We start from the raw sequence: 57526 nt of genomic DNA, 5'->3' as shown, positions 1-57526 counted from the left end.
GCAACATATGTACCTGTTAAAATAGGGAAAATAATATTTAAAACACGAATCCCCATAAAAGCCAGAGCATTTAATTTTATACTTTTCATTCAATTTACCTCGTTGTTTATTATATCATAAAGTTAGTTAAAAAGGCCTTTTTGATTGAGAAAACTAGTTTCAACAGCGCATTTCTATTTCGCTTATTATAAGTTTCCTCTTTGTTAAAAGATAGGTTGATAACCCTAATATCATTGGATTTCCTTTCTACCTTATCGTAGACATAAAAAAGAGGACCATCACGTCCTCTTTAAATATTGAACCTCTTCACTTTTTTATGAAGATACTTTATAGATTGAAAGCTATGACTCCTAAAACTGAACGATTTAGATTTCTAACCATCTGCAAGCTTTCTTCAAATTTTTTATAACGAGTAACACCATATTCCTCAACGAATAGAACATTGTCCGTTGCTAAAAGATCTTTTACATTTTGCAAATCTACAAAATGAATACCCTCTATATTTAATTTGTAATTTTCTTGTAATTTCTTTAAGATACGACTATCTGAACTGACAACCGCTAATGGTTGACCTTCACATCTATAACTCAAAAGTTGTGATAGGTTATCATTGGTAGTGATATTTGAAACAAAATCTAGTTGATAGGCCAAAAAGTCGCCTGCACGATTAATTGTAGGATTAAAAATATAGACAAGAACATTTCCCATAATAAGGAGAACAACACATAGAACTCCTATAACTGCTAAGCGCAAAACTAGATTTTTAAGATTGAAGCCAACTGTAATTTCACCACTAGGATTTAATTCTTTTGAATTGACTGTTTCTAGCTTTTCAATTTTAACATTTGCATAGGTACTCTTAAATTTATCAATTAATGAATCAAACTTAGTCTCAAGAAAATCATTTACCTCTTTGCTAGGTGTTAAAATTTTGATACTTACACCTGCGTCATCAATTAATGAATTTACCGTCAATTTTTTAGTCCAGTAGTCACTGGTTGAATTTTTTAAAGCTGATTCTGTCGTATCCAAATCACTAGCAATTTTTTTCATTTTATCTGAATCAACATCATTAAAAAGAAAGGCTCCATTTAGATTACCGTCAATTAATTTGGCATAAAAATCACTGTATCTTCCAGCTTGGTGGTTCAAAATTACTTTTGAAGAATCCTCTGGAGGCGTAATTTTATAAGTAATATAAGTTGAATAGCTAGATGTATCTTTCACCGTATTTTTGTTTTTGACCGCTGTAAGCGTAAATGGCACAGCGATAAGTGCAAATAAAACAATCAAAACTAGCAGATTCATTTTCCGTTTTTTATAGAGATTTGCAAATAGATCCTCTACTGAATAGTGTTCAAACATGAGTTAACTCCTTTTTTGTATTAGATATTGATTTTTTTTAGTAATCATTTTAGCGACAAATAGCATAACAAGAACAATTCCCCAGAATTGCATTGTAAACAGGTTAAAGAAACTTTCCGAAAAGCTACTTCTTGGCATAAAGAAGATATTATTCAAGATTAATAGGGACAAAGCGAATAAGATGGTTTTCGAGCGATAAGCAACTTGCAACATTGCTATAAATAATAAGCCAAGTAGGAAACTTAGTAGGAAAACTCCCATCATACCATAATCGGTATACAACTCCATGATATAACTACTACCAATACCATGACCTCTTAAGTATTCCTTGTTTAGGACAAGATAAGATAGGTTATTAGCGTAGCTATTACTATCAATGGCTAATTCAATACTATTTGTTGTATGTTCAAATGGTTTCGCTCCAAAAATGATTCCCAAACTTCCCCTTGCAAAATAGTCAATTATAGGACCAAAGGTGAAATTCCGAAAATCTCTATAAGGGAGACTACTGTTGTATAAAAATCCTCTTGCCAATACTCCAAAACTGGTCCCCTGTTTATAAATAAAATCAAGAAGAATATCCCAAAATCCTGTATGAGAAACTTGCACATTATCGCGCACATAATTAAGAATTCCCATTGCTAACATAAGAATAGGTGATCCAACAAAAATCGCCAATTTTTCTTTGAAGCCAATCCATTTTCCCTTTTCAGTCTGCTCACGCATAAAATAATATACGAAAGCAAATAGAATACTTAAAATGAAAGGATTACGTGTTCCTATTGCTAAATGAATGGTATTTGCGATAATAAAGGACACTAGCACTGCTGTCGCGTGTAATTTCTTTGGTTTAGTTGCCAAGTACATACACATCGCATAAACCGTAAATGTCGACAAGATATAGGTAAAATATGGAAGTTGACTCTCAAAATTTGCATAATAGTTGTAATAAGAAGTCTGTAAACGATAAAGTAAACGTTCAAGTAGTCTTAAAAAGTAAAATGGATAGGTAATCAAAAATACACTCAGTGATACAAAACGTAAGTTTTTTATAAAGTTTACAGTAGATTCATGTCTAACTTCTATATCGTGAACTTTTTTTCTGTTAATGTAATAACTCGCAATGAATCCTCCTATTGTCAGTCCCAATATTGAGACAATTACCACCAAAAAAGAAAAACGGTAAGCAATAGGTTGGTAAGTGTCTAAGGCACCATCTCTAAAGTAATCTATCGTGGGTCTGGATACCAAAAATATAAAAATTGTAACATAAAAAATAAAGTGAATTAAATAATATTTTATATTATTCCAGCAAAATAGAAGGCTACTAATCAACAACAATAGTAGAGTCGTTAACAGTACGACATTTTCATTTGTAAACAAATAAGTGATACCACTCAAAATTGTTAAGAAATAGCTTAGAATGGTCGCACAAAGCAATATTCGTTTGCCATCAATCATTTCTCTCCTCCTTTTCTAATTGATTTTTCTTGACTGTTCAATATTTTTTAGTAACAATATTCGATACAATCGTATGTTTAAAAATAGAGCTAAAGCACTAATTCGTCTCCCCATTCTAAAAATAGGATTTTTAAAAATAGAAAAAGCGTGCTTCTTCAAAAAATGATAAATCGCTGGATATCCTTTAATTTCTCTGTAATTCTCTCTCAAAAGCATCTTATCCAAAATAAAGAAGTGGGCATAGGCCAATCTGAAGAAAGCGACCTCTTTCAAGTCAGGATAGTTTTTCACAACTTCATTGTAAAACTTTTGGTAGATATCAATATAGGCTAAATCTTTCTCTGCATACGGTTTGGTCGTAATGCTATCCCCTCTATGGAAATAGTAATAATAGGGTTTGGTATTAACAACGTACTTCCTAGCCAACTTGATTAAATCAAAATGATAATAGGCATCTTCGTAAATCAATCCCTTAGGAAAGGATAGGGCAGTTGTAATCTCTCTCTTGATCAACTTATTGCAGATCGTTCCTGGTATTTTTTCACCTATAAGGTATTCCCTCAGAAATTTTTGAGAATCACAGACAAAATAATCATCCTGTTTGGCTGACTGTGGGCTTTCATCATTTGCATAGACATTCATGACGCCACAGCTAGAAACATCTGCATCTTCTTGAATTAATTGCTCATATAAACTCTGAATCATTTCTGGATGGATATAATCATCCGAGTCAATAAAAATCAGATAATCCCCATGAGCCTGCTTCATTCCATCGTTTCGCGCTTGTGACAGGCCTTCGTTATTTTTATGAAGCACTAACATCCTATCATCTTGTTCAGCGATTGAATCACACAAGCGACCACTTTCATCCGTTGACCCATCATCAACAAGAATGATTTCCAGATTTTGATAGGTCTGCTTCTGAATGGAAGCTATCGATTTTTCTAGGTATTGCGCCACATTATAGACTGGAACAATCACACTAATTAATGCAGTTTCCATGCTACTCCTCTAATAGTTTTTCTACTTGTTCGATTTGTTTGGCAATTGTAAATTGTTGAATGAATTGGCTGGCTTCATTAATATCAAAGTTTGAAGCAGAAGTCATATAGTTCGTAATTGCCTGAGCTGCCTCTTGATTGCTCTCAATGATTTGTCCGAATCGACCTTCTTGGGATAATTCCTCGGCACCTCCGACATCAGTAGAGACAAAAGGGATTCCAAGACTCAAGGCTTCCACATACACTCCAGGAAACCCTTCTTGTTTAGACATAGATAGGAGAACTTTCATCTGAGATAAATACTGATAAGGATTTTTTTGATAACCAAGGAAATGTACATAATCCTCAAGCCCATACTCTTGGACTCGTTTTTTCAGTTCCTCTTCCATATCACCAGCACCTATAAAGTAAAGGTGATAATTTTTTCCTTCTTGGTGTAATAACCGTATCACTTCCACCACACGGTCGGACCCCTTATTTTCCTCAATCCGTCCAATAGTACAGATACTTTGAGGCGCAATCTCGATATCAATCTTCTCTTGAGATTTTTCTAAAATAGTCTTAAAATCGTAACCATTGTATACCGTTTGCAATTTCGAAGCATAGTCTGGGTACACTTCTTTGATAGAATTACTGGTCTTTTTTGAAATTCCTACTATAGCATCCGCAGCATCCAACTGACATCTATGCGATTCACGTTTTGAACTATCCTTTAGGAATTCCTCAATACTTCCATGAATCCAAGATATCTTCTTTACTTCTTTTCTTTTAGAGAACAAAAGTGGTGGATTCATAATGGTAAAAGAAACTTCAACATCATAGTCATCTTTCACAAGCAAGCGACGAGTCAGTCTTGGAAAATAGATTCTCATTCTCCACAAAAGAGCTCGTAACCATCTTGGTTGACGATAATCCTGAAAAGCCTTTAAAATATGAACATTGTTGGGAACCATTTCATACCCCTTATCAAAGTGTTCCATTTCAAGAATATCAATATCATACTTTTCTGGATCCAGATTTGAAACAATGGTAGATAGAATCTTCTCTGCTCCGCCTCCGAGAGAAAAAGACCACATAAAGAATAAGATTTTTTTCTTAGCCACCATATTCTCCCTTATACTCTGTGTAGCTCTTGTCCATGTCTGCTATAATGGCATCATGATGCGGTACTTGCTTGTCTGCTGGTGGTGGTGTCATATAATCCCCAAAAGCAGTGCTGAGATAGGCATCATAGCCGACTGGAATAGGCATCTCAGTTCCTTCAAATGGCAAGAAGAGATTATCTTCAAAGGATGCGATTGGGTACTTGTTTCGCATGTAGCCAGGTCCTGAGCATAATTCCGTGATTCCATCACTCTCTGATAAAGTGTACTTGGTCATTTCTTTCTCAGCTTTTTTCCAAATGCGATAACGTAGAGATTTTGGCGTCAAGCCGAGTAAAATCCGACTTCCCCATTTCATGACTGCTCCATGCTTTTCTGGGACAGTTTGGGCGCAAAAGAGTGAATAAATCAAGGCCCAGCGGACTTGTTTCTTACGCTCAGCTGGATTTTTAGGATAATAATCTAAAGGTAAAACATCCAAAGCTAAACCGTGTGGCAAATCCAAATCCTTCTGATAAGGCTTGATACAAGTTGTTTCCTTATCACGAATAGTAATAAAAAGGTTACGATCTACAAAATCCTTGTGACTCTTTGACAAGAAATAACGCTCATCTGCATAACGAGGCCATAGTTCAACTAATTTTTCATAGTCCTTACGCGGCATGAAAAAGTCTAGATCATCATCCCAAGGAATGAAGCCCTTATGACGAAGGGCGCCAATGGCTCCTCCACCACAGAGGTAGCATAACAAATCATGTTCTTTACAAAATGCGACGAAATATTCAGCCATTTCCAGACTACGAGCCTGAATCGCTTTCAAATCACTCATATCTCTCCTCTTCTGTCCAATAACGAGTTATATCATTTTATTATACCATAAAAAAGCTATAAAAATCTATCAGATAGTAAGAAAAACCAAAGCTCATACCACCATTTCACTAGTGAATCAAACTTTGATTTTCATTTATCGCCTCTTATCTCATTCCCATTTGAGCGAGTTTTGTTTGGTATTTATTTTGATCGACAAGAAGTCCTTGCCCTCCATAGACATCATAAGCATCTACCCAGTCACCAAGTTCGGGTACCGTGAGTCTTTCAATGCCATTTTGAGCACCTTCTAGGACAGATAATCCATTGGTCAACAAGAAGCTATATGGTAGATTTGTTGATGTCATGCCAAAAACTTTTCCAAGTGCCTCTGATCCTGTAAAGAGCTTGGTTGGATCTTTGATCTGCTCAAGAACAGCTGACATGACTTGTTGCTGACGTTTGGTACGGCCGTAGTCTCCCTCATCATCATCACGGAAGCGAGCATAGTTCAGCAAGGTGGATCCATTCATCTGCTGTTTTCCAACTTTAATGGTTTGGGTTGGCGACTCTGTCTCTGTTGCATGCAGATCATCTCCAACTGTAGCTTCTGTCAAAGGTTGACCATTCAATGTTGAGAATTGGGCATCAATTGTTACTCCGTCAGGGAAGAGGGTATCAATGGCTGTTGCAAAGGCCTGGAAGTCGACCAGGGCATAGTATTTAATATCCAAGTCAAAGTTGTCTTTTAGAACCTTACGGACCATTTCTGCCCCTTTTTGCCCTTCTTGTTCCCCAAGTTCATAGGCAACATTTAGTTTGTTATCCATCTGTTTCTGGCCATTTACAATCTTACTATACCCGTTGATATAAACTAAGTTGTCACGCATAAAGCTGACTAGCTTGATCTTTTTATCCGATCCGCTGACATTTAGTACCATGATCGTATCGGTACGGGTTTCTGCACTATTTTGACCGATACGGCCATCTGTCCCCATGACTAGGATATTCACACCGTCTTTAGTATCTTGACCATTAAAGACCTCTACTTGAGCTGCCTTGGCGTCAGCTGGCTTATTGCTAGTAGTTGCCGACTGGAAACCTCGAAGAAACATAATAATCATGCCCGCAGCAACACATGTAATCAACAGCAAGAGCCAAGTCAGTATTCGTTTGAAGCGAATTCTTCTTTTTTTCTTTTTGACTTTAGGCAGAGGAGTTACCTTTTCATGTCTCTTAGATCGACTTCTACTGCCATAAGTCGGAAGATCAATATCTCTACCCCAAGTTTCTTCTTTTTCTTCTTGGTAGAAATGGTGAACTTCAGGCTTGGGACCTGCCATTTTTTGTTGCAGATAATCAAACTCCCTCCGTTCACGGTCGTTGAGGTAATGAATATTTTTGAAGAGATAGTCATAGCGTAACTGCTCGTGATGACTTAAAGGATTTTCTTTGCTCATTGACTCTCCTTTTCTAAATCGGTTATGGTAAAAATCGGGTAGGTTCCCAGTATCTTGTGCTGAATTCCAATGGCTTCTAGTTCTTGTCTGGCAAAATGAACCAGTTCTTTGTCACTATAGTCTATATCGATAATGAAAAAGTACTCTCCCAAGGCTGTTTTAAGGGGGCGACTTTCAATCTTTGTTAAGTCAATCCCTCTCCAAGCAAAGGTCGAAAGTGCCTTGTAAAGAGCACCAGGTAGGTTGTCTGGTAAGGTCAAGGCCAAACTCATTTTTTCAGCTTGCGAGTTCAAAGGAATCTTCGGTATCTCTGCCCCTAACACCCAAAAACGTGTGAAATTGGCTTCCATCTCCTGAATATCCTCTGCAATTAATTCCAAGCCATATTCTTCAGCTGAACTTTTAGGAGCAATAGCTGCATAAGGCTGATCTGGATGTTCTGAAATAAATCGAGCTGCATAGGCAGTACTGGCTGTTACCTCTATTTTAGCATCTGGATAGTGTGCATCAATGAACCTCTTTCCTTGAGCCAGAGCCTGAGGATGAGAAAAGATTTTCTCAATTTTTGAGTAACCTGGAACCACCATCAACTGCTGGTGAATAGGCTGGACGATTTCTGCGACTGCTTGGATACGAGCCTGATGAAAAAGGTAATCCAAGGTTTCATGAACACTACCCTCGATAGAATTTTCAACTGGTACCACAGAATAGTCCACTAAGCCTTGTTCATAGGCCTTGATAACATCTGTGATATTGGCAAAAGCCTGCAATTCCTCTTTGGGAAATGCTGTCTGCACAACATGATGCGAAAAAGATCCCTTGGGACCTAGATAGGCAATTTTCATCTCAGTTCCTCTATAATTTCCTCTGGGCTTAGCTTGGTCACATCCAAAACCCGACTGGCTACTTCCTCATACCAGGCCTGTCTTTTTTGAAAAATAGCTGCCAGTTCTTCCTTGCTATTATTTAGAAAAAGGGGACGCTGATTGTCCTTATCAGCTGCGATACGTTGGTAGAGAGTTTCAAAATCTGCTTTTAGGTAGATGTTATCAGGATTGGTCTTGAGCAAGTCACGATTTAGCTGAGAAATAACAACTCCTCCGCCAGTTGACACAACTCGGTCCGTTTTTAGTAAGTCAGCTAAAACTTCTGACTCCACCTGACGAAAGGCCTCTTCTCCCTTTTCAGCGAAAAAATTCGCAATGGACATGCCCAAACGTTCCTCGATTAAGGCGTCCATATCAATGTAGTCTGGGTTCAATCCTCTAGCGATTGTCGACTTGCCAGCACCCATAAATCCGAGTAATACCTTAGCCATGAATCAAGCTCTCCAAATCATCAAAGAAGCTAGGATAGCTGGTATTGATGGCTTCAGCACGGTCAAGTTCCACTTCTCCATCAGCAACCAAGAGGGCTGCGATGGCTGTCATCATCCCAATTCGATGGTCACCAAACGTATTGACTCTAGCGCCATGAAGTCTTGATTTTCCTTTGATAATCATCCCATCTGCTGTAGGAGTGATATCCGCCCCCATGCTATTTAAAGCATCTGCCACCACCTGAATGCGGTCTGTTTCCTTGACCTTGAGTTCCTCAGCATCCTTAATGACTGTTTCACCTTGCGCTTGTGTCGCTAAAAGGGCAATAATGGGCAATTCATCAATCAAGCGTGGAATCAAGGCTCCACCAATCTCTGTTCCTTTCAGGTCTGAAGACTCGACAGTCAGCGTTGCAGATTTAGCGATTGGGTCGATTTCAGTTATTTCTAATTTTCCACCCATGGCACGAATGACATCAATAATACCAGTACGCGTTTCATTGATCCCCACATTCTGTAGCACCACACGAGAGTTTGGCACAATCAAACCAGCGATCAACCAAAAGGCGGCACTGGAAATATCTCCTGGAACAACTACCTTTTGTCCTGTCAGTTTTTGTGGTCCTTGGACTGTGATCTTTTTGCCATCCACACTTAAATGACCACCAAATTGCTGAAGCATATCTTCGGTGTGGTTACGAGTACATTCTTTCTCGAGAATAACGGACTCCCCCTGAGCCTGCAAGGCTGCAAATATCAAGGCAGACTTGACCTGAGCAGAGGCGATTGGCAACTCATAGTGAATTGGTGTTAGGTTTTTAGTACCTTTCAAGTACAGAGGAGGCAAGTCTCGCTCTGTTTGACCAGAAATGCTGACGCCCATTTTTTTCAGAGGAATCGTCACACGGTCCATAGGGCGTTTAGAAAGACTATCATCTCCAAACATCTCTACTTCGAAGTCTGCACCAGCAAGGACACCTGAAATCAGGCGAATCGAAGTGCCAGAATTCCCCATATCCAAGGCGTTCTGCGGAGCTTTTAAGGCATCCATGCCTACACCTTGAATGGTAATAACCCCATCTTTGTCCTCAATTTTAACACCAAGGTCACGAAAAACCTGCATGGTTGAGAGCACATCCTCTCCACGCAGAATATCATATACCTTGGTTTCTCCCTCAGCCAAACTTCCAAAAATAATCGAACGGTGGCTGATAGACTTGTCACCTGGAACTCGGATACTGCCATGTAAGTGGCGAATGTTTGTTTTTAGTTTCATAGTTGACCTCATACTTGCAATACTTTTCTTATTTTATCACAAAAAAGCCAGAAATTCCTGAAATTTCTGGCTTTTATACAGATAAAATACTATTTCAATAATTCTGAAACAGGTTCAAAGACAATTTTTTCAATGTCTGAAAGGTAAATGGACAATTGTTGCTGTTTGGCAAAGAAATCTGACAAAAGAGCGTTCTCTTGGATTTGCTTGCTGAAGGACTGCATCTTTTCTTGGAAAGAGGCGTCTGGCATTTTCCCCGTTTGCGCCATGACTTGGATTTCTTGCTGGAAGGCGATATAGTCTGCAAAAATCTTGCTAGCTTGTTCATCAGCTTGGATGGCATCTTTTGCAGTCTTAACCGCCTTGTATTCTGGTAATTCGCGTAACCCACGACTAAGTTCATTTGCACTATCGTAAATATTTGACATGATTTTCTCCTTATTTGATGACGACTGTGTAGTCCGTATTTTCTGAAATTAAGCGCTCAGCTCGTTCTAAATCTTGAGCATTTTTAAAGGAAATTTGTAGAATCCCGTGAATATCCTCACGGTTTTCTTCGTTGATGTGGATGTTGACCAAGGAAGTTCCTCGTAGCAGTTCCAAAATCCGCAAGATAACATCTTCTTCATCGGGAACATCGACATAGAGGTCATAAGAACTGTCCACTCCACCACGCTTATGGATTTCCATGGCCTGACGTTGCTCACGCGCTTGGTTGAAAAAGTTCCAAATCTGCTCTTCTTCCCCCTTGCTAATAGCCTGACCAATCCCATCTAAGCGTTCCTTGAAATCCTCAATCCGCTCTAGGATGGTCTCGCGATTGGACAAAAGAATAGAAGTCCACATACCTGGTTCACTCTCTGCAATTCGAGTCATATCTCGAAAACCACCCGCCGCAAAGCGCCTTGTCATCTCATGTTCTTGAGCATAGACAGCTGTTTGCTCCATGAGACCTGATGCCAAGATATGGGGAAAATGGCTAATCTGTGAAGTTACACGATCGTGCTCCTTGGCATCAATTTCAATGAAACGAGCATGGAGACCAGAAAGTAGGTTCTTCATTTCCTCAATCGTATCTGGACTAGTCAAGCTAGATGGAGTAAAGATATAGTAGGCATTTTCGAAGAGATTAACATCGGCAGAGGCAGCTCCTGTCTTGTGGCTACCAGCCATGGGATGAGCCCCGACAAAACGAATTGACTTGCCAGCCAAGTATTCCTCAGCAACTTCCACAATGGAAGCCTTGGTCGAGCCAGCATCCGAGATAATGACGCCTTCTTTCAAGTTCAAACCTGCCAACTCCTGAATAAAAGCAATGGTCTGCTTGATCGGCAAGGTCAGAATGATGACATCTGCCAGAGGAGCAAAACTGGCAAAATCATCCGTTGCTCGGTCAATTATCCCCCGCTCCAAGGCAATGTCTCTCGAAGTCTGACTGCGATTGTAACCTAGAATTTCGTAATCGGGATGATCGCGCTTGATACCAAGCGCCATCGAGGCACCAATCAAACCGAGACCTGCGATATAGATGGTTTTTGCCATAGAGACTCCTTAATAGTTCTTTGTATACTCACGGTGTTTGGCTACCGCTTCTTTTAATTCCTCTAGGTTGTCCGATGAGAATTTTTCAAGAATTTCCTGCGCCAGAACTGTTGCCACAACAGCCTCCATGACAACACCTGCTGCTGGAAGAGCGGTCGGATCACTTCTTTCCACAGTTGCCTTGTAAGGTTCGTGAGTCTCGATATCCACACTCATCAATGGTTTATAGAGAGTGGGAATTGGTTTCATAACACCACGAACAACAATTGGTTGCCCATTGGTCATGCCACCTTCGAAACCACCTAGATTATTGGTACGCCGAGTATATCCGTCTTCTTTAGACCAGAGAATTTCATCCATAACTTGGCTGCCTTTGCGGTAACCAGCTTCAAACCCAAGACCAAATTCCACCCCTTTAAAGGCATTGATAGAAACAACTGCTTGGGCCAATCGCGCATCCAATTTTCTGTCCCATTGAACAAAGGAACCAAGGCCAACTGGAACACCTCCGACGACTGTCTCCACAACCCCACCGATGGTATCACCGTCACGTTTGATTTGATCAATATAGTCCTTGATTTCTTGTTCTCGTTCTTGGTTGACAATAGAAACTTCAGATTGGGCAGCTCTTTGCTTAATCTCAGCGACTGTTAGATTTTCGGGAACATCGATTTCCTTGCCACCAAAGATCACGACATGATTAGCAATCTCCATATCCAGTTCAGCTAAGAGGCGTTTGGCCACTGCCCCAACTGCCACCCTCATTGTAGTTTCACGGGCGGATGAGCGCTCCAAGGAATTACGCAAATCGTCAAAACGGTACTTGATGCCCCCTACCAAGTCGGCATGACCTGGACGAGGATGAGTGATTTTCCGTTTGCTTTTTAGGCGGGCTTCAATGTCCTCAGCAGACATGATATCCAGCCATTTTTGGTGGTCTTTATTGACGACATCCATGGTAATAGGAGCTCCTGTCGTCTTCCCATGGCGAATGCCAGAAGTAAAGACAACCTGGTCACTCTCAATCTTCATACGACCACCACGACCATATCCACCCTGACGACGTTTCAGATCCTCATTGATGGTCTCTGCTGTCAAAGGAAGTCCAGCAGGAATTCCTTCAATGATAGCTGTCAGACGGGGTCCATGTGATTCTCCCGCAGTTAAATATCTCATAGGTTCTCCTTATTTTACCAAGTAGTCTTTCATCTCTTCTAAGGAAACAGGGTGAATGCTCGCCGAACCAAGCTCTGGCACCAAGACCAATTTCAAGGTGTTCCCACGCGCTTTCTTATCATGAGTCAAAGCTTGATAAAGTTTATCAACATCCCAGTTTTCATAGTCAACAGGCAAACCAAATTTCTGACACATAGCTGTGATGGACTGGGTTATTCCAGCTGGCATGAGGCCTTTTTCCTCAGCAACCTTGGAAATCTGAACCATGCCCATGGCCACAGCTTCTCCATGCATGACCTTGCCATAACCGGCAGTCGCTTCAATGGCATGGCCAATAGTGTGCCCAAAATTGAGGTAAAGGCGAACACCGTTATCCAACTCATCCTCAACCACCATCTTGCGCTTCACCTGACAAGAATGTTCAATCAAAGTCTCTGCATGTTCCAGAATGCTCCCTACAGAACCATCCAGCTCCGTTAAGAGAGCCCACAGTTCTGGATCCTCAATCAAGCCGTACTTGATAACCTCACCCATCCCTTCAATCAGCTCTCTCTTTCCAAGTGTTTCAAGTACAAGTGGATCAATCAGAACCCCATCAGGTTGGGCAAAGGTCCCCACCATATTTTTAGCAAATGGAGTGTTGACGCCTGTCTTACCACCGATAGAAGAATCAACCTGGGCTGTCAAACTAGTCGGAATCTGAACAAAGTGAATACCCCGCATATAGGTAGAAGCTACGAAACTAGCTAGATCCCCCACGACACCACCACCAAGAGCCACGATTCCATCGCTACGAGTCAACCCCTGCTTAACTAGAAACTCATAGACTTTCTGAACAGTGGTTAAATTCTTTCTTTCTTCCCCTTCTAAGAAATCAAAAACAGCTACCTGAAAACCAGCATCTTCTAGGCTGAGCTTAACCTTCTCTGCATAGAGAGAAGCTACATGGTTGTCGGTTACGATAACCACTTTTTGAGGTTGCCAGAGTTCTTTCAACCATTGACCAGCCTGAGCTAGACAACCTTTTTCAATCTGAATATCATAAGGATGATGCGGAATATCGATTCTGATTTTCATAGTAGGGTCTCCTTTTCACTATTTATATTTTTCTGTTAAGGACTGCCAAATCTCGTCTGTCGGCATTTCTTTACCTGTCCACAGTTGAAAAGCTTCAGCAGCTTGATAGAGCAACATTCCCAGACCATTGACAGCTGGATTGCCCTGACTTCTGGCCCATTTCAAAAATGGTGTTTCAAATGGTTGGTAAATAATATCTGCAACCAAGAGAGTTTCTGGTAAATTGATGCTTTCTGGAACTGGGGACGACTGGCCATCCATCCCCACACTGGTCGCATTGACGAGTAGATCCGACTTGGCAATCTTTTCTTGCAGTTCAGAAATATCCTCTAAAGCATACAAGCCCACTTTAAAGTCTGTCTGCTCCTGTAACTTGGTCAGGTAAGGCCTTGTTTTTTCCATGGAAACTGAACGAACAAAGACTGAAATCTGACTGACGCCATCCAAAATAGCCTGTGCCAAAATGGACTTGGCCGCGCCACCTGCTCCCAGAATGGTCATTTTCTTATCCGAAATTGTAAAAGAAGGCAAGCTCTTAAAAAATCCCTTGCCATCTGTATTATATCCAATTAACGTTCCGTCTTGATTAACAACTGTGTTGACCGCCCCAATCAAACGAGCCTCATCACTCAACTCATCCAGATAAGGAATCACTTGTTCCTTGTAAGGCATGGAAAGATTGATCCCAAACATCTGGTAGCGACGAATATTAGCCACTGTTTCTGCCAAGTCACCCGCTTCAATCTCCCAAGCCACATAGACACCATTGGTAGCTGTCGCCTCAAAGGCCCTATTGTGGATAAAGGGTGAAATAGAGTGTTTGATGGGATTTGCAACAACTGCAGCTAAACGCGTGTAGCCATCAAGCTTCATCCAAAATCTCCCTGATTTTCTTCATGTTTGATAGAGAGATCTGACCTGGGGCACTCGCTTCATCCAGACTAGCAAATGACCAACTTGAACCCGTCACATCTGAAGTGATACGGGATACCTTGCCCATTTTCCCCATGGAAATGGTCACGTACTCTTGCTCAGGGTTGAGTGTTTTAAATCCTCGAGTGTAATTCATCAGGTCTAAAACATCCTGCTCCGTGTGGGCCATAACTGATACCTTGACCACTTTGGGAGAGAGACTGGTCAACTCAGACAGGATTTCCATCATGTTTTCAGGTGTCTCCTGGAAATTATGATAGCTCAATACGAGATTTGGAAAATCCAACATTTCCTCAAAAACGTCTTTGTAGCTGAAATACTCAAAATCTACATAATCCGGCTGATAAAGCTGAGTAACTTCCTTGATGATTTGAACATACTCTCCTGAGGAAAGTTCGATTTCTCCTCCCTCAGCGCGGGTCCGAAGGGTAAAGACAAGTTCACGTCCTGCAAATTTCTCAAAGATAGCGGGTGCTACCTGTAAAATAGCGTCCTTTGTAAGAAAGTCCGCACGCCACTCAATGATATCGGCATCTTCATACCTAGTGGCATCCAGTTCTTGCGCTTCTTCCAAACTTCTTGGCATTACTGAAACGATTAATTTCATCTACTAACCTTCATACTAATCACCTTGAGGTAATTACTGCTTTCATCTTTTTTATTATAGGCAAAGTCTGCTGGAAGACCGTATTGGTTCAAGACCTGATACCTTCTTCCTGCAAAACCTTTATCAATTTGTTCTGTAAATTTCTGGCGGGAAACATTGGCAGCATTGGTACTGGCAATGATAATGCCTCCCGGATTTAAAATCTCTAGACTCTGGGAAATCAACTTGTGATAGTCCTTAGCTACAGAGAATGTTTGTTTTTTATTGCGGGCAAAGCTCGGCGGATCAAGAACAATCACATCATAAGTCAAACTTTTTCGCTTAGCATACTTGAAGTACTCAAAGACATCCATAACGATAAAACGATGATTGTCCATGCTGAGTCCATTTGCCTGAAAATGAGCTTCTGACAGCTCTTTAGACCGTTTGGCCAAGTCAACTGAAGTCGTCTCACTGGCACCTCCCATAGCTGCAGCAACAGAAAAGGCAGCCGTATAGGAAAACATATTGAGCAAGGATTTGCCCATGGCTAGACCGTCAACCAGACTCCCACGAACCGCATGTTGGTCCAGGAAAATCCCTGTCATCAAGCCATCATTCATAAAAACTTGATAGAGCACTCCATTCTCAAGAACAGTAAAATCATCTGGCGCTTCCTCACCATAAACATAGGCAGACTCGTAGTCTAGACCTTTAAAACGAATCTTTTCATAAGCCCCCAAGACCTCAGGAAAAACTTCCTTAAAAGCCTTTACGATCAGCTTACGAATCTGGTAAACAAAGGAGTTGTACCAAGAAAAGACAGCATAATCTCCATAGAGATCAACAGTCAGACCACCAAAACCATCCCCCTCTTGGTTAAAAAGGCGAAAGGCAGTAGTCAAGTCATCTTGATAATAAGGCTTTCTAGCTTCCTTGGCCTTACGAAACAGAGATTCAAAAAAAGCTTGATTGAAACGAACCTTTTCCTTGCTGATGAACCAGCCAATGCCCTTGTTCTGCTGAGAAAGATAGGCACTCCCTAAAAACTTCCCGTCTTGACTAAGAACTTCTACTGCCTGATCCGTCAGTTCAATATCTGTTAAATCACTTGCTTCCAAAAGAACTAGACCCTTAGCTAGCTTTTTTTCAACACGTCTGCTGACCCTAATTCTATTCATAGCTACTATTATAGCAAATTTTGTGACAATTCTCAAAAAAGAAACCGTTTAACCAGTTGTACTTTAGTTTACTGAGTGTCATTTTTGTTCAAATAAGTTTATTCCATTTACTTTTTCACCAAAACATCCTTTCCCTTGTAATGGAAAGAGAGATTTTAATCGATAAAAATAGACAATTTCAGAAATGAGTATAGAAACTTGCGCAAACGTTTGCCTAGTTCTAAACTTTATGGTAGAATAAAACACAATATTGATAAACAAGAGGAAAAACAATGCAAAATCAGACACTTATGCAATACTTTGAGTGGTATCTGCCCCACGACGGACAACACTGGACGCGATTGGCAGATGACGCAGAACATCTAGCGAATCTTGGTATCAGTCATGTCTGGATGCCACCTGCTTTCAAGGCGACCAATGAAAAAGATGTGGGCTATGGTGTTTACGATCTTTTTGACCTAGGAGAATTTAACCAAAAAGGGACTGTCCGTACCAAGTATGGATTTAAGGAAGATTATCTGCAAACGATTCAGACTCTCAAGGAACATGGGATCCAACCAATGGCCGATGTGGTGCTCAATCACAAGGCTGCTGCCGATCATATGGAAGCCTTTCAAGTTATCGAAGTCGATCCGGAGGACCGTACCGTTCAACTAAGCGATCCCTTCACTATCAATGGCTGGACTCACTTTACCTTCGATGGTCGCCAAAATACCTACAATGACTTCCACTGGCACTGGTACCACTTTACAGGTACAGACTATGATGCCAAACGCCGTAAGTCTGGCATTTACCTAATCCAAGGAGACAATAAAGGTTGGGCAAATGAGGAATTAGTCGACAACGAAAACGGCAACTACGACTACCTCATGTACGCTGACCTGGACTTTAAGCATCCTGAAGTCATCCAAAACATCTATGACTGGGCTGACTGGTTCATTGAAACGACTGGTGTGGCAGGTTTCCGCTTGGATGCCGTTAAGCATATCGATTCCTTCTTTATGGGCAATTTCATCCGTGATATGAAGGAAAAATACGGTGAGGATTTCTATGTTTTCGGGGAATTTTGGAATCCAGACAAGGAAGCCAACCTAGATTATCTTGAAAAAACGGAGGAACGTTTTGACCTTGTCGATGTTCGTCTCCACCAGAATCTCTTTGAAGCCAGTCATGCTTGCGCAAGCTACGACCTTCGTACTATCTTTACTGATAGTTTGGTTGAAATCAAGCCTGACAAGGCTGTAACCTTTGTCGATAACCACGATACCCAACGTGGTCAAGCGCTTGAGTCCACTGTCGAGGAATGGTTCAAGCCAGCAGCCTATGCGCTCATTTTATTACGCCAAGATGGTCTTCCATGTGTCTTTTACGGAGATTATTACGGTATCTCAGGGCAATTTGCTCAACAAGATTTCAGAGAAATTCTTGACCGTCTCCTATCCATCCGAAAAGACAGGGCCTATGGAGAGCAAACAGACTACTTTGACGATGCCAACTGTATTGGATGGGTCCGTTCAGGTGCTGAACATCAATCCCCAATCGCAGTCTTGATTTCAAATGACCAAGAAAACAGCAAGTCTATGTTTGTTGGTCAAGAATGGGCTGACCAAACCTTTGTTGATCTCCTTGAAAATCATTCAGCACAAGTCACTATCAATGCTGACGGTTATGGAGAATTTCCAGTAGCAGCGGGTTCAGTCAGTGTCTGGGCAGCAAAATAAACCTATCAGTTACAAGCCAAATCCAACCGGATTTGGCTTTTTTGTATTCACAAAAAGACCTACCCAAATGGATAGATCTTTACTTGATTACAATTTACCTGCTACTGCATCCAAGAGTTCTTGGATTTTCGCTTGGTTACTTCCTCCTGCCATGGCCATATCTGGTTTACCACCACCACGTCCATCGACGATTGGAGCCAATTCTTTGACAAGATTTCCTGCATGAAGGTCTTTTGTCTTGCTTGCTACAAGGACATTGACTTTGTCGCCAATAGCTGCGACTAAGACAAGCACATCAGAATAGTCTTTTTGTTTCCAGTTATCCGCAAAGGTACGAAGGGCACCTGCGTCTGACACAGAAACTTGGCTAGCAATGTAACGGTGTCCGTTTGCTTCCTTCACATCCTTGAAGACATCACCTGCAGCTGCGGCGGCGGCTTTTTCTTTCAACTCAGCATTTTCTTTTTGCAAATGACGAACCTGTTCTTGAAGTCCTTCAACTTTATGAGGTACTTCCTTGAGTTGAGGTGCTTTCAAGGTTGCTGCGACGACTTTCAAAGCGTCTTCTTGTTCGCGGTAGGCTTCAAAGGCTTCCTTACCAGTCACTGCCAAGATGCGACGGGTACCTGAACCGATTCCTTCTTCTTTGACAATCTTGAAGAGACCAATCTCAGAAGTGTTGCCAACGTGGGTACCACCACAAAGTTCGACAGAGTAGTCACCAATCGTAACAACACGAACTTCTTTACCGTATTTCTCACCAAAGAGAGCCATAGCTCCCATTTCTTTAGCAGTGTCAATATCTGTCTCAACAGTTTCTACTGCAATTGCTTCCCAGATTTTCTCATTGACCTGTTGTTCAATAGCACGCAATTCTTCAGGAGTTACTGCTTGGAAGTGTGTGAAGTCAAAACGAAGGAATTCGACTTCGTTAAGGGATCCTGCTTGTGTTGCATGGTTTCCAAGGATATTGTGAAGGGCTGCATGGAGCAAGTGAGTTGCTGTGTGGTTTTTCATGACACGGTGACGACGATTGGTATCAATTGCCAAGGTGTATTCTTGGTTCAAAGCAAGAGGAGCAAGAACTTCAACAGTATGAAGAGCTTGTCCGTTTGGTGCTTTTTGAACATCTGTTACAGTAGCAACAAGGTTTCCTGCAGCGTCCAAGATTTGACCATGGTCAGCTACTTGTCCACCCATTTCAGCATAGAATGGAGTCTCTGCAAAGATGAGGGATGCAGTTCCTTCAGAAACAGCTTCTACTTCAGCGTTATCCGCTACGATAGCCACCAACTTAGAAGGCAATTGACTAGCATTGTAGTTGAAGACACTTTCCACTGTAATGTTTTGGAGGGTTTCATTTTGCATACCCATTGAGCCACCCTTAACAGCAGACGCACGCGCGCGTTCTTGCTGTTCTTTCATAGCTGCTTCAAAACCTTCACGGTCAACAGTCATCCCAGCTTCTTCAGCAATTTCTTCTGTCAATTCTACTGGGAATCCATAAGTATCGTAGAGTTTGAAGACATCTGAACCAGCAATGACAGATTGACCTTTTTCTTTCAAATCAGCTACAATGGTTTCTGCAAAGTGTTGACCTGAATGAAGGGTACGAGCAAATGACTCTTCCTCGCTCTTAACGATTTTCTCGATAAAGTCACGTTTTTCAAGCACTTCTGGGTAGTAGCTTTCCATGATTTTTCCAACAGTTGGAACAAGTTTGTAAAGGAAAGGTTCGTTGATGCCCAATTTTTGACCATGCATAGAAGCACGACGGAGCAGACGACGAAGGACATAACCACGACCTTCATTTCCTGGAAGGGCGCCATCACCGATGGCAAATGAAAGAGAACGGATGTGGTCAGCGATAACCTTAAAGCTCATGTTGTCGCCATCTTGGTCGTAGACCTTACCAGACAATTTCTCAACTTCGCGAATGATCGGCATGAAGAGGTCTGTTTCAAAGTTTGTTTTAGCCCCTTGGATAACCGCCACCAAACGCTCCAAACCAGCGCCCGTATCAATGTTCTTGTGCGGCAATTCCTTGTATTCGCTACGAGGAACAGCAGGATCCGCGTTAAATTGTGACAAAACGATGTTCCAGATTTCGATGTAACGGTCGTTTTCGATATCTTCAGCAAGGAGACGAAGACCGATATTTTCTGGGTCAAAAGCTTCTCCACGGTCAAAGAAAATTTCTGTATCTGGTCCAGAAGGTCCAGCACCAATTTCCCAGAAGTTGTCCTCGATTGGGATCAAGTGACTTGGATCTACACCAACAGCAATCCAACGATTGTATGAATCTTTGTCATCAGGGTAATAGGTCATGTAGAGTTTTTCAGCTGGAAAATCAAACCATTCTGGGCTTGTCAAAAGCTCGTAAGCCCAAGTGATGGCTTCGTCACGGAAGTAATCACCGATAGAGAAGTTCCCCAACATTTCAAACATGGTATGGTGACGCGCAGTCTTCCCTACGTTTTCGATGTCGTTAGTACGGATGGCTTTTTGCGCATTGGTAATACGTGGATTTTCAGGAATGATGGTTCCGTCAAAATATTTCTTAAGAGTTGCTACACCAGAGTTGATCCACAAAAGTGTTGGGTCGTTTACTGGAACCAAGCTGACTGATGGTTCTACAGAGTGGCCTTTGCTTGCCCAGAAATCTAGCCACATTTGGCGAACTTGAGCACTAGATAGTTGTTTCATAATATCTCCTTATTTACTTGTTTAATTTGATTGGCTTTCCAGCATCTCCACATAGTCAATTGCGACACAGAGGGAAATGACCAGATCTGCATAAGAGTCCTCAAGGACAGTTACAGTGTAAGTCGAGGTCAAATGGAAAATCTCTTTTCGAATCTCGGCAATCACTTGGTCGCGGTCATCCAGCAATTTGAAATTCAAATCCCAGATATTGCCCTCGATACGAAGCCCTAGATCATCAAACTCATACTTATCTCGAAAGAAAGTCAACTTCTTACGAATAACGAAATTTGAACCATTTCGTAGCTGAATAGTAAAGCGAGGAAGTAAGGTGAAAAATTCTTTACTAATCTCACTGATTTGCTCACCATAGGCGTCATAGATAGTAAAGGTCTTAGGAATTTGGAAGAAAGAGCCCTCCACCTGATAGTTCACTACTCCTCTGTCATCCTTGATATCAAAACGTTCGCCTCCAAGACGAAACTTTTGTTTCACGAGAAATGTCTTCATAAACACCTCCAAAAATCAAAAGACAAGTCCATATCACGAAGGGCGAAAAACCGCGGTACCACCTTCATTCAATGAACTTGTCATTCTCTTATTCTTATGCAATTGTCTGATTGAGTAGCATGATTTCCTACCTTAGATGGCTCGCAGCACCGCCATTTCTCTGGACTAAGACAACTGAAAATCAATTCTCAACTTTACTATTATACTGTTTTGATAGAGATTCGTCAAGCTTAATAACCATGAAGTAAAACTCATTTTTTTAACAGTTTACCAAATATTATATAGGCGATAGACCACAAGAAACATCCAACCAATAAGAATTGACCTAAAACAATGAGATAATCCAAAATTGAGATCAACTTATACCATCCACTAAATAGAAGACAGGGAAGAACAGTAAAAAACATAATGATAAAATGTATAATAGATTGTTTAAATAGCGACCATTTTTCAATTTCATAAATTACCGAGGCTGATGCTATCGAGGTAGCAATAATGCCAACCAAAAATGTACTTTTAACCTGAAAAATATCAGTTCCTTGAAGTCTCATAAAAATTGACAAACTGGTCATAATGACAAAAGGAATCATTCCTCTAAAAATAGCTTTTTTAATCATAGCTATTACCTCAATCATAAATTAAAATGCCTTTAACTCTATCGAAATTATAGCATAGTTAAGTATATTTTTCTACTAATTCATAATCTATTTTAATAAATAACCTAGCCATAAAATGGTTAATTTTCTATGGCTAGGTTTTATTTTTTTGTCTGATTGAAATTATTTCCGATAGCAGATAATCTTCTACTTCCGATACATCTTAAATTGTAGGAAGAGGTCGCTGTAAATTCCTGTCCATTTATGATCAAACTTCTCATAAACTTCGAGGTGTTTCATAGTATCTGCATCTGGATAGAAGGACTTGTCCTCTTTTATCTCCTCAGGGAGCATTTCCTTAGCAGCATTGTTTGGTGTTGAATAGCCGACATACTCTGCATTCTTGAGAGCATTTTCAGGCTTCAACATAAAGTTAATGAAGGCATAGGCTGCATCCTGGTTCTTGACCGTTTTAGGAATGACCATGTTATCAAACCAGAGATTGCTGGCCTCAGTCGGAACGACATACTTGAGATTAGGATTTTTCTCCAACATCTGGCTGGCTTCCCCAGAGAAGGTCACGCCGATGGCCGCATTGTTCTGGATCATGTAACCCTTCATCTCGTCAGCCACGATGGCCTTGATATTTGGAGTCAGTTTGTAGAGTTTATCCACTGTCTCTTCCAACTGCTGAGGATCCTTTGAGTTGAGGCTGTAACCAAGTGAGTTAAGCCCGAGTCCCAGCACCTCACGTGCCCCATCAAAGAGCATGATAGAATCCTTATACTCTGGCTTCCAGAGGTCATCCCAATGCTCAGGCGCCTCATCTACCATGGTTTCATTGTAGACAATTCCCAAAGTCCCCCAGAAATAAGGGATGGAGAATTTATTGCCCGGGTCAAAAGACTGGTTGAGGAACTCAGGTCCGATATTTTCGATTCCTTCAATTTTTGAATAATCGAGTGGTACCAAGAGGTCTTCGTCCTTCATCTTATTAATCATATACTCACTCGGGATGGCAATGTCGTAGGTCGTTCCACCTTGCTTAATCTTGGTATACATGGCTTCGTTGGAGTCAAAGGTCTCATACTGGACTTGAATACCTGTTTCTTCTGTGAATTGCTCCAAGAGTTCTGGATCGATATAGTCCCCCCAGTTGTAAATAACCAATTTCTGACTATCTCGGCTATTGATTTTACTATCTAGATGCGTCGCAATCCCCCACAAGACAAGAATAATTGCTGCAATTCCTGCTAAAAATGAATAGAGTTTTTTCATGCTTGCTCCTCCTTCTCACGTGAGATAAAGTAATATCCAATAACTAGGATAATACTAAAGAGAAAGACAAGTGCAGAGAGGGCATTGATTTCTAGCGAAATCCCCTTACGAGCACGAGAGTAAATCTCGACTGACAGAGTCGAAAAGCCATTTCCCGTTACAAAGAAGGTCACGGCAAAGTCATCTAGCGAATAGGTGAAGGCCATGAAATAACCTGCAATGATAGACGGGGTCAGGTAAGGAAGCATGATTTCCTTGAACATCTGAAACTGACTGGCACCAAGGTCATAAGCTGCATGGATCATGTCATCATTCATCTCCTTGAGACGAGGCAAGACCATCAAGACCACGATAGGGATGGAAAAGGCCACGTGACTAGATAGAACCGTCAAAAAGCCAAGTGAAAACTTAAGCTGGGTAAAGAGAATCAAGAAGCTAGCACCAATCATAACGTCGGGTGCAACCATGAGAATATTATTGAGTGATAGAAAGGCTTCTTGGTATTTCTTACGAGACTGATAGATATAGATGGCACCGAAAGTCCCGATAATAGTCGCTATCAAGGCTGATAGAAAGGCCAAGAAAAAGGTTTGGGTGAGGATCAACATAAGGCGACCATCACCAAACATGGTTTTAAAATGGCTCAAGCTAAAACCAGTAAAGCTGTTCATATCATCGCCAGCATTAAAGGCATAGCCAATCAAGTAAAAAATTGGCAAATAAAGGATGATAAAGACAAAGGCTAGGTAGAGATTGGCAAATTTTTTCATCGTTCTCTCCTTTCCTTGGTCACCCACATGGTGATGAACATGGTCAGGACGAGGATCACACCGATAGTAGAACCCATTCCAAAGTTGTCATTAGTAAGGAAGTTCTGCTCAATAGCCGTTCCAAGTGTGATAACACGGTTACCCCCAATCAAACGGGTCAGCATGAAGAGACTCAAGCTTGGAATAAAGACAGACTGAACCCCACTTCTCACTCCGTTCATTGATAGAGGGAAGATGACATGGCGGAAGGTCTCCCACTTGGTCGCACCGAGGTCGTAGCTAGCATTGATGAGATTGTTATCCATATCGTCCAAGACATTGAAAATGGGCAAAATCATAAAGGGAAGCTCGATGTAGCTTGCGACAAAGATAAAGGAGAAATCCGTAAAGAGCAACTGCTGCGAACCGATTCCGATGAATTCCAAGAATTGGTTAATAGAGCCATCTTGACCAAAAATCCCGATAAAGGCATAGGCCTTGAGGAGCAGGTTGATCCATGTTGGCAGGATAATCAGCATGAGCCAGAGTTGACGGTGCTTGAGACGAGTCAAAAAGAGGGCTGTTGGGTAGCTGATGAGAAGCGTCACCATAGTCACAATCCCTGCATAGAGCACAGAGTTGAAGCTCATTTTAAGGTAGGTCAAGTTTTGTGACGCAAAGTAAGATTTATAGTTTTCTAAACTAAACTGCCCTTCGATGTTGAAAAAGGATTGACCGAAAATCAAGACTAAGGGTGCGAGAACAAAGAGGGCAATCCAAAGCATATAGGGCACTACAAAGAGTTTAGAGGTTGTTTTCTTCATCTCTTTCCTCCTCGATCGCGTTAATCAGACCTGCTTCTTGCTCTTCGATTTCTACGTACTCCTCGATACGAGCATCGAATTCTTCTTCGGTTTCGTTGAGACGCATGATATGGATGTCTTCTGGTTCAAAGTCCAGACCGATTTCCTCACCCACAATGGCCTTACGAGTTGAGTGGATCATCCATTCATTACCAAGTTCGTCGTAGGCGATAATCTCGTAGTGAACCCCACGGAAAAGTTGAGTATCCACCTTAACTTGGAGCTTGCCTTCTTCAGGAAGTGTAATACGCAAGTCCTCTGGACGAATAACAACTTCCACAGGCTCGTTTGGCTTCATCCCACCATCGACCGCTTCAAAGCGTTTGCCGTTAAACTCGACCAAGTAGTCCTCAATCATAGTTCCTGGCAAGATGTTGGATTCACCGATAAAGGTAGCTACAAAGTGGTTGATAGGCTCATCGTAGATATCCACAGGTGTTCCTGACTGGACAATTTCGCCATCATTCATAACGAAAATCCAGTCACTCATAGCAAGGGCTTCCTCCTGATCGTGAGTGACAAAGACAAAGGTAATCCCCAATCGTTGTTGCAGTTCACGCAGTTCGTACTGCATGTCTGTCCGCAATTTCAAGTCCAGCGCTGACAAAGGCTCGTCCAGCAAGACCACACGGGGTTGGTTGATGATGGCACGGGCAATAGCTACACGCTGACGTTGTCCCCCAGATAGTTTACGGATGGAACGTTTTTCATAACCTTCCAACTGAACCATCTTGAGGACTTCCGCAACACGTTGTTCGATTTCTTTCTTGTCGACTTTACGCAAGCGGAGTGGAAAGGCAACATTTTCAAACACATTCATATGTGGAAACAAGGCATAGGATTGGAAGACCGTATGGACGTCTCGCTTGTTGGTTGGGATATCGTTGATCCGTACCCCATCCAGCAAAATATCTCCTGTCGTCGCATCCAGTAAACCTGCAATGATGTTCAGTATGGTTGATTTTCCTGAACCAGATGCGCCTAAAAGAGTGTAAAATTTCCCTTCTTCCAACTCAAAGTTGATGTCTTTGAGAACCTTGGTGTTGCTGTCTTCAAAAACTTTAGAGACGTTTTTGAATTCGATAATTGGTTTTTTCAATTGTCATAAATTCCTTCTTTTTCATAAATTAACAGATCCGGGATCTGTCAGGCCACTACTACCTCGTGTAGGAGTTTGAACTGCCTACATGCATCTTCGCTAACGATAGGCTTTCACCCCCTTTCTATTGACATAGTAGCAGCTTTTCTGCCTAAATTTTACTCTTTCTCACCCAAGATTCGGACTTCTCTCTCAAGGGTGACACCTGAGTGTTCCTTGACTTTTTCAATAACAGATTGGATCAAGTCCTCATAGTCTTTCGCCGTTCCGTCAGCAACATTGATCATGAAGCCAGCGTGCTTTTCAGACACTTCAACACCACCGATACGATAGCCTTTCAATCCAGCTTCTGAAATTAACTGACCCGCAAAATGACCAACAGGACGCTTAAAGACCGAACCACAAGATGGGTATTCTAGAGGTTGTTTGAGTTCACGTAGGTGCGTTAAGCGGTCCATTTCTTGCTTGATAACCTGATGATTCCCTGGAGATAGGGCAAATTTAGCTGACAAAACAACAGCTCCAGAATCTTGAACAGCTGAATGACGGTAACCAAAAGCCAATTCCTTGGCAGATAAGGTCTCAATCTCCCCTTCCTTGGTCAAAATTTGACAAGACTGCAAGATATGGGCAATCTCTCCTCCATAGGCACCCGCATTCATAAAGACCGCACCACCGACGCTCCCTGGAATGCCACAGGCAAACTCGAATCCAGTCAAACTATGACGGAGGGCAATACGTGTCGTTTCAATCAAGTTGGCCCCAGCTTCCGCTTCAATGGTATAACCATCAACTGAAACGTTATTGAGCTTGTCACACAAGATGACAAATCCACGAATTCCACCGTCACGAACGATAATATTGCTGGCATTTCCTAGCACCATCCAAGGAATATTCTCTTGATTGGCAAATTGAACGACACGCGCCATCTCATAGCGATTGCGTGGCAAAACCAGATAATCCGCTCGACCTCCGACCTTGGTATAGGTATAGGTCTTCAAGGGTTCCTTGAAACGAATATCAATTCCTTCTAATTGTTCTTGTATTTTAGTTACTAATGTCATATCTCTCATCCTTTTGTAAAGTCATTTCATTATACCATTTTTAAAGGCTTTTGACGAACCGAAAAATGGAAGTATCAAAGCATTGCATAAAAAAAGAGGTGAACCTCTTTTTATGATGATTTTTTCCAAAATGTAGATTTTGTAAGCCAGACAAAGGCAAGTACTTCTACAAGAAGAATGCCCTCCACTAGAAGCGGATTTGTAATCCATCCCACTTGAGATAGAGCTGGAGCTAAGTCAAACAAAGCATGCAAGCCATAGGCAGCAACGAGATAGATCCATTTCTTTTGACGGACACTTTGATAGACCCAGACAGTAAGGCTCATTTGGAGAACCAGAGCAAGGACACGCTCAACTCCTAGTAGATAGATCTGCCATGCTGATAGAGACTGAACTGTTTCTAATGTACTCTTTGTAAGAAGATTCGCCGCATCAGTATTTGATGACTGTACTAGTGAAAAGAGGATCAAAAGGCTAATCAAACTTCCCATTCCGAGGTAGAGCATCTCTAAGCCTCCATGTCCTAAGCCATAAGCCCAAGCATCTCTATCTTCCAACTTTCTCTTTTTCTCCAACCATTTAAAAAAGATAAAACGGGCCGTCTCTTCAAAGAGGGCAGCCATGGCAATCCCATAAAGGACGTATAAGAAAGGCTGCTCCTGCATGAGCGGAATGGTTCCATCTTTTTGCGGATGGAGTACCAGAAGGTGAACCATCTTCTCTAACACTTGAGAAGAAACAAAAAATGCGATTGCCCCCAAGCCCATCACTGCAAGAGAGATTTTAAACCGTTTTTTGGCATACCAAGTTCCACCTACTAGAATGAGAACTAAAGCGATCATGGTGAGGATAATATGTACTGTCATCTTTTTCTCCTATTCTGACTTATCAATATCTTTCTTCATCTCGTCAACGTTAAATTTGGCAAATAAATACTGGCGATCTTGGACTGGAAAACGTTGGTCCAACTGGTCGACTGCCCCAACCTCAATCATTCCTTCTTTGATAACAAAGTCCATCACATGCCCACCAAAGGTCAAATCATCTGAGATAAAATGCAAATGGTAACCTGCAACACTCACTCCATGGAAAATCTCTGGCGTCCAAAACCCAACAATGGTTCCCGATACATTTTCACGGCTATATTCAGGTTGGTGAGTCGCCACATCAGCAAACTTGGTATCAGGTGTGGATTTGGGAATCATCCGCACGTGCATTTGTGAAAATTCGCCATGAATCTTGATGGAACGAAAAAGATTCTCCCCATCATAGTAGGATTCAATTCGCTTTTCCAATTCCTTATCTGTCATCTCAAAGCGCTGGCGGAAAATCACCTCTGCCTGATGAGGAACCACTGCTGCATAGGGAATAAGAGCATCCGCTGCCACCTCGACGATTTCAGGCGTTTGACCAGATCCCTTGGCTTGATAAGCCTTGCCATCAAGGACAATCAACTCCCCATCAATCGAATCCAAAGTTCCCAAACCGAGGTCACCATGTTCCAGCAATTCTCCCACTGTCATGGTTCCACCATAGAGACCTGCCATTAGGGCACCTAGAGTATTGTATTGAAATAATTTTACTGGTTCCTGCACTTTTCTATCCATTCTCTTTCTTAACTTCTTTTCAATGAATCATCATACTTTCTAAGTATACCACATTTGCTCCTAGTTGTGAAAGGGAGAAATACTTTTCCCATTGCAAAGGAGGCAAAAAAAAGGTACAATGTAACAAAATCAAGGGAGGTCTGGAATGAAGAAAGAAAGTAAATACCAAGCAGTCGTTTCCTTTCTCAAAAAAGGTATCGAATCAGGAAAATTTCCAACAGGTAGCCGGCTTCCCTCTATCCGTCAACTGAGCCAAGACTTTCACTGTAGCAAGGACACTATCCAACGAGCCCTACTGAAATTACGCCATGAACAATACCTCTATGCCAAACCCCAAAGTGGCTACTATGTTCTAGAACAAGGACAGCACCAAGACTTGGAAATTGAAGTCACTGACGAGCATGCTAGTGCTTATGACGATTTCAGACTCTGCGTCAACGAAACCCTGATAGGCCGAGAAAACTACCTCTTCAACTACTATGACAACCAAGAAGGCCTTGAGGAACTCAGACAATCTGTCCATCAACTCCTCTTTGACCAAGCCCTCTACTGTAAACCCGATCAACTTGTTCTAACTTCTGGCACCCAGCAAGCTCTCTTTATCCTTTCTCAGATTAACTTTCCGAGCGAGGGAGCTGAGATTTTGGTCGAACAACCGACCTACCACCGAATGAATCGCCTCTTGGTCGCTCAAGGATTAGCCTACCAGACCATTGAACGCCGTATTGATGGCATTGACCTTGAAGAACTGGAAGAACAGTTCAAATCTGGGAAAATCAAGTTTTTCTACACTATTCCTCGCTTCCACTATCCTCTAGGTCATTCCTATTCTGATCAGGAAAAAAGGGCTATTCTAGATCTAGCAAACCAGTATGGTGTTTACATCGTAGAGGATGACTATCTAGGAGATTTAGACCCTAAAAAAGGGCAGACCTTCCACTATCTGGACACTGAGGATCGGGTCATTTATATCAAGTCCTTCTCAACCAGCCTCTTTCCAGCCCTTCGTATTACCGCTCTCATTCTCCCAAATGCCCTAAAAAAGGCCTTTGTTTCCTACAAAAATATCCTGGACTATGACAGCAATCTCATCATGCAAAAGGCTCTCTCTCTTTACATCGATAGCCGGCTATTTGAAAAAAATCGACTGGCCAGACTGACCCTTCAAGAGAACTATCAGACTCAGATAAAGAAAGTGCTTGAAGAAAACACCTGTCCCTTGCCCCACTATCCTCTACATGATGGTCTTTTGCTTGATTTGAGAGACTATCCTAAAATCACCAGTTTAAAACACAGCTCACTCAAACTAGACTTTTTTGAGAAGGCTTATTTGGACGCCTGTCCTTATCAGTTCGCTAAAGTCTCTCTCGAAAATCTAGAAGAGTTATTAGAATACATAAAAGCAGAATTGGATTAAAGTCCAACTCTGCTTTTTCTTATTGTTCAACTTCTGTTAGTTTCGCTGCTTTTTCAAGATAGCTTTGATAGGTTCCGTCATCTTTTAGTTTTTGGATAACCTTATCTACTACTGCTTTCAGGTCTGATTGATCCTTCTTGATAGCAACGGCATTGGCTTCGCCATCTTTCATTGTCAAATTAACAGTTGCAACGGCAAGATCTGAGTTTTTACCTGCGTAGCTAAGAGCAACTGGTTCATCCATATGAACAGCATCTACTTTTCCAGCCTGCAATTCATTAACTGCTTCCCCCATATTAGTCAAAGAAGTCAGTTGAGCATTTGGCAATTGTTCCTTCACCATAGTTTCTGGAACGGTTCCCTTTTGAGCTGCGATATTCGCACTTGCGAGGCTTGAAAGATCCTTGTACTTGTCTAAATCGGATTTTCTCACCAAGAAACTCATTTTGTTCTCATAGTAAGGGATTGAAAAGTCAAAGACTTCCTTTCTCTCATCTGTAGCACTAATTCCTGCAATGGCTAAGTCAGCCTTTCCAGTTTGAAGGCTGGTCAAAACATTGTCAAAACTCATGCTAGAGATTTCAAGTTTAACCCCAAGCTCATCCGCAATCGCTTGAGCCATATCAATATCTGCCCCAACCACTTGGTTTTTACCATCTACCAAGGATTGGAATTCAAAAGGTGCATAGTCTGGGCTGGTCGCAACGACTAGCTTTCCTTTTTGTTTAATAGCGTCCACAGCTGACTGGGAACTATCCGTACTGGATTGACAAGCTACTAAAATCACGCTGGCCAGCATGCTACATACAACTAATATCCATTTCTTAAATTTCATAAATAAACGACCTTTCTATTATTTTTGAATAATTATAACTCTTTTAAAAATAGTTGTCAACCCTTTTAGAGATTTTGAATATAAAATAATTCCTTTCATAAAAAGAAGACTGATTTATCACAATCAGCCTTTTATTCTGTATATTTAAACCGTTTCTTATAGTTCGACAATCTTCCCTGTTTCAAAGTAAACAACCCATTCACAGATATTTTTAGCGTAGTCTCCGATACGTTCCAAGAAGGAAATTACCTGGAAGTAATCACGGCCTGTAACGATGGCTTCAGGATGTTTCCTAATCTCCTCTGTAGTAAGATCACGAATACTATCAAAGTAATGGTTGATTTTTTCGTCCATAGCCGCTACTTCATAGGCTTGATCCACAGAACCATTCAGGTAAAGTTCGAGAGCAGATTCAACGAAGTTTTTCACATCGCGCCCCATTTTTTTGATTTCTTCCTCAACGGCAGGGATGCGTTGTTCCCCCTTCATACGAATAGTTGCTTTTGCGATTGACACCGCATGGTCTCCCATACGTTCCAGGTCCGATACTGCCTTGAGAACGGTCAATACAGTACGGAGGTCTTGAGAAACAGGTTGTTGAAGGGCAATCATTTCAAATGATTTCTTTTCGAGTTTCACTTCATATCCATTTACTTCTGCATCTTCCTCAATAACTTCTTTTGCCAAATCACGGTCATGTGTAACAAAGGCACGCACTGTACGATTGATTTGTGAGAGCACTTCTTGTCCCATAGCATAAAACTGGTTGTGCAATTTCTCTAAATCTTCTTCAAATTGAGATCGTAACATCATTCAACTCCTTATCCAAATTTTCCTGTAATATAATCTTCTGTTTCCTTGTTTTGTGGGTCTAGGAACATTTTCTTAGTATCGTTAAACTCGATCAAATCCCCATCTAGGAAAAATCCTGTTTTATCAGAGATACGAGAGGCCTGTTGCATCGAACGCGTTACCAAGAGCATGGTGTATTTATCTTTCAGACCATACAAGGTTTCCTCAATCTTACCAGCCGAGATAGGATCCAAAGCTGAAGTTGGTTCATCCAAGAGAATAATCTTGGGACTGGTTGCTAAGACACGAGCAACACAAACACGTTGTTGTTGTCCACCTGAGAGACCAATGGCTGAATCATGCAAGCGATCCTTGACCTCATCCCAAATAGAAGCGCGTTGCAAAGCTTTTTCCACCGCTTCATCCAAAACATGTTTATCCCTGACTCCATTGATACGTAGGCCGTAGACAACATTTTCATAGATAGACATAGGGAAAGGATTGGGCTGTTGAAAGACCATACCGATTTCCTTACGCAATTCAACCGTATCGGTACGTGGACTGTAGATATTGTGGCCATTGTAAATCACTGTTCCAGTTGTTGTCACCTCAGGATTTAGATCGCCCATGCGGTTGATGGCTTTGAGCAGGGTGGACTTTCCTGATCCAGAAGGACCAATCAAGGCGGTTATTTCCTTAGGTTGGAAAGAAAGGGAAACACTATTCAAAGCCTTCTTTTTATTGTAATAAACGGACAGGTCTTTAACCTGCAAAATCGGTTCTGTCATACTGCTTCCTTTCTAACCAAAGTGTCCCGTTACATAGTCATTGGTTGACTGTAACTTAGCATTTTGGAAAATATTGGATGTCTTATCATACTCGATCAAATCGCCCAAGTAGAAAAATCCTGTGTAGTCACTTGCACGCGCTGCCTGCTGCATACTGTGGGTAACGATGATGATGGTAAAGTCTTTCTTCAATTCCAACATGGTTTCTTCCAGTTGGGCTGTCGCAATCGGATCCAAGGCTGACGCCGGTTCATCCATCAAGAGGATATCTGGCTTAACAGAGATGGCGCGAGCGATACAGAGACGTTGTTGCTGACCTCCAGAAAGCATCAAGGCTGATTTATGGAGGTCGTCTTTGACCTGATCCCAAAGGGCAGCCTGTCGGAGAGAGGTTTCTACAATTTCATCAAGTACTTTCTTGTCCTTAACACCTGCACGTTCATGAGCAAAAGTAATGTTGCGGTAAATAGACTTGGCAAATGGATTTGGACGTTGAAAGACCATTCCGATATGCTTGCGCATCTCATAGACATTGATTTCTGGACGGTTGACGTCAATCCCTCGGTAGAGGATTTGACCTGTGACCTTGGCAATATCAATGGTATCATTCATCCGATTGAGACTGCGAAGATAAGTAGATTTCCCAGATCCAGAGGGGCCAATCAAGGCTGTAATTTTATTTTTTTCAAATTGCATATTGATGCCCTTGATGGATTCATTTTTACCATAGTAAACATGTAAATCCTTGGTGGAGAGGGCCACTTTTTCTTCAGGGAAGGTGATGATATGCTTTTCATCCCAGTTATATTTTGACATGGCTTCTCCTTTAGGCAGCGGTTAATTTCTTGTGTAGATAGCTTCCGAGTTTGCGTGCTCCAAAGTTAAAAATCAAGATAAAGATGAGGAGCACAGCAGCAGAACCAGCAGATACAATGGTAGCATCAGGAATGGTTCCTTCACTGTTGACCTTCCAAATGTGGACAGCCAAGGTTTCTGCTTGACGGAAGATTGAGATGGGGCTGGTAACACTGAGGATATTCCAGTTAGACCAGTCAAGGGCTGGAGCGGATTGTCCTGCCGTATAGATAAGAGCGGCGGCCTCACCAAAGATACGGCCAGAGGCCAAGACAACACCCGTTACGATGCCTGGAAGAGCTTCTGGAATGACGACATGAACTACAGTCTCCCAACGAGAAATTCCAAGAGCTAAGCCAGCCTCACGTTGTGTATGGTGAACGTGTTTTAAACTGTCCTCAACATTTCGAGTCATCTGAGGGAGGTTAAAGACCGTCAAGGCCAAGGCACCTGAAATGATTGAGAATCCATACTCAAACTGGACTACAAAAATCAAGTAACCAAAGAGACCCACAACGACTGATGGTAGAGAAGACAAAATCTCAATACAGGTTCTGACAAAATTTGTCACAGGACCCTTTTTTGCATATTCAGCTAGGTAAATCCCAGCCCCCATAGACAAAGGCACAGAGATAATCAAGGTAATGACTAAAAGGAAGAAGGAATTGTAGAGCTGAATCCCGATACCCCCACCTGCTTGATAAGAGGATGATTTTCCAGTCAAGAAAGACCAAGAGATGTGCGGTAACCCTCTCACCAAGATATAGAGAATCAAGGATTCCAAGATGGCAACAATGATACCAGCGATGGTATAGAGGACAGCTGTTGCAAGTTTATCTAATTTCTTAGCGTGCATAGTTTTTCTTTCCTCTTTCTTTCGTAATCAACTTAATCACACTATTAAAGGCCAAACTCATCAAGAGCAATACTAAGGCCAGTGACCAGAGAACGTTATTATCAACCGTTCCCATGACGGTATTTCCGATACCCATAGTCAAAATAGAAGTCAAAGTCGCAGCTGGTGTTGTTAGCGAAGTTGGGATAACTGCTGAGTTTCCGACAACCATCTGAATAGCAAGAGCTTCACCGAAGGCACGCGCCATCCCAAAGACCACTGCTGTGAAAATACCTGAACGTGCTGCTTTCAAGGTCACACGCCAGATGGTTTGCCAACGAGTGGCTCCCATAGCCAAACTAGCTTCACGGTAATGACGAGGAACAGCACGCAAGCTGTCTGTTGTCATAAAGGTTACAGTTGGTAGAATCATGACAAAAAGAACGAAAATCCCTGACAAGATCCCAAAACCAGTTCCACCAAAGATGCTACGAACAAAAGGCACCACAACTTGCAAACCGATAAATCCATAGACGACTGAAGGAATACCGACGAGGAGTTCAATGGCTGGTTGCAAAATCTTTGCACCCTTTGGTGATACTTCTGTCATAAAGACTGCAGCTCCGATAGCGAAGGGGGTTGCAATCAGGGCAGATAAAATCGTCACAATAAAGGAGCCCAAAATCATCGGAAGGGCACCAAATTGTTTCCCTGAAGGATTCCAAGTTTGTCCAAAGAGGAAATCAAAGATATTCACCCCATTGACAAAGAAAGTTGATAAGCCTTTTTGGGCTACAAAAATCAAAATCATCGCCACAATGATAACAATCAAAGAAAGGCAAGTGAAGGTCAAACCTTTACCAAATTTCTCAAGACGAGAGTTCTTTGAAGGAGATAGTAATTTTTTAGATAATTCTTCTTGATTCATTATTGACCTCCTTCTACTGCTGTAACGGTACCTGAAGCATCCTTTTGGACTTTCATTTCATTGATGGAAATATAGCCCATGCCCTTAACAATCCCATTTTGGGCTTCGTCTGAGAGGACGAAATTCAGGAATTCAGCAGCTAACTCATTTGGCTGACCAAGTGTGTACATATGTTCATAAGACCACAAAGGCCAGTTGTTGGTCGTTACATTTTCAGACGTAGGCTCATAGCCATTGAGCTTCATGGTCTTGACTGAGTCATCCACATAGGCAAAGGCAAGATAAGAAATGGCTCCTGGAGTTTGGGAGACAATCGACTTGACCATTCCATTGGAATCCTGTTCTTGGCTCTGCATTGCAGCCTGACCATTCATTACGACATTGTCAAACGTCGCTCGTGAACCAGAACTTGCTGCTCGGTTGATGATTGAAATGGCCAGGTCTTTGCCCCCAACTTCTTTCCAGTTGGTCACTTCACCTGTAAAGATTTTGCGAAGTTGCTCGGTTGTGAGATTTTCAACATCCACTTCCTTGTTTACAATCACTGCAAGACCAGCCACTGCAACCTTGTGGTCCACTAGTGATAAAGCATCGATTCCATCTTTTTCCTCTGCAAAGACGTCAGAATTCCCGATGTCTACTGCTCCAGACTGGACTTGGGAAAGTCCCGTACCCGATCCACCACCTTGAACATTGACTGTTTTTCCGATGTTTCTAGAACCAAATTCATCTGCTGCTGCTTCGACAAGAGGTTGAAGAGCTGTTGAACCAACAGCTGTCATGGATTCTCCACGATCAATCCAGCTAGCACATCCTGCTAGAGAACCTGCCATCAAAAGAGCTGCAAGAGACATGACGAGCTTTTTTCTTTTTTTCACTGTTTTTCTCCTTGAACATAATGATAAATGTTCTGATTTCTTTCTGTTCCTATCATATCAATCAGTGATGATAAGACTTGGTTTACGATTTATAGACTGGAAGCCCCCTTGGGGACCAGTCAATTCATCACATAATATAAGTAAAAATGAAAGACTATCAGAAAAAACTCATACTTCCAATATAACATAGAATAGATTCTTTGACTAGCTTTTTCACTTGAATCTGAGCCCTTTTGGATAATAATTTTTCAAAACATTTCCCGTTACCTTGGCAAAGCCTAATCCGTTTCCTTGAACCACAACTTGATACCAGCCATTTGATCGAGCTTCAGACAATTGAACAGTCTCGCCAGCCACATATTTGACAAAGTCCTCATCCTTGATTTCGACTGTTTGCAAAACTTGACTTGGTTTTAAGGCTAATCCCAGAGCAAAGCTTGGTTCGAAGCGTTTCTTCTTAAAAGTACCCAGATGAAGTCCATTTCGGGCAATTTTGAGTTTCCCTAGATCAGGTAACATCTCTGGCAAGAGATAAAGTTGGTCTCCAAAAGTTTGTAGAACACCAGTTAGTGGCGTTTTGAGATGTTTTTGGACAAATTCTTTCCACAAGTTCTGCTGTTCGCGACTGAGATTGCTCTTGCTAGCCTTGAATTTAGGTGCTGGATTTTGTCCCTTAAACTGCAAGTGGGCAACAAACTGACCTTCTCCCTTGAAATGATGAGGATACATCCGCGCCGTTTCAGGAAGGCCCATTCCTTCTACCATACCGTTCAGATGCTCAACTGGAAGCAATTCAAATTCATAAGTATCCAGCAACCAGTGGACGATTTCTTCATTTTCCTCAGGTGCCCAAGTACAGGTCGAATAGACCAAACGACCACCTTCAGCAAGCATGGTCACTGCATCTGCCAGAATTTCTCTTTGCAAACTAGCGCATTGACTCGGATAATCGGTACTCCAATAATCCATGGCATCTGGCTGCTTACGAAACATCCCTTCACCCGAGCAAGGGGCATCAAGGACAATCACATCAAAGTAACCTTTAAAAACCTTGGCCAAGCGGTCAGCAGATTCATTAGTCACGACAACATTTGTCGCTCCAAATCGCTCCATATTTTCCACTAAAATCTTAGCACGCTTGCTTGAAATTTCGTTGGAAACAAGGACTCCTTGATTAGCCAGATAAGCTGCTAGTTGAGTGGATTTTCCACCTGGTGCTGCCGCCAAGTCCAAGACCTTCATGCCAGGACTTGGTTGAGCTACCTGGGCCACCATTTGGGCTGCAGGCTCTTGTGAATAAACGAGACCTGTCACGTGCTCTGGAGACTTTCCAGAGACCTTACCATAATGCCCCCAAGGTGTATGTGGAATAGCATCCGCAAACGATAGCTGACTTTCTTTTAAGGGATTGACCCGAAAAGCCGATACCGCTTCCTGTTTAAAAGAGGCAAGAAAATCTCTTGCCTCATCTTCTAGTATCGCTTCATATTTTTCAACAAATCCTTCTGGAAATTGCATTTAATTTTCTTTCCTTTCATAAATGTAGGACTGAATCTCTTCTTGCATCTCGATTGGCACCATCATGACAGGCTGACGCGTTTTAAAATCAGCGGGCTCACCTGATACTGTAAGAAGTCGATAGCCCAGACTTTCCCCTAGGATACTGGCCGCAGCGTAATCCCATGGCTGCAAGTAGGTAATATAAGTCAGAAGACGACCCGATAAAACCTTAGCAAAACTAATGGCCGCACTGCCGTAGACACGGACTCCCAACGCTGCTCGGCCCAAATCCGCCAAGCCCCACTCATTGGTTTCAAACATACCTGAGTTACCGGCAACTAAAAATTCTTGAAGAGGTTTCTTTTTAAAAGGCGGTAAGGGATCATTATTACGACAAGGAGGAAAGGCACCACCACCATGGTAACAATCACCTTTCATGACATCATAGATGATGCCAAATTTGCCCACACCATTCTCAAAATAAGCCAACATCACGGCAAAATCTTCCTGCTGGGCAACAAAATTATTGGTACCGTCAATGGGATCAATCACCCAAACACAACCTTGACCGACTGCAGCACGTAAACAACCCTCTTCCGCGCAAATCAAGTCCTCAGAATAGGAGGACTTGATCCGATCAACCAAGAGTTGCTGAACCTCCTTGTCCAAACGTGTCACCAAGTCAGTAGGTGAAGACTTGCGCTCAACCTGCAAATCCTCTTTCATGTGAGCCAAAATATAGTCAGTAGCTTCCTGCACAATCTGTTTGGCAAATTCAAATTTAGTTTCCAAGAGAAATCTTCCCTTCTCTTTTTTCTTTTGCTAATTGAACTGCATGATAGAAGGAATAGCCGCTAGCCGTCTCAAATTCGCGACCTAGGCGCTTTTCTTCGCTTTTGCTTGGAACCACAGACTTGAATTCCTTGTAAGACTCTAGCAGTTTTTTTGCTTCTACCTTATCTTCATAGGCAGCTTCAACATCATTAAAAAAAGAAAGCACTGAAGCAAGTTCTTCAGTGCTCCACGACAAATCTAGTGGGTAACTATACTGTTTGTTCATCTATCCAATACCAGCTCTCAATGTTGCTTCTTTTAGTTCTTGTTTACGGTAACTACGAGGGAGAAAAGCACGAATCTCATCTTCATTAAAACCGATTTGCATACGTTTGGTATCTGTAATAATTGGGCGACGCAAAAGACTAGGATATTGCTCTATCAACTGAAGCAACTCCGATACCGAGATACTCTCTACATCAATATCCAATTTTTGAAAAATTTTTGAACGAGTTGAAATGATGTCATCAGTACCATTTTCGGTCAAGAAAAGAATATGTTGTAATTCTTTTCTTGTTAAAGGATTAGTCATAATATTATGCTCTTGAAAGGGCACTTTATGCGTCTCTAACCAAGCCTTTGCCTTACGACATGATGTACAACTCGGTGATAAAAATAGTGTAATCATGCTTTTCTCTTCTTTTATCTATACTTGCTATTTCTATTATACAAAAAAATAAAGCGCTTGACTAGGTATTTTTAGAAAAAAAGCCTATTTTTTCATAGAAAATAGACTGTTTTCTGCAAAAATCTCCTGCTTTGCAAGTTTATCTTTAGGATAACCTAATAATAAAAATGGAAGCGATTAGATTTCCTCAATTTTTATTAAAAATACAGAACGTTAACAACTATTTCCTTAAAGCTTTGACAAGAAGGAAACTGAATATTCCTTCATACAAAACAAAGAAAAGTACAAAGGAATGTAGGAAGAAAGTCTCTGGCAAAATCAGAATAACGGGATCCTTTGCTGGATCAAAAAGCCAGGTATCGTCTCCCACAAAGAGAATCTGATGGAACAGAGTAAAGAATTGCTCAAAACCAATCAACACTCCCACAAGCCCAATGACTAGAGGCAATAGCACTAAAGTCAGGATACTTTTACGATATAGAGGTAGAAAACCTTTTTTTACAATCTTTTTAACAAAGAAATAGAAACTTGGTAGTGTTACCACAGCCACTAGCTGAACCAAGTGAAAGAGATTCTTCACCACCGCAAAGTGGTGTAGACCTGCCGCTGATGAGCGGAAATCAGGCATCTGCAAGACCTGATTAAAAGGATTGGTCAGGTAATTCATCAAGATATGAAAGTTGTACTGAATCGTTTCTGGCTTTAGATAGACTCGACCCGCTAAATTCAGCCACTTAATCTCCATGGGATAGAAAACCCATGCCAGATAAATGGTTAAGAGAATAGAAAGGAAGAGGAGAAAGAGCATACTTCCCCAAAAAGTCAGTTTAATTTTCATCAAAATTCCACTCCGCAAGGCTAGACACCACATGAGTTGGTGCGATTGGCAAGTCAGCCACTTCTTCTGCCTTGGTGAAACCTGTCGTCACCAAGAGCGTTGGAATGCCATTGTCAATTCCTGCTCGGATGTCTGTCAGGTAGTTATCCCCCACCATGAGCAATTCTTCTCGTTTCAAACCTAGGTGTTCCACGGCCTTGTCCATAATGATAGCATTCGGTTTTCCGATATAAACTGGTTTGACCCGAGTTGCTACTTCAAGAAGTGTTACAAGTGAACCAGCACCAGGCAAAAGACCACGTTCCGTCGGGATATTGAGGTCAGGGTTGGTTCCTATAAAGTGAGCACCCTTTTGGATAGCTAGAGTCGCCGTGGCAAATTTTTCATAATCGACTTGCCAGTCAAGTCCAACTACCACATAGGCAGGATTTTGCTTATCTTCGACATAACCAGCCGCCTGAATGGCATCCTTGAGCCCAGCTTCGCCGATGACATAGACTGTCTTTTCTAGTCCCAAGTCATTCATATAGTCGATGGTTGCCAAAGTCGCTGTGTAAACTGTCGATAGAGGCGTGTTGATATTAAAATTCTGAGCCAACATCTCTTGAACGCTCTCAGGAGTACGAGTTGTATTGTTGGTTACAAAGAGATAAGGAATTTCTCGCTTTTGCAACTCATGGACAAAAGCCTCTCCTGCCGGAATTCGGTCTTTCCCCTTGTAAATGGTTCCGTCTAAATCAATTAAATAACCTTTATAAGCCATATCGCCCTTTCTAATTGCCTTCAATTTCTTGCCACGTAATCATAGCTTGGGCATTGATCTCGCCATCACTGATAATCTCATGCTTGCTTTCTAGCCCCTTGAGTTCATAAGCTGAAGCAATCATGCCACCTGGTCGCACTTCTTTGACATATTTGAGATTGATTTTCTTTGGAATATACTTGGTCAAAAAGTCTGCTCCCATGACCTCAAAAATCCAATCCAGGTATTTACTGTTGTTAACATGACCATTCATATCCAAGTCGTAAAAACGAACATGGTAGTCTTTACTGATCGAGTTTTCTAGATTTGCATACTTTGGCCCACGGATGAGTTTTTTATCAAACTCAGACTGATAAGGCGCAACAATCTCCGGTTCGACAGCATGGACTTTACGACTATCTCTGTCCATGAGAACAAAGGTTGCTACCATGCGAATGATTTCTTGACCTGCTTCATCGTAGAGAGTAAAGCGACGATAGCAAAAGAGACGATTGTAAGTTAAGGCTTCCGTTTCAATCGTAATCTCTTCAGCAAAGCGAGGCAAACGTACCACGTCAATCTCATAATCCGTGATAATCCAGACCAGATTGTAGCGTTCCAAGACGTCCTTGTCACTGACTCCCAGCTCAATCGACTGCATACCTGATACTTGCAGGGACAGCAAAATCACATCTGGAAGTTTGATATGACCGTTCATGTCCGCCATATCAAAAGGAATTTTCATTTTCATCTGATAAGTTAAGGCCATTGTTCTACTCCAAAATAAATCGTTCTGCTACGGTGTCTCCCAGAAAGAGACCTCTCTTTGTCATTCGGACACGATCACCATCAATCTGCATAAGGCCTTGTTGAACCAAGTCTCTGATGATTTCGCCATAAAGTCCTTCAAAGGAACGTCCGAATTTTTCCTCAAATCTAGCCATGGAAACCCCAGATTTCTTGCGGAGTCCCAAAAACATTTCTTCTTCCATCTGCTCCTTTTGGCTCAGGTGTTCTTCGGTTATCCGAGCATCTCCTGCCTCTACCGCACTGAGATAATGTCGAATAGGACCGTGGTTTTTATAACGAACTCCGTCCACATAACCTGAAGCGCCCGCACCGATACCATAGTACTCAGCATTGTCCCAGTACATGAGATTGTGGCGACTTTCAAATCCGGGTTTAGAGAAATTGGAAATCTCATAATGCTCAAAACCAGCTCGCTCAAGCTCTGCGATGATGTACTCAAACATCTCTGCTTCTAACTCTTCCTTGGGTAGGGGCAGTTTCCCTCGTCTCATGCGGTTCATAAAGACCGTATGATTCTCCAAAATCAAGCTATAAAGACTCATATGAGGAATATCAAGCGAGATAGCCTTAGCTACATTGTCCTTGACCTGAGCCATAGTTTGACCAGGTAGAGCATAAATCAAGTCGATGGAGATATTGTCAAAACCAGCCAGTTTGAGGCGGTCGATATTTTCATAAATATCCTTCTCCAAATGACTGCGCCCAATTTTTTTCAGCATTTTGTCATCAAAAGTCTGCACACCCAAGGAAACACGATTGACTGGTGACTGTTTCAAAACGGCAATCTTATCCGCATCCAAGTCTCCTGGGTTAGCTTCAATGGTCAACTCTTCCAAAACTGACAAGTCCAAGTTTTTAGTCAAGCCATCCAAGAGCACTTCTAGCTGTGAAGCTGACAAAGCCGTTGGTGTCCCACCTCCAATATAGAGGGTTCGCAATTTTTGGATATCATAAGAACGAAACTCCTCTAGCAGATGCTCCAGATAACTATCTACTGGTTGATTCTTGATAAATACTTTTGAAAAGTCACAATAATAACAAATCTGTGTGCAAAAGGGAATATGCACATAGGCTGACGTTGGTTTTTTCTGCATAGTATTTATTATACCACAAAGACAGGCTGCAGATAAAAATCACCATCTCCAAAAATCAGAGATGGTGATACCTTATACTTCAGTAATATCGATGATGATTTCTTCTTGGTCTTCAGCGACGTCTGGGGTTGCTGACTGTTCTTGCAACTGCTCCTTGAGATTGTTAAAGGTTTCTTTTGACGCTTCTGTCGCTTGTCGAGCACAGTTTTTAGCTTGGTCAAGGACACTGTCGAAAGTGATTTCACCAGATTCTACTTGTTCCTTTGTTTTCAGCACAAAATCCGTTGCCTGTTCCTTCACTTCGGTTAGTTTCTCACAAACCTGCTCTCTAGCATATTCTGGATCTTCTCTCAAATCATCTAGAAAATTCTGAGCTTGACTACAAACTTGCTTGCCCTTGTCACTCGTCAGAAACAAAGCAAGAGCTGCACCTGAAACTGTTCCTAAAAGGATAGAGGATAGTTTTCCCATAAGATTTCTCCTTTTTTATTTTTTGAAAAATTTACTTGCGACACGGAGTGCAGATAATCCAGCACCCGTCTTAAGTGTTTTTGATCCAGCAGATGAAGCTTTTTTGCCTAAGACACGTGCATGTTGGTTGAGGTCAGAAACTGACTCAGACAAGTCCGCCACCGCCGTAAAGAGTGGATCAATCGTCGCAACTTTGACATTGATATCGTCTGCTAACACATTGACCTTAGCCAACAATTCATTGGTCTGATGCAAGGTAACGTTCACATCTGAGCTCAACGTTTTGATGGTTTTCTCAGTCTCATCAATCATACGACCTGCTTTTTGAATCGTGATTGTCAAATAGACTAAACAGACAATCAAAGCAATCGCAACAAGTATATATGCAACTTCTAACATTTATTTTTCCTCCTCTGTATGATAGAAAGGGGCTTTCTTTCGATTTTGATAAAGTATGATAAAAATACCGAGTCCGATAAGGACAACTGATAACCATTGGGAAACTCGCAGACCAAAGAACATGAGACTATCCGTCCGCATCCCTTCGATGATCATACGGCCGAAGCCATACCAAATCAAGTAGAAAGCAGTGATATGACCGCGTCTGATTCCCTTTAATTTTCGTCTAAAAATCAAGATTAAAGCAAAACCAATCAGATTCCAAACCGACTCATATAAGAAGGTCGGCTGACGGTAGCTACCATCGATGTACATCTGGTCGCGGATAAAGCCTGGCAAATAATCCAGACTATCTACCGCTGCACCGTAGGCTTCTTGGTTAAAGAAGTTCCCCCAGCGTCCTAAACTCTGGGCAATCATGACGCTCGGTGCTGCAATATCTAAGAAATCCCAAGTATTGATCAGCTTTCTATCTGCAAAGATATAAAGAACAATAGCCCCTGCTATCAAACCTCCATAAATGGCCAAACCTCCATTCCAGATGGCAATGATTTCACCTGGATTTTGCAGGTAATAATCTAAGCGAAAGAGTACGTAGTATAGTCTAGCACCTAAAATCGCGACTGGAAAAGCAATCAGGATAAAATCCAAAATATCATCTGACAGAATTTTCTTTTTAGGAGCTTCCTTCATGGCAAGGTAGACTGCCAAAATCAAACCAGCCACAATACACAGAGCATACCAACGAATAGAAAAAGGACCGATTTCAAATGCGACTGGATTAATCATTTTTCACCTCATTTTGAGCGATCAGATTTGTCAAGCGTTCTTCAAATAAACGTGTCGCATCAAAGCCCATTTCCTTAGCACGGTAGTTCATGGCAGCCGCTTCAATAACAACAGAAATATTGCGTCCTGTTTTTACAGGGATGCGGATACGCGGAATGGCTACGCCAGAAATCTCGATTTCTTCAGCATTATTTCCTAAGCGATCGAAGGTCTTATGCGTATCATAATTTTCCAAATAAACTGCTAGTTGAACTTGTGAAGAATCCTTAACTGCACTTGCTCCGTAGAGACTCATCACATCAATAATCCCCACTCCACGAATCTCAAGTAAATGCCTCAAAATTTCAGCTGGCTCTCCCCAAAGGGTCATTTCGTCTTTTGCAAAAATATCTACACGATCATCTGCCACCAAACGGTGTCCACGTTTCACAAGTTCCAGACCAGTTTCACTCTTACCGATACCACTATCTCCTTGGATCAAGACACCCATGCCATAAATGTCCATCAAGACACCATGAACACTGGTCCGTTCTGCCAAACGAGAATCCAAATAGCTAGATAATTCTCCTGATAGGCGACTAGTAGCTGTTCGACTGGTTAAAATCGCAATCTTACATTCCCTGGCAGCTTTCAACATTTCTTCTGGAACTACTAAACCACGCGCAACAATAACCACTGGTGTTTCTGGTTGAAACATCTTGGTCAACACCTTATAACGGTTGTGAGAAGACATGGAGACCAAATAAGACCATTCCTTCATTCCCAACAGTTGAAGCCGCTCCGGAGTATAGTAATCAAAATAGCCTGTCATTTCAAGACCTGGTCGAGAAATGTCCGCAGTATTGATTTCTTTTTCAAGTAAATCGCCTTCACCGTAAACAATGTCTAATCTGAGCTTTTCAATGACTTCTTTTACTAAAACCGACATAATTTCCTCCTTCAATCGAGTTCTCCCTACTATTATATCAAATTGTGGTAGGAAGTTTCCTTTTTTTGCAGGATTTACAGTATTTATTTGGAAAGAAAAAAAGGCTAGACAAGTCTAGCCTTTTATTTCAAATTAGAATTTTTTACGTTTACGAGCTGCTTCTGATTTACGTTTACGTTTTACAGAAGGTTTTTCATAGAATTCACGTTTGCGTGTTTCTTGAAGAGTACCAGCTTTAGTAACCGCACGTTTGAAACGACGAAGTGCATCGTCAAGAGATTCATTCTTACGTACTACTGTTTTAGACATTTTTTTCACTCCCTTCAAGTTCAAGATCTATTCCATTTTACACACAAAGTGAATAATTGTCAAGAGAAAAGCGACCATAAACTTTTATTATTTTTACTTTCTTCTTTTGAAGATGAAATAAATCACTAAGATGCAGAGAATCAATCCTAAAACAGCTGGTTTTACAATCGATATGCCACTTCCTCCACTAAATAAAAGACTATGGGCAACCTTCAGAAACGCTCCAATTACTACCGTTGCTAATAATCCATACCAACGTCTACTCCATGTTAAGGATATAATCGCCGTAAAAAATGCTAGAATTGTTGCCAAAATGATAACTTTTTCAATACTCCATCCGCTCGTAAAATAAGTCTTCTCAAAATTCAAAAACTCAATTACTTTTACATCAACTATTTCCGGCTTTGGGAACCAGAACATACTAGTAAATAGGCAAAATATAGAAAAGAAAATCAGGCTGTAGGATTTTTTATAAGCTCCCATTACAATTGGAATAATAAAGAGAGGGCGAATATACCAACTCAGAGTATTCTGGTGTCTAGTAAATGCCCACTCAAAAAAGCTCGTATCTGATAAAAAAACGACAATGATAGCAATCGTTAGAAACAAGAAAATAACCCCACCTATTTTATCTAGCGTTTTTATTTTCATAACTTTTCCCTTCTTGAATTCATAAAATTAATCTATCCATGGCAGATTCCCACTAAGTGAATTATCAACCGCTAATCGTTTTATTGGTAAAATATTAATGTTCTCCCAACCACGCTGTTATTCTATTGTCAAGATATCTAGTTGCTCATCGTTAACGATAATTGCTTGGCGGTTATGAAGCGGTAGCAATTCAAGCTGCTTTTTATAGGTTTCAAAGGTCTTCTGACTACTATCAGTAAAAGGTTCCTCACCATAATGTGGAAGGATATAAAAATCCACTTCATCCAATCCTGTTGTATCATATAACTCTGTCGCTACCGTCTTGTCGTCCATGAGTTTATTGTAGTCAATATCCTTGGCTGTAATGATAGCCCCTGCTGATTCTCCCACATAGACCAACCCATCTCTTATTTGCTCTTTGATAAGAGATAGGAGTTGTTTTTTCTTTAATTCTTGTAATAAATAAAAGGTATTCCCGCCTGAGATATAAAGAATCTTGCTTTGGAAAATCTTTGCCTGAGCAGTTTCTCGATCACAAGAAGCAATATCTAGAACCTCTATCTCAAATCCTAAATCCCTGAATGTTCGCTGAGCCTCATCGATATAGGCAGTATAGTCCTCTTTGTTCCCAGCGGTAGGAATAAATAAAACCTTATTTTCTAGATTCTTTTCCTTTGCATAATCGCTAAAAAGCTTTTTGACTCCAGCAAAGTATGAACATAAAAATAATTGTTTCATGATTGTACCTCCATTAATGTTTAACAATTTTATAAAGGATCCATGATCCCTTTCTTTGACTAGTTACGAGCTCAAACCCTACTGATAACAAGAATCGTCTAAATGCTTCTTCGTTTTGGACCTCTGGTAAAAAGTAAGACAATTTGTTATATTCACAAGCCAGTAAGAGCATCCCGTCTGATTTGAGTATTCTTCGAAGTTCCATAAAAGAAGCCTCTAAATCCTGCCAATGAAAATGAGTTTAAAAGGCTGTGATTAAATCAACACTTTCATCAGAAAATCCTGTCTCCCTAACATCTCTTCGTTCAAAATTTAGATTAGTCATCTCTATCTGTTTGGCTTGAGATATTGCGGTATCTGAAATATCGATTCCAGTTATGGTACTTTGCGGAAAAGTTTCTTTCAGTAGGATGGTTGAACAGCCATTTCCAACTCCTACATCTAAGATTGCAGGGTAAGATGTTCTATCCAGATAACGAATTGCCCATACAAACATGGGAAGGTAGGCTCTATTCCACAATTTCATCATTCGTTTTCCTAGAAAGCCCGAGGGGTTCTTTGATTGCTGAATTAAGCGACTAAATAGTAACATTAAAAGTAAAAAACAAATAAAACCGATTATATAATTCAAAGTCGAGCCTCCCCGTATAGCTATATTATACCACTTTAGCAGGATAGTGAACATTTGAAGTAAGAAGCCACTCACTCCAAAGAGCAAGTGGTTCTTGTAATTTTACTTTTCAAGCAAGCTGAGCGCTTCAGCATCCGCAATAATAGTCACATCAGGGTGGTTTTGTAGGCTACTTGCTGGGAGATTCTCAGTCACTGGGCCTGATACTGTTCCAGCAATGGCTTCTGCTTTTGACTCACCATAAGCAAAGAGAATAATTGACTTGGCATCCAAGATGTTTTTAATCCCCATTGAGATGGCTTGAGTTGGAACGTCTTCAATCTTGTCAAAGAAGCGAGCATTGGCTTCGATTGTAGACTGGTCTAGGTCTACAAGGTGTGTCTGGCTATCAAAGGCAGTTCCTGGCTCATTAAATCCGATATGTCCATTGCGACCTATTCCCAAGATTTGCAAATCAACTGGATGGTCAGCCAAAATTTGGTTGTAGCGTTCTACTTCAGCTTCAGCATTGTCCTTAATCCCACGAGGCAAGAAACTTTCTTTAAATGGTTTTTGGTTGAATAAGTGTTCTTGCATAAAGTGGCGGTAAGACTGAGGATTGTCTCCGTCAAGTCCTACATACTCATCAAGGTTTACACTGGTTAGATTTGAAAAATCAAGGTCACTCTCAACGATTTCCTTGTAAAACTCAAGCGGACTGCTCCCTGTCGCAAGTCCTAATGTTTGAGCACCATTGGCCAATTTTTCCTTCAAAATCTCAAAAGCAACTTTTCCACCTTCAACTTGATTTTCAACTTTAATAACTTTCATCTTTTCATCCTCCATTTTAATCTATATTCATTATATGGTATAGACCAATTTTTGTCAAGTGAAAACGATTTAATTTCTAAAAAAAGAGCGCCCAAACTTGAAACATGTTATAATGGATAAGATTAGAACTTAGAAAGAATGATGAAAAAATGAATACAGCTGATTTTGATTTCCACTTGCCTGAGGAATTGATTGCCCAAACGCCCCTTGAAAAACGAGATGCCTCCAAACTCCTTATCGTTAATCGTGAAACGGGAGAAATGCAGGATAAACACTTCCACTCTATTATTGATATGTTGGAACCTGGTGATGCTCTTGTCATGAATGACACCCGTGTTCTCCCTGCCCGCCTCTATGGTCAAAAGGAAGAAACTGGAGGCCATGTGGAGCTTCTCCTACTCAAAAATACCAGTGGAGATGAGTGGGAGGTTCTAGCCAAACCTGCCAAACGCCTCAAGGTCGGAACTCGTGTCAACTTTGGTGATGGTCGCCTCAGCGCTGTCATCACGGAAGAATTGACCCACGGGGGCCGCATTGTCCGCTTTGAATACCAAGGAATTTTTCTAGAAGTCTTGGAAAGTCTCGGTGAAATGCCACTACCGCCCTACATCCACGAAAAACTAGATGACCGTGAACGCTATCAAACGGTCTACGCTAAAGAAAGTGGCTCTGCTGCTGCACCAACTGCTGGCCTCCACTTCACCAAAGAACTGCTAGCAGAAATCCAAGCCAAGGGTGTCCATTTGGTTTATTTGACTCTCCACGTTGGTTTAGGAACTTTTAGACCTGTTTCTGTGGACAATCTGGATGAACATGAAATGCACTCCGAATTCTACCAACTTTCTGAGGAAGCAGCTGCCACCCTTCGCTCTGTTAAGGAAGATGGAGGCCGTATCATCGCTGTTGGAACCACCTCTATCCGCACGTTAGAGACTATTGGTTCCAAGTTTGATGGGCAAATCCAGGCTGATTCTGGCTGGACCAATATCTTTATCAAACCTGGTTACGAATGGAAGGTTGTGGATGCCTTTTCAACCAACTTCCATCTGCCAAAATCAACTCTCGTCATGTTGGTTTCTGCCTTTGCAGGCCGTGACTTAGTCTTAGATGCATACCAGCACGCTATTCAAGAACGCTACCGTTTCTTCAGTTTCGGTGATGCCATGTTTATCTATTAATTTTCATAATCAAAAAACGCATAGGATCAGATTTGATCCTATGCGTTTTATAATAGATAACTTTATTAGTTAATTTATTGTAAAGGTTGGATCTTTCAAGCTTTGAACACTGGCATTGATAACTGCTCCGATAATCAAAATCTTTGCAATAAGAATAAACCAGAACATCATGACTACCACGATGATGGAACTGAAAAATCGGACATCCACTAGGTGATTGACATAGTTATTAAAATAGACAGAAAAGATATTCAATAAAAAGATAAGAGTTAGCAAGACAAAGACACTTCCTGGTAAAACATAGCGGATTCGTGGTGTTTTTACTTTTGGAAGGAAATAGTAAATCATGACTAGAATGGCAAAGATCAAGGCATAGACCAGAGGGCCTGTAAAATCTTGCAAGTAAGAGAATAGTGGGCTGTCTGATTGCCAGTAAGTTTTGAAGAGGTTGAGCAACATACGACCAAACATACTCAAAAACAAGGCTAGGGCAAAAAGAATCTGCAAGCCGAGGCTAACAAGCAAACTCATCAACTGATGGGAGATAATCCCTCGACTTTTGGTCACCCCATAGGCTTTGTTAAAAGCTTTTTGGAGGAAATCCATTGATTTTGAAAAGGTCCAGAGTGCAGATAAAACGGCAAAACTCAGCAAACCAGTCGATGGTTGAGTCAGAACTTCTCGGACAATCTTGGCGACCACATCATACACCGTATCAGGCAAGAATTCCTTGATCGTCAGTAAGAAATTTGAGACCGGAATCTGAAAATAAGGCAAGATATTGACCATTATCATTAGCAAAGGAAAGATTGAAATCAACCAATAGTAAGCAACCGCAACACTAGTCAACTCGCTATCAGATGCTTGATAATAATACAAAAAAGCTTTCAATAAGGGCCGTTCCATCAGCTCTTTCCACCACTTTTTCATGTTCCATCCTCCGTCATTTTCTTCATCATCTAAGTTTTTCTGATTAAATCTACCATATCATAAGGCAGGGTATTTGCGGCCTCTTTCAGAGAATAATTCTCTAAATTATTCACATTTTGGCGTAATTTTTTGGCATACTTGGCTGTTATCAATTTAGCTTCTTCGTATTCAAAGATTGCCTTACGTTCGAGATAGTAGCCTCGTAGCATTTCATCAATATTGTTTGGCTTGATGCGATTGATAACCCGCTCAACAAAGGCACCACTTCCGATAATGGCCGTCTCGCGCAGACGAGACTCTTGCATAAAGCTAATCAGAGAACTCTTGTAAACCCCCTTGAGGTTTTCCAAACTCTCGATAATCAGCTCTGTATTTTCCAAATACAACTCTGAAATCTGATCATAGTCAACTGCTAGTAGTTTACGAGATTCTTCATTCATCCAGCTACGGAAAGTTTTGCCAAAGGTAAACATTTCATGGAGTAGAAAGCGCAGTATCCGTAAGGAAACTAGGAAGTAATAAGTCACTCTAGAAGCGAAATTACGATTGATACTCTGCTCCATGTTTTTTAGGTAACGTTGGTAAACTCGATAGCCACGCTCACTGATTCTATTTTCCTCGTAGGCCTGCTCTAAACCATCACTCTCAATACTCAAGATAAGAAGTTTGAGGGACTCCCAGTCCTCTTGGACCCTCTTATTTTCCAGACTAAGGATGAGATTTTCAATCCGACCATGATAATTATCAATAGCTGCATAAAGAGGGAGTTTGTTCTTGTGATTGTCGAGCTCTTTTTCTAATTCTGCAGCTACATCATTCAGAATCGCAATATGCATCAAATGATCCTTGCTTTCCTCTTGTTCCTCAGATAAGTGAGGGAGAACCAGTAAACCCGTTAAAAAGCTTAATAGTGTAACGCCTGCTACAAGGAAGAGTAACAGAGGATATTCCTGCTCCAAATGACTTGGTATGAGGAGAATGGTCGCGATAGATACTGTCCCTTTGACACCAGAGAAGGTCAAAAGAAGCATATCTTTCATGTACTTATGAATCTTTTTCTTAAGTTGACGCGTCCTCACAAAGTAAAAACCAGCAATCATGACAAAGCGGATCGCAAAAAGCAAGAAGGTCAGAACGACAACTGAAAGCAGTAAAAGAAGGGGATTGTAGAGAGAATTAGACAAAATTGGCTCAGCAATCAACTCTAACTCCATTCCCAAGATAACAAAGACTGATCCATTTAACATAAAGGTCACGGTATGCCAGACGGTCTCCGTCACGGTGTCAACTTGAGCCTCAAGGAGCGTAATCTTCTTAAAGCGACTGGCCTTCAAAATACCTGCAACCACTACTGCGATAATCCCTGAAACATGAAACTCTTCTGCGATAAAAAAAGTCATGAGTGGCAAACTTAGCTCTAGCAATAGTTCACTGGCTATATCAGTCGCTCGCACACTCAGTAAAAAGCTATGCAAGAAACGATTGACCATAGCCGTCACAAAACCGACTACAAAACCACCAAGGATAGAAAGTGCTAGGGAAGTTCCTGCTTGGCTGAGAGAAAAGGTTCCTGTTGTCCAAGCAGCCAGAGCCATCTGAAAGGCAACCAAACCAGAAGCGTCATTTAAGAGCCCTTCCCCTTTTAGGATATTGGAAACCCGTTTAGGAAAACGAAAACGTTCAGAAAGAGACGCAAAGGCAACCAAATCTGTTGGGCCAAGTGCCGCTCCAACTGCTAAACAGGCAGCCAACGGAAGAGTCATCCAAAGGAAGTGAGCCATGCCCCCTAAGCTTAAGGTCGAGATAAAAATCACAGGAAAAATCAGAAAGACGACAATCCGCCAGTGCTTCAAAATGGACGTAATATCCGCTTCTTCTGCCTCCCGGAAAAGTAAGGGACCAATAACCATGGCCAGAAACAGCTCTGTATTGAGATGAAAATCCGCATCGGGAACAAATAAGCCAATCCCAATCCCCAAAAGGATTTGCACAAGAGGAAGGGGTAAAAATGGGAGAAGTTTATTGGTCGTAGTTGAAATGATTAAGACAAATAAAAATAGAATCAAGTAAATGAGTAATTCCACACAATTCCTCCTTAATCTTTTTTACAACAAGATTCAAAAATCTCCTTTTGCTCTTGGATTTTCTGATCAATCTTAGAACAGTCTTTGTGCTCAATTTTTTTCTGGCATCGTTCCATTTCAAGAGCCACTAATTTTTTCTTGATTTTAAGCATTTTCTTGCTCATATGTGCTTCGTCGAGCACCCCGACTGCTCGCTCGTGATGCGTTGACTCGACAAAATTTTGGCGCATTGCCTCAAGCTTCTCACGAAGGTATTGCTTATCCATGTCTATACCTTTCTAATTTTTCAATCATAACTAAAAACGGTGGATTATTAACTTGGTTGAGAGTCCGATAAATGGCAGCTGTATACTCTTGTTGGTTCAACTGGCTAACAAAATCCAATACAGCATCCCTCTCGGTGTCTCCTCCTTCATGACCATAGTAGATCATAATGGCAATCCGTCCCCCTTTGACAAGCAAATGGCACAGCTTTTCTAAGGCTTCGATAGTAGTCTGAGGTTGAGTGATGACGGATTTGTCAGCAGAAGGCAGATAACCCAGATTAAAAATCCCTGCCTTAGCTTCTGTCACAAACTGGTCTAGTGTCTCATGACCTTGCAAGATTAACTGGGCATTTGTCATTCCAGCCTGATCCAAACGCTCTTGCGTCTTCTCCAAAGCCTGCTCCTGGATATCAAAGGCATAGACTCGCTTGGCTAACTTGGCTAGAAAAAGGGTATCATGACCATTGCCCATGGTCGCATCCACTACAATATCCTCTTTTGTCACAACTTCCGCCAAAAAATCATGCGCCATCTCAAGTGGTCTTTTCATTTTCAAACTCCTGTTTTACAGCCTTGCATCCTTGCACACTTCCACGACGGCGCATCTCAGTTTCAATAGCATTTAGCACTTCCCATTTATTGAGGCTCCACATGGGACCAATCAACATATCTCTCGGTGCATCTCCTGTAATTCGATGGATGACGATATGCTTGGGAATGATTTCCAGTTGGTCACAGATATCCTTGACATACTCGTCCTGACTCATCAGTTGCAAGCGTCCTTCGTGGTAATCTCGTTGCATACGAGTATTTGTCATGAGGTGAAGCAAGTGCAGTTTAATCCCTTGAATATCGTTATCCGTTACGCAGCGGCGGACATTTTCGACCATCATCTCATGAGTCTCACCGGGCAAACCATTGATCAAATGGGAAACAATCTCAATCTTGGGAAATTTCCTCAAGCGTTTTACTGTTTCAACATACAATTCATAGGAATGAGCACGGTTAATCAGGTCAGATGTTGCTTCAAAGGTGGTCTGCAAGCCCAATTCTACCGTCACATGCATGCGTTCCGATAACTCAGCCAAATATTCGATGGTTTCATCGGGTAAACAGTCTGGCCGTGTTCCGATATTGATTCCTACTACACCTGGCTCGTTGATAGCCTGCTCGTAACGTTCCCGAATCACTTCCACCTTTTCATGGGTGTTGGTAAAGTTTTGGAAATAAACTAGATACTTTTTAACATCTGGCCATTTGCGGTGCATAAAGTCGATTTCCTTATAAAATTGCTCGCGGATAGGAGCATCTGGTGCCACGATAGCATCTCCAGAACCTGAAACCGTACAAAAAGTACAACCACCATGAGCCACAGTTCCATCCCGATTGGGACAGTCAAATCCCGCATCAATAGGAACTTTGAAAGTCTTTTCTCCAAAAAGTTTTCGATAATAATCATTCAAGGTATTATAAGATTTCATAACTTTCATTATAACAAAAAACACCTACAATCTCAAAAGCCTGACTTTCAAACAAATTCCCTTGTTTCTCATTTCCTTTAGCGTTTTTTTATGATACAATATGGGTATGATTTTAATGAAAATAGCATCTATTTTATTATTGATATTAACCTTGGTGGTTTGCTTTATTGTCACCAAGCTTTTCGGACTCAGGAAAATAGGATTTAATTTCGCGGATGTAGCTTTTCCACTTTTGGTATTTGAGTACTATCTGATTACTGCTAAAGCCTTTACCCACAACTTTCTACCACGACTTGGTGTCGCACTTTCTCTCCTAGCAATCCTCCTTGTAATCTTTTTCCTTGTCAAAAAACGAAGTTTTTATTACCCTAAATTCATCAAATTCTTCTGGAGAGCCGGTTTTCTCCTAACCTTAATCATCTATATAGCAATGATTGTCGAATTGATAATGGTAAAATGATTACCAACCCAGTATTAAATGCTGGGTCTTTCTTTTACTCCTATACTTAAAAAGACCAGAGGAGTCCTCTGGTCTTTTTATCGCAGGTTAAACCTAAGAAAAATAAATGAAAACTATCTTTCTCACGCTAGATTATTTATTTTTACGGCTTACAAAGTACAATCCACCGGTCACTGCCATCAAAGCAAGTCCTGCAACTACTGCTACATTAGATGCTTTTTCACCAGTGTTAGGAAGTTGAGGTTTTTGTCCTGGTTTTCCTGGTTCATTTGGTTCACCTGGTGTTGGTTTTTCTGGAATGTATGTATTTGTGATATTGAAGTCTTCTACTTTAGATGTGTAACCTTTAACCGGAACTTCTACTACAGAGTACTTGATTTCTTGACCGTCTTTGTAACGATCAAGGTCTGTAAACTCATAAGTCCAACCACTTGCTTCTGAAGCTATTGCAGTTTTACCAGTATCTTTACCATTGGCAAATAGTTTAACTGTAATAGATGCTGGACGAGCGTCTTTATGGTTTTCATCACCTTTCCAGATCTTCTTACCTTTTACAGACGCTTTTTCTGGCGTATGGGTGTTGGTCACATTCATACCAGTTTCAGTAGCTGTGTAACCTGTAGGAACACCAACTTCTTTGACTGTGTACTCGATTGGCTTACCATTTTGGTAACGGTCCAGATTAGTAAATTCATACTTCCAGCCTGTTTCCGCTGTGACTGTAGCTTCTTGGCCAGTTTCTTTACCATTCGCAAGTAGCTTCACTGTGATAGATGCTGGACGGATACGATCTTGGTCGTTATTGTCAATCCAAGTCTTTTGTCCACTTACAGCAATTTTTTCTGGTGTATATTCATTGGTAATGGTGTACTTACCTTCTTTTTCTGTGGTGATTGTTGAAGTATATCCTTTGACAACCACTTCTTTGACTTTGTACTCGATTAGTTTACCATTTTCATACTTAGGAAGTGGTTTTGATTCGAACTTCCAACCAGTTGCTTCTGATACTTCAATTTCTTGAACGACTTTGTCGCCATTAAGAATTTGAACTTTCACAGATTTAGTACGTTTGCCGTCTTGGTTGTTGTTATCTTTCCAAACCTTAGTTCCTGAAAGAACGACTGTTTCTATGTCATGAGTGTTTGTCACTACTTGACCAGTCACAGAGGCTTTGTATCCAGCTGGTACATCTACTTCCTTGATAGAGTAAGTGATTTCTTTACCAGCTTCGTATTGTGGAAGATTTGTGAAGGATGCTACCCAAGTGTTAGCGTCGGTCTTATCCTTAGCTGTCAAGGTCAATTTCTTACCTTCAACAGCTACTGGTTTAGATCCACCTACAGATTTGAAAAGTTGAACCGTTACAGACTCAGGACGTTTGCCGTCTTGGTTGTTCGCGTCGTTCCATACTTTTGTTACCTTGTAGTCGATTTCTTTAGGAGCATATTTGTTTGTGATGGTAAAGTCTGTAATAGTTGATTCGTATTCTGCTACGGCTTCTTCTGTTACAGTGTATGTGATTGCTTTACCAGCTTTATATTTTGCTAATTTTTCGAATGTAGCAGTCCAAGTTCCGTCTGCGGCTGCTTGAACTTCTTTCGATGCGACTTTCTGACCGTCTGCTAAAAGATTGATTGTAATCTTAGTTGGACGTTTGCCGTCTTGGTTGTTCGCGTCATCCCAGTTCTTGGTTGCTTTAATGTCAACTGTTCCTGGAGAATAACTATTTGTGATAGTGAATCCTGATGCAGCATCACCAGTAACCTTAGAAGTGTAACCAGGAACAGTTACTTCTACTACTGTGTACTGGATAGGTGTGCCACCTTTATCAGCATCAAGGTCTGTGAAGCTTCCAGCCCAACCGTTTGCGGCATTGAGCTCAAGTGTCTTACCTGTATCTTGACCGTCTGCAAGCAATTTAACTGTGACAGACGCTGGACGTTTACCATCTTGGTTGTCCTTATCATCCCATGCTTTCTTCACAGAAACTGAAGTTTTGGCTGGAGTGTAGCTATTGGTAATGGTGAAGCCAGTTGTGGCATCTCCTGTTACCTTAGACTCATATTCTGCGACTGCGACTTCTTCAATAGTGTACTTAATCGCTTTACCAGCCTTGTTCACATCAAGATCTGTGAAGCTTCCTGACCAGTTGTTGTCTTTATTGAGTTCAAGGGTCTTACCTGTGTCTTGACCATCGGCAAGGAGTTTAACTGTGACTGATCCTGGACGCTTGCCGTCTTGGTTATCGGCATCATTCCAAACTTTCTTCACTGGTACTTGAGTCTTACCTGGTGTGTAGCTATTAGTAATGGTGAAGCCAGTGGTGGCATCTCCTGTTACTTTAGACTCATATTCTGCGACTGAAACTTCTTCAATAGTGTACTTAATCGCTTTACCAGCTTTGTTCACATCAAGATCTGTGAAGCTTCCTGACCAGTTGTTGTCTTTATTGAGTTCAAGGGTCTTACCTGTGTCTTGACCATCGGCAAGAAGTTTAACTGTGACTGATCCTGGACGTTTGCCGTCTTGGTTCTCGGCATCATTCCAAACTTTCTTCACTGGTACTTGAGTCTTACCTGGTGTGTAGCTATTAGTAATGGTGTAGCCAGTTGTGGCATCTCCTGTCACCTTAGACTCATATTCTGCGACTGAAACTTCTTCGATAGTGTACTTAATCGCTTTACCAGCTTTGTTCACATCAAGATCTGTGAAGCTTCCTGACCAGTTGTTCTCTTTATTGAGTTCAAGGGTCTTACCTGTGTCTTGACCATCGGCAAGAAGTTTAACTGTGACTGATCCTGGACGTTTGCCGTCTTGGTTCTCGGCATCATTCCAAACTTTCTTCACTGGTACTTGAGTCTTACCTGGTGTGTAGCTATTGGTAATGGTGAAGCCAGTTGTGGCATCTCCTGTTACCTTAGATTCATATTCTGCGACTGCGACTTCTTCAATAGTGTAGGCGATTGGAGTACCACCTTTATCTGCGTCAAGATCTGTGAAAGTAGCTTGCCATTTGTTTCCTTCATTGAGTTCAAGGGTCTTACCTGTGTCTTGACCATCTGCTAGAAGTTTAACAGTAATAGACTCTGGACGTTTACCATCTTGGTTCTCGGCATCATTCCAAACTTTCTTCACTGGAACCTGTGTTTTA

60 protein-coding genes and 1 pseudogene (1 of these 61 only partly in view) are annotated in these 57526 nt (G+C 41.4%); 4 read left to right on the top strand and 57 right to left on the bottom strand.

Going from position 1 to position 57526, the window contains the following annotated elements; all coding sequences use genetic code 11:
- From HMPREF9189_RS05100 to HMPREF9189_RS05020, 17 genes are all read right to left on the bottom strand, one after another.
- Positions 1-89: the 5' end (the start) of an oligosaccharide flippase family protein gene (locus HMPREF9189_RS05100; protein ID WP_000835884.1), read on the bottom strand. Its footprint begins 1396 nt before the window's first position; only the first 89 of its 1485 coding nucleotides appear in the window; the start codon lies at positions 87-89; its stop codon lies off the left edge, out of view.
- A gap of 238 nt (positions 90-327) precedes the next feature.
- The gene (locus tag HMPREF9189_RS05095; protein WP_000461511.1) at positions 328-1365 is read right to left on the bottom strand and encodes a hypothetical protein; all 1038 of its coding nucleotides are present in this window, start codon (positions 1363-1365) and stop codon (positions 328-330) included.
- Positions 1366-1368: 3 nt separating this feature from the next.
- Entirely contained in the window at positions 1369-2826 is a 1458-nt protein-coding gene (locus HMPREF9189_RS05090; RefSeq protein ID WP_000565073.1) for an O-antigen polysaccharide polymerase Wzy family protein, read from the bottom strand.
- A 15-nt stretch (positions 2827-2841) separates the two neighbouring features.
- Positions 2842-3828, bottom strand: a complete 987-nt coding sequence (locus HMPREF9189_RS05085) for a glycosyltransferase family 2 protein (protein ID WP_000446987.1) — start codon at positions 3826-3828, stop codon at positions 2842-2844.
- 1 nt (position 3829) lies between these two features.
- Positions 3830-4933: a glycosyltransferase gene (locus tag HMPREF9189_RS05080; RefSeq protein ID WP_000225879.1), complete on the bottom strand. Its 1104-nt coding sequence runs from the start codon at positions 4931-4933 to the stop codon at positions 3830-3832.
- A complete protein-coding gene (locus HMPREF9189_RS05075) occupies positions 4923-5759 on the bottom strand; it encodes a phosphorylcholine transferase LicD (RefSeq protein WP_001281436.1) in 837 nt (278 codons plus the stop codon). The genes HMPREF9189_RS05080 and HMPREF9189_RS05075 overlap by 11 nt, the downstream gene beginning before the upstream one ends.
- A 145-nt stretch (positions 5760-5904) precedes the next feature.
- On the bottom strand, positions 5905-7197 hold the full coding sequence (locus HMPREF9189_RS05070) for an LCP family protein (RefSeq protein ID WP_000032318.1): 1293 nt from the start codon (positions 7195-7197) through the stop codon (positions 5905-5907).
- Positions 7194-8042 (bottom strand): prephenate dehydratase, encoded by an 849-nt coding sequence (gene pheA / locus HMPREF9189_RS05065; RefSeq protein WP_000686431.1) that lies wholly within the window; start codon positions 8040-8042, stop codon positions 7194-7196. The genes HMPREF9189_RS05070 and pheA overlap by 4 nt, the downstream gene beginning before the upstream one ends.
- Positions 8039-8515: a shikimate kinase gene (locus HMPREF9189_RS05060; RefSeq protein ID WP_001151396.1), complete on the bottom strand. Its 477-nt coding sequence runs from the start codon at positions 8513-8515 to the stop codon at positions 8039-8041. The genes pheA and HMPREF9189_RS05060 overlap by 4 nt, the downstream gene beginning before the upstream one ends.
- Positions 8508-9791: a 3-phosphoshikimate 1-carboxyvinyltransferase gene (gene aroA / locus HMPREF9189_RS05055; RefSeq protein WP_000769897.1), complete on the bottom strand. Its 1284-nt coding sequence runs from the start codon at positions 9789-9791 to the stop codon at positions 8508-8510. Before aroA ends, HMPREF9189_RS05060 begins: the two co-directional genes overlap by 8 nt.
- Before the next feature lie 89 nt (positions 9792-9880).
- On the bottom strand, positions 9881-10219 hold the full coding sequence (locus HMPREF9189_RS05050; RefSeq protein ID WP_000065983.1) for a YlbF/YmcA family competence regulator: 339 nt from the start codon (positions 10217-10219) through the stop codon (positions 9881-9883).
- Between the two features lie 10 nt (positions 10220-10229).
- Positions 10230-11333 carry a prephenate dehydrogenase gene (locus HMPREF9189_RS05045; protein ID WP_001140494.1) on the bottom strand — a complete coding sequence of 368 codons (1104 nt, stop codon included), beginning with the start codon at positions 11331-11333 and terminating at the stop codon, positions 10230-10232.
- A 9-nt stretch (positions 11334-11342) separates the two neighbouring features.
- Positions 11343-12509 carry a chorismate synthase gene (gene aroC, locus HMPREF9189_RS05040; RefSeq protein ID WP_001269889.1) on the bottom strand — a complete coding sequence of 389 codons (1167 nt, stop codon included), beginning with the start codon at positions 12507-12509 and terminating at the stop codon, positions 11343-11345.
- A 9-nt stretch (positions 12510-12518) separates the two neighbouring features.
- Positions 12519-13586 (bottom strand): 3-dehydroquinate synthase, encoded by a 1068-nt coding sequence (aroB, locus tag HMPREF9189_RS05035; RefSeq protein ID WP_000702124.1) that lies wholly within the window; start codon positions 13584-13586, stop codon positions 12519-12521.
- An 18-nt stretch (positions 13587-13604) separates the two neighbouring features.
- Complete coding sequence (locus HMPREF9189_RS05030) at positions 13605-14459, bottom strand: shikimate dehydrogenase (protein WP_000762492.1); 855 nt, start codon at positions 14457-14459, stop codon at positions 13605-13607.
- Positions 14449-15126 carry a type I 3-dehydroquinate dehydratase gene (gene aroD / locus HMPREF9189_RS05025; protein ID WP_000767780.1) on the bottom strand — a complete coding sequence of 226 codons (678 nt, stop codon included), beginning with the start codon at positions 15124-15126 and terminating at the stop codon, positions 14449-14451. The genes HMPREF9189_RS05030 and aroD overlap by 11 nt, the downstream gene beginning before the upstream one ends.
- The gene (locus tag HMPREF9189_RS05020) at positions 15123-16286 is read right to left on the bottom strand and encodes a class I SAM-dependent rRNA methyltransferase (RefSeq protein WP_001079989.1); all 1164 of its coding nucleotides are present in this window, start codon (positions 16284-16286) and stop codon (positions 15123-15125) included. The genes aroD and HMPREF9189_RS05020 overlap by 4 nt, the downstream gene beginning before the upstream one ends.
- 272 nt (positions 16287-16558) lie before the next feature.
- Between HMPREF9189_RS05020 and HMPREF9189_RS05015 the strand changes: the two genes are divergently transcribed.
- Complete coding sequence (locus HMPREF9189_RS05015) at positions 16559-18007, top strand: alpha-amylase (RefSeq protein WP_001181034.1); 1449 nt, start codon at positions 16559-16561, stop codon at positions 18005-18007.
- 87 nt (positions 18008-18094) lie between these two features.
- Here HMPREF9189_RS05015 and alaS read toward each other — a convergent pair whose 3' ends face one another.
- The 10 genes from alaS to budA all read right to left on the bottom strand — a co-directional run bounded on the left by alaS (position 18095) and on the right by budA (position 28476).
- Entirely contained in the window at positions 18095-20713 is a 2619-nt protein-coding gene (alaS, locus tag HMPREF9189_RS05010) for an alanine--tRNA ligase (RefSeq protein ID WP_000811707.1), read from the bottom strand.
- 21 nt (positions 20714-20734) lie between these two features.
- Complete coding sequence (locus HMPREF9189_RS05005; protein WP_000847078.1) at positions 20735-21220, bottom strand: LURP-one-related/scramblase family protein; 486 nt, start codon at positions 21218-21220, stop codon at positions 20735-20737.
- A gap of 251 nt (positions 21221-21471) precedes the next feature.
- Positions 21472-21837 (bottom strand): DUF3021 family protein, encoded by a 366-nt coding sequence (locus HMPREF9189_RS05000; protein ID WP_025168507.1) that lies wholly within the window; start codon positions 21835-21837, stop codon positions 21472-21474.
- A 186-nt stretch (positions 21838-22023) separates the two neighbouring features.
- The gene (locus tag HMPREF9189_RS04995) at positions 22024-23094 is read right to left on the bottom strand and encodes an ABC transporter substrate-binding protein (protein ID WP_000737939.1); all 1071 of its coding nucleotides are present in this window, start codon (positions 23092-23094) and stop codon (positions 22024-22026) included.
- Positions 23091-23864, bottom strand: a complete 774-nt coding sequence (locus HMPREF9189_RS04990; RefSeq protein ID WP_000712715.1) for an ABC transporter permease — start codon at positions 23862-23864, stop codon at positions 23091-23093. The genes HMPREF9189_RS04995 and HMPREF9189_RS04990 overlap by 4 nt, the downstream gene beginning before the upstream one ends.
- Complete coding sequence (locus HMPREF9189_RS04985) at positions 23861-24667, bottom strand: ABC transporter permease (protein WP_000754119.1); 807 nt, start codon at positions 24665-24667, stop codon at positions 23861-23863. The genes HMPREF9189_RS04990 and HMPREF9189_RS04985 overlap by 4 nt, the downstream gene beginning before the upstream one ends.
- Positions 24648-25805: an ABC transporter ATP-binding protein gene (locus tag HMPREF9189_RS04980; RefSeq protein ID WP_000742905.1), complete on the bottom strand. Its 1158-nt coding sequence runs from the start codon at positions 25803-25805 to the stop codon at positions 24648-24650. The genes HMPREF9189_RS04985 and HMPREF9189_RS04980 overlap by 20 nt, the downstream gene beginning before the upstream one ends.
- Positions 25806-25963: 158 nt before the next feature.
- A complete protein-coding gene (gene murB / locus HMPREF9189_RS04975; protein ID WP_000177099.1) occupies positions 25964-26869 on the bottom strand; it encodes a UDP-N-acetylmuramate dehydrogenase in 906 nt (301 codons plus the stop codon).
- Positions 26870-26979: 110 nt separating this feature from the next.
- On the bottom strand, positions 26980-27735 hold the full coding sequence (locus tag HMPREF9189_RS04970) for a YhfC family intramembrane metalloprotease (protein ID WP_000215873.1): 756 nt from the start codon (positions 27733-27735) through the stop codon (positions 26980-26982).
- 9 nt (positions 27736-27744) lie between these two features.
- Positions 27745-28476: an acetolactate decarboxylase gene (budA, locus tag HMPREF9189_RS04965; protein ID WP_000375405.1), complete on the bottom strand. Its 732-nt coding sequence runs from the start codon at positions 28474-28476 to the stop codon at positions 27745-27747.
- A 145-nt stretch (positions 28477-28621) separates the two neighbouring features.
- Here budA and HMPREF9189_RS04960 point away from each other — a divergent pair, with 145 nt between their 5' ends.
- Positions 28622-29893 (top strand): PLP-dependent aminotransferase family protein, encoded by a 1272-nt coding sequence (locus tag HMPREF9189_RS04960; RefSeq protein WP_000712274.1) that lies wholly within the window; start codon positions 28622-28624, stop codon positions 29891-29893.
- A 19-nt stretch (positions 29894-29912) separates the two neighbouring features.
- Here HMPREF9189_RS04960 and HMPREF9189_RS04955 read toward each other — a convergent pair whose 3' ends face one another.
- From HMPREF9189_RS04955 to HMPREF9189_RS04840, 24 genes and pseudogenes are all read right to left on the bottom strand, one after another.
- Positions 29913-30728 (bottom strand): ABC transporter substrate-binding protein, encoded by an 816-nt coding sequence (locus HMPREF9189_RS04955; RefSeq protein WP_009755289.1) that lies wholly within the window; start codon positions 30726-30728, stop codon positions 29913-29915.
- Between the two features lie 156 nt (positions 30729-30884).
- The gene (gene phoU, locus HMPREF9189_RS04950; RefSeq protein WP_000946477.1) at positions 30885-31538 is read right to left on the bottom strand and encodes a phosphate signaling complex protein PhoU; all 654 of its coding nucleotides are present in this window, start codon (positions 31536-31538) and stop codon (positions 30885-30887) included.
- A gap of 11 nt (positions 31539-31549) precedes the next feature.
- Entirely contained in the window at positions 31550-32308 is a 759-nt protein-coding gene (pstB, locus tag HMPREF9189_RS04945; protein WP_000138671.1) for a phosphate ABC transporter ATP-binding protein PstB, read from the bottom strand.
- Between the two features lie 12 nt (positions 32309-32320).
- Complete coding sequence (gene pstB / locus HMPREF9189_RS04940; RefSeq protein ID WP_000049855.1) at positions 32321-33124, bottom strand: phosphate ABC transporter ATP-binding protein PstB; 804 nt, start codon at positions 33122-33124, stop codon at positions 32321-32323.
- A 10-nt stretch (positions 33125-33134) separates the two neighbouring features.
- On the bottom strand, positions 33135-34019 hold the full coding sequence (gene pstA, locus HMPREF9189_RS04935; protein WP_000543052.1) for a phosphate ABC transporter permease PstA: 885 nt from the start codon (positions 34017-34019) through the stop codon (positions 33135-33137).
- The gene (gene pstC / locus HMPREF9189_RS04930) at positions 34009-34926 is read right to left on the bottom strand and encodes a phosphate ABC transporter permease subunit PstC (protein ID WP_001070949.1); all 918 of its coding nucleotides are present in this window, start codon (positions 34924-34926) and stop codon (positions 34009-34011) included. Before pstC ends, pstA begins: the two co-directional genes overlap by 11 nt.
- Positions 34926-35804 carry a phosphate ABC transporter substrate-binding protein PstS gene (locus HMPREF9189_RS04925; protein ID WP_000746357.1) on the bottom strand — a complete coding sequence of 293 codons (879 nt, stop codon included), beginning with the start codon at positions 35802-35804 and terminating at the stop codon, positions 34926-34928. Before HMPREF9189_RS04925 ends, pstC begins: the two co-directional genes overlap by 1 nt.
- 213 nt (positions 35805-36017) lie before the next feature.
- Complete coding sequence (locus HMPREF9189_RS04920; RefSeq protein ID WP_001160232.1) at positions 36018-37322, bottom strand: RsmF rRNA methyltransferase first C-terminal domain-containing protein; 1305 nt, start codon at positions 37320-37322, stop codon at positions 36018-36020.
- A complete protein-coding gene (locus tag HMPREF9189_RS04915; protein ID WP_000448249.1) occupies positions 37323-38096 on the bottom strand; it encodes an inositol monophosphatase family protein in 774 nt (257 codons plus the stop codon). It lies immediately after the preceding gene.
- Complete coding sequence (locus HMPREF9189_RS04910) at positions 38086-38364, bottom strand: UPF0223 family protein (RefSeq protein WP_001041968.1); 279 nt, start codon at positions 38362-38364, stop codon at positions 38086-38088. Before HMPREF9189_RS04910 ends, HMPREF9189_RS04915 begins: the two co-directional genes overlap by 11 nt.
- A complete protein-coding gene (locus HMPREF9189_RS04905; RefSeq protein ID WP_009755287.1) occupies positions 38365-38766 on the bottom strand; it encodes a Spx/MgsR family RNA polymerase-binding regulatory protein in 402 nt (133 codons plus the stop codon).
- A 220-nt stretch (positions 38767-38986) separates the two neighbouring features.
- Positions 38987-39604, bottom strand: coding sequence for a TIGR01906 family membrane protein (locus HMPREF9189_RS04900; RefSeq protein ID WP_000694707.1), 618 nt, complete (start codon positions 39602-39604; stop codon positions 38987-38989).
- On the bottom strand, positions 39594-40367 hold the full coding sequence (locus tag HMPREF9189_RS04895) for a TIGR01457 family HAD-type hydrolase (protein WP_000323538.1): 774 nt from the start codon (positions 40365-40367) through the stop codon (positions 39594-39596). The genes HMPREF9189_RS04900 and HMPREF9189_RS04895 overlap by 11 nt, the downstream gene beginning before the upstream one ends.
- Before the next feature lie 10 nt (positions 40368-40377).
- Positions 40378-41115 (bottom strand): acyl-[acyl-carrier-protein] thioesterase, encoded by a 738-nt coding sequence (locus tag HMPREF9189_RS04890; RefSeq protein WP_001229534.1) that lies wholly within the window; start codon positions 41113-41115, stop codon positions 40378-40380.
- Between the two features lie 4 nt (positions 41116-41119).
- Positions 41120-42250, bottom strand: a complete 1131-nt coding sequence (gene hemW, locus HMPREF9189_RS04885) for a radical SAM family heme chaperone HemW (protein WP_001170094.1) — start codon at positions 42248-42250, stop codon at positions 41120-41122.
- A 72-nt stretch (positions 42251-42322) separates the two neighbouring features.
- Positions 42323-42721: a YtxH domain-containing protein gene (locus HMPREF9189_RS04880; RefSeq protein WP_000517398.1), complete on the bottom strand. Its 399-nt coding sequence runs from the start codon at positions 42719-42721 to the stop codon at positions 42323-42325.
- 15 nt (positions 42722-42736) lie between these two features.
- On the bottom strand, positions 42737-43120 hold the full coding sequence (locus tag HMPREF9189_RS04875) for a DUF948 domain-containing protein (RefSeq protein ID WP_000895032.1): 384 nt from the start codon (positions 43118-43120) through the stop codon (positions 42737-42739).
- On the bottom strand, positions 43121-43909 hold the full coding sequence (gene lgt, locus HMPREF9189_RS04870; protein WP_000609715.1) for a prolipoprotein diacylglyceryl transferase: 789 nt from the start codon (positions 43907-43909) through the stop codon (positions 43121-43123). It abuts the gene before it with no gap.
- Positions 43902-44837 (bottom strand): HPr(Ser) kinase/phosphatase, encoded by a 936-nt coding sequence (hprK, locus tag HMPREF9189_RS04865; RefSeq protein WP_000115136.1) that lies wholly within the window; start codon positions 44835-44837, stop codon positions 43902-43904. The genes lgt and hprK overlap by 8 nt, the downstream gene beginning before the upstream one ends.
- Positions 44838-44969: 132 nt before the next feature.
- The gene (rpsU, locus tag HMPREF9189_RS04860) at positions 44970-45146 is read right to left on the bottom strand and encodes a 30S ribosomal protein S21 (protein WP_000048054.1); all 177 of its coding nucleotides are present in this window, start codon (positions 45144-45146) and stop codon (positions 44970-44972) included.
- Between the two features lie 93 nt (positions 45147-45239).
- Entirely contained in the window at positions 45240-45797 is a 558-nt protein-coding gene (locus tag HMPREF9189_RS04855) for a hypothetical protein (protein ID WP_000695595.1), read from the bottom strand.
- A gap of 117 nt (positions 45798-45914) precedes the next feature.
- The gene (locus HMPREF9189_RS04850) at positions 45915-46535 is read right to left on the bottom strand and encodes a Type 1 glutamine amidotransferase-like domain-containing protein (protein ID WP_000811178.1); all 621 of its coding nucleotides are present in this window, start codon (positions 46533-46535) and stop codon (positions 45915-45917) included.
- Positions 46536-46548: 13 nt separating this feature from the next.
- Positions 46549-47166: pseudogene (locus HMPREF9189_RS04845) on the bottom strand (class I SAM-dependent methyltransferase).
- 102 nt (positions 47167-47268) lie between these two features.
- On the bottom strand, positions 47269-47976 hold the full coding sequence (locus HMPREF9189_RS04840) for a glucosamine-6-phosphate deaminase (RefSeq protein ID WP_000864599.1): 708 nt from the start codon (positions 47974-47976) through the stop codon (positions 47269-47271).
- A gap of 149 nt (positions 47977-48125) precedes the next feature.
- Between HMPREF9189_RS04840 and queA the strand changes: the two genes are divergently transcribed.
- Positions 48126-49154 (top strand): tRNA preQ1(34) S-adenosylmethionine ribosyltransferase-isomerase QueA, encoded by a 1029-nt coding sequence (queA, locus tag HMPREF9189_RS04835; RefSeq protein WP_001090141.1) that lies wholly within the window; start codon positions 48126-48128, stop codon positions 49152-49154.
- Positions 49155-49223: 69 nt separating this feature from the next.
- On the opposite strand, the gene HMPREF9189_RS04830 is transcribed toward queA, so the two are convergent.
- The 5 genes from HMPREF9189_RS04830 to HMPREF9189_RS04810 are packed head-to-tail and all read right to left on the bottom strand — an operon-like array spanning position 49224 to position 53924.
- Positions 49224-50084 (bottom strand): YihY/virulence factor BrkB family protein, encoded by an 861-nt coding sequence (locus HMPREF9189_RS04830; protein ID WP_000759526.1) that lies wholly within the window; start codon positions 50082-50084, stop codon positions 49224-49226.
- A gap of 29 nt (positions 50085-50113) precedes the next feature.
- The gene (locus HMPREF9189_RS04825; protein ID WP_000421613.1) at positions 50114-52168 is read right to left on the bottom strand and encodes a sodium:proton antiporter; all 2055 of its coding nucleotides are present in this window, start codon (positions 52166-52168) and stop codon (positions 50114-50116) included.
- Positions 52169-52179: 11 nt separating this feature from the next.
- Positions 52180-52434, bottom strand: coding sequence for a hypothetical protein (locus tag HMPREF9189_RS04820; protein WP_000361094.1), 255 nt, complete (start codon positions 52432-52434; stop codon positions 52180-52182).
- Positions 52427-52984 carry a class I SAM-dependent methyltransferase gene (locus HMPREF9189_RS04815; protein ID WP_000828427.1) on the bottom strand — a complete coding sequence of 186 codons (558 nt, stop codon included), beginning with the start codon at positions 52982-52984 and terminating at the stop codon, positions 52427-52429. Before HMPREF9189_RS04815 ends, HMPREF9189_RS04820 begins: the two co-directional genes overlap by 8 nt.
- The gene (locus HMPREF9189_RS04810; RefSeq protein ID WP_000867017.1) at positions 52968-53924 is read right to left on the bottom strand and encodes a TIGR01212 family radical SAM protein; all 957 of its coding nucleotides are present in this window, start codon (positions 53922-53924) and stop codon (positions 52968-52970) included. The genes HMPREF9189_RS04815 and HMPREF9189_RS04810 overlap by 17 nt, the downstream gene beginning before the upstream one ends.
- Positions 53925-54015: 91 nt before the next feature.
- On the opposite strand from HMPREF9189_RS04810, the gene HMPREF9189_RS04805 reads away from it, so the two are divergent.
- The gene (locus tag HMPREF9189_RS04805) at positions 54016-54375 is read left to right on the top strand and encodes a DUF3397 domain-containing protein (protein WP_000525395.1); all 360 of its coding nucleotides are present in this window, start codon (positions 54016-54018) and stop codon (positions 54373-54375) included.
- A 132-nt stretch (positions 54376-54507) separates the two neighbouring features.
- Here the strand turns inward: HMPREF9189_RS04805 and HMPREF9189_RS04800 are convergent.
- Positions 54508-57526, bottom strand: a 3019-nt coding sequence (locus tag HMPREF9189_RS04800) for a Cna B-type domain-containing protein (RefSeq protein ID WP_009755282.1), incomplete at its 5' end; no start/stop codon positions are given.

Source organism: Streptococcus sp. oral taxon 071 str. 73H25AP (assembly GCF_000146755.1).
GTDB lineage: Bacteria > Bacillota > Bacilli > Lactobacillales > Streptococcaceae > Streptococcus > Streptococcus oralis_T.
The sequence above is the reverse complement of the archived record's forward strand: the minus strand, read 5'-3'. Positions and strand labels throughout refer to the sequence as shown.

Bases quoted from the DNA above. Each gene is read 5' to 3' on its own strand.
- HMPREF9189_RS05095 (WP_000461511.1), bottom strand. From the start codon at position 1,365: ATGTTTGAACACTATTCAGTAGAGGATCTATTTGCAAATCTCTATAAA.
- HMPREF9189_RS05090 (WP_000565073.1), bottom strand. From the start codon at position 2,826: ATGATTGATGGCAAACGAATATTGCTTTGTGCGACCATTCTAAGCTAT.
- HMPREF9189_RS05085 (WP_000446987.1), bottom strand. From the start codon at position 3,828: ATGGAAACTGCATTAATTAGTGTGATTGTTCCAGTCTATAATGTGGCG.
- HMPREF9189_RS05080 (WP_000225879.1), bottom strand. From the start codon at position 4,933: ATGGTGGCTAAGAAAAAAATCTTATTCTTTATGTGGTCTTTTTCTCTC.
- HMPREF9189_RS05075 (WP_001281436.1), bottom strand. From the start codon at position 5,759: ATGAGTGATTTGAAAGCGATTCAGGCTCGTAGTCTGGAAATGGCTGAA.
- HMPREF9189_RS05070 (WP_000032318.1), bottom strand. From the start codon at position 7,197: ATGAGCAAAGAAAATCCTTTAAGTCATCACGAGCAGTTACGCTATGAC.
- pheA (WP_000686431.1), bottom strand. From the start codon at position 8,042: ATGAAAATTGCCTATCTAGGTCCCAAGGGATCTTTTTCGCATCATGTT.
- HMPREF9189_RS05060 (WP_001151396.1), bottom strand. From the start codon at position 8,515: ATGGCTAAGGTATTACTCGGATTTATGGGTGCTGGCAAGTCGACAATC.
- aroA (WP_000769897.1), bottom strand. From the start codon at position 9,791: ATGAAACTAAAAACAAACATTCGCCACTTACATGGCAGTATCCGAGTT.
- HMPREF9189_RS05050 (WP_000065983.1), bottom strand. From the start codon at position 10,219: ATGTCAAATATTTACGATAGTGCAAATGAACTTAGTCGTGGGTTACGC.
- HMPREF9189_RS05045 (WP_001140494.1), bottom strand. From the start codon at position 11,333: ATGGCAAAAACCATCTATATCGCAGGTCTCGGTTTGATTGGTGCCTCG.
- aroC (WP_001269889.1), bottom strand. From the start codon at position 12,509: ATGAGATATTTAACTGCGGGAGAATCACATGGACCCCGTCTGACAGCT.
- aroB (WP_000702124.1), bottom strand. From the start codon at position 13,586: ATGAAAATCAGAATCGATATTCCGCATCATCCTTATGATATTCAGATT.
- HMPREF9189_RS05030 (WP_000762492.1), bottom strand. From the start codon at position 14,459: ATGAAGCTTGATGGCTACACGCGTTTAGCTGCAGTTGTTGCAAATCCC.
- aroD (WP_000767780.1), bottom strand. From the start codon at position 15,126: ATGAAATTAATCGTTTCAGTAATGCCAAGAAGTTTGGAAGAAGCGCAA.
- HMPREF9189_RS05020 (WP_001079989.1), bottom strand. From the start codon at position 16,286: ATGAATAGAATTAGGGTCAGCAGACGTGTTGAAAAAAAGCTAGCTAAG.
- HMPREF9189_RS05015 (WP_001181034.1), top strand. From the start codon at position 16,559: ATGCAAAATCAGACACTTATGCAATACTTTGAGTGGTATCTGCCCCAC.
- alaS (WP_000811707.1), bottom strand. From the start codon at position 20,713: ATGAAACAACTATCTAGTGCTCAAGTTCGCCAAATGTGGCTAGATTTC.
- HMPREF9189_RS05005 (WP_000847078.1), bottom strand. From the start codon at position 21,220: ATGAAGACATTTCTCGTGAAACAAAAGTTTCGTCTTGGAGGCGAACGT.
- HMPREF9189_RS05000 (WP_025168507.1), bottom strand. From the start codon at position 21,837: ATGATTAAAAAAGCTATTTTTAGAGGAATGATTCCTTTTGTCATTATG.
- HMPREF9189_RS04995 (WP_000737939.1), bottom strand. From the start codon at position 23,094: ATGAAAAAACTCTATTCATTTTTAGCAGGAATTGCAGCAATTATTCTT.
- HMPREF9189_RS04990 (WP_000712715.1), bottom strand. From the start codon at position 23,864: ATGAAAAAATTTGCCAATCTCTACCTAGCCTTTGTCTTTATCATCCTT.
- HMPREF9189_RS04985 (WP_000754119.1), bottom strand. From the start codon at position 24,667: ATGAAGAAAACAACCTCTAAACTCTTTGTAGTGCCCTATATGCTTTGG.
- murB (WP_000177099.1), bottom strand. From the start codon at position 26,869: ATGACATTAGTAACTAAAATACAAGAACAATTAGAAGGAATTGATATT.
- HMPREF9189_RS04970 (WP_000215873.1), bottom strand. From the start codon at position 27,735: ATGACAGTACATATTATCCTCACCATGATCGCTTTAGTTCTCATTCTA.
- budA (WP_000375405.1), bottom strand. From the start codon at position 28,476: ATGGATAGAAAAGTGCAGGAACCAGTAAAATTATTTCAATACAATACT.
- HMPREF9189_RS04960 (WP_000712274.1), top strand. From the start codon at position 28,622: ATGAAGAAAGAAAGTAAATACCAAGCAGTCGTTTCCTTTCTCAAAAAA.
- HMPREF9189_RS04955 (WP_009755289.1), bottom strand. From the start codon at position 30,728: ATGAAATTTAAGAAATGGATATTAGTTGTATGTAGCATGCTGGCCAGC.
- phoU (WP_000946477.1), bottom strand. From the start codon at position 31,538: ATGTTACGATCTCAATTTGAAGAAGATTTAGAGAAATTGCACAACCAG.
- pstB (WP_000138671.1), bottom strand. From the start codon at position 32,308: ATGACAGAACCGATTTTGCAGGTTAAAGACCTGTCCGTTTATTACAAT.
- pstB (WP_000049855.1), bottom strand. From the start codon at position 33,124: ATGTCAAAATATAACTGGGATGAAAAGCATATCATCACCTTCCCTGAA.
- pstA (WP_000543052.1), bottom strand. From the start codon at position 34,019: ATGCACGCTAAGAAATTAGATAAACTTGCAACAGCTGTCCTCTATACC.
- pstC (WP_001070949.1), bottom strand. From the start codon at position 34,926: ATGAATCAAGAAGAATTATCTAAAAAATTACTATCTCCTTCAAAGAAC.
- HMPREF9189_RS04920 (WP_001160232.1), bottom strand. From the start codon at position 37,322: ATGCAATTTCCAGAAGGATTTGTTGAAAAATATGAAGCGATACTAGAA.
- HMPREF9189_RS04910 (WP_001041968.1), bottom strand. From the start codon at position 38,364: ATGAACAAACAGTATAGTTACCCACTAGATTTGTCGTGGAGCACTGAA.
- HMPREF9189_RS04905 (WP_009755287.1), bottom strand. From the start codon at position 38,766: ATGATTACACTATTTTTATCACCGAGTTGTACATCATGTCGTAAGGCA.
- HMPREF9189_RS04900 (WP_000694707.1), bottom strand. From the start codon at position 39,604: ATGAAAATTAAACTGACTTTTTGGGGAAGTATGCTCTTTCTCCTCTTC.
- HMPREF9189_RS04895 (WP_000323538.1), bottom strand. From the start codon at position 40,367: ATGGCTTATAAAGGTTATTTAATTGATTTAGACGGAACCATTTACAAG.
- HMPREF9189_RS04890 (WP_001229534.1), bottom strand. From the start codon at position 41,115: ATGGCCTTAACTTATCAGATGAAAATGAAAATTCCTTTTGATATGGCG.
- hemW (WP_001170094.1), bottom strand. From the start codon at position 42,250: ATGCAGAAAAAACCAACGTCAGCCTATGTGCATATTCCCTTTTGCACA.
- HMPREF9189_RS04880 (WP_000517398.1), bottom strand. From the start codon at position 42,721: ATGGGAAAACTATCCTCTATCCTTTTAGGAACAGTTTCAGGTGCAGCT.
- HMPREF9189_RS04875 (WP_000895032.1), bottom strand. From the start codon at position 43,120: ATGTTAGAAGTTGCATATATACTTGTTGCGATTGCTTTGATTGTCTGT.
- lgt (WP_000609715.1), bottom strand. From the start codon at position 43,909: ATGATTAATCCAGTCGCATTTGAAATCGGTCCTTTTTCTATTCGTTGG.
- hprK (WP_000115136.1), bottom strand. From the start codon at position 44,837: ATGTCGGTTTTAGTAAAAGAAGTCATTGAAAAGCTCAGATTAGACATT.
- rpsU (WP_000048054.1), bottom strand. From the start codon at position 45,146: ATGTCTAAAACAGTAGTACGTAAGAATGAATCTCTTGACGATGCACTT.
- HMPREF9189_RS04855 (WP_000695595.1), bottom strand. From the start codon at position 45,797: ATGAAAATAAAAACGCTAGATAAAATAGGTGGGGTTATTTTCTTGTTT.
- HMPREF9189_RS04850 (WP_000811178.1), bottom strand. From the start codon at position 46,535: ATGAAACAATTATTTTTATGTTCATACTTTGCTGGAGTCAAAAAGCTT.
- HMPREF9189_RS04840 (WP_000864599.1), bottom strand. From the start codon at position 47,976: ATGAAAGTTATTAAAGTTGAAAATCAAGTTGAAGGTGGAAAAGTTGCT.
- queA (WP_001090141.1), top strand. From the start codon at position 48,126: ATGAATACAGCTGATTTTGATTTCCACTTGCCTGAGGAATTGATTGCC.
- HMPREF9189_RS04830 (WP_000759526.1), bottom strand. From the start codon at position 50,084: ATGAAAAAGTGGTGGAAAGAGCTGATGGAACGGCCCTTATTGAAAGCT.
- HMPREF9189_RS04820 (WP_000361094.1), bottom strand. From the start codon at position 52,434: ATGGATAAGCAATACCTTCGTGAGAAGCTTGAGGCAATGCGCCAAAAT.
- HMPREF9189_RS04815 (WP_000828427.1), bottom strand. From the start codon at position 52,984: ATGAAAAGACCACTTGAGATGGCGCATGATTTTTTGGCGGAAGTTGTG.
- HMPREF9189_RS04810 (WP_000867017.1), bottom strand. From the start codon at position 53,924: ATGAAAGTTATGAAATCTTATAATACCTTGAATGATTATTATCGAAAA.
- HMPREF9189_RS04805 (WP_000525395.1), top strand. From the start codon at position 54,016: ATGGGTATGATTTTAATGAAAATAGCATCTATTTTATTATTGATATTA.